This is a genomic window from Mixta sp. Marseille-Q2659, from assembly GCF_940807255.1.
In the GTDB taxonomy this organism is placed as follows: Bacteria; Pseudomonadota; Gammaproteobacteria; order Enterobacterales; family Enterobacteriaceae; genus Mixta.
The window spans coordinates 1-57175 of record NZ_CALNWY010000023.1 but is presented as its reverse complement, the minus strand read 5'-3'; the positions used below and the strand labels follow the sequence as shown (position 1 = coordinate 57175).

At 52.9% G+C, this 57175-nt stretch carries 52 protein-coding genes, 2 tRNA genes and 5 pseudogenes (1 of these 59 cut by a window edge); 31 read left to right on the top strand and 28 right to left on the bottom strand.

The window, feature by feature from the left end:
• Both msrB and P3C52_RS15420 read left to right on the top strand, forming a co-directional pair.
• On the top strand, positions 1–164 hold the final stretch of the coding sequence (msrB, locus tag P3C52_RS15425; protein WP_275555848.1) for a peptide-methionine (R)-S-oxide reductase MsrB. 244 nt of this gene lie to the left of the window's left edge; the window shows 164 of its 408 coding nt (coding positions 245–408); its start codon lies off the left edge, out of view; it ends in the stop codon at positions 162–164.
• A 4-nt stretch (positions 165–168) separates the two neighbouring features.
• Complete coding sequence (locus P3C52_RS15420) at positions 169–450, top strand: DUF1315 family protein (RefSeq protein ID WP_275555847.1); 282 nt, start codon at positions 169–171, stop codon at positions 448–450.
• 29 nt (positions 451–479) lie between these two features.
• On the opposite strand, the gene pncA is transcribed toward P3C52_RS15420, so the two are convergent.
• The 3 genes and pseudogenes from pncA to sppA all read right to left on the bottom strand — a co-directional run bounded on the left by pncA (position 480) and on the right by sppA (position 4074).
• Entirely contained in the window at positions 480–1091 is a 612-nt protein-coding gene (gene pncA / locus P3C52_RS15415) for a bifunctional nicotinamidase/pyrazinamidase (RefSeq protein WP_275555846.1), read from the bottom strand.
• 14 nt (positions 1092–1105) lie between these two features.
• Positions 1106–2119 (bottom strand): asparaginase, encoded by a 1014-nt coding sequence (gene ansA / locus P3C52_RS15410; protein ID WP_275555845.1) that lies wholly within the window; start codon positions 2117–2119, stop codon positions 1106–1108.
• Positions 2120–2213: 94 nt separating this feature from the next.
• Positions 2214–4074: pseudogene (gene sppA, locus P3C52_RS15405) on the bottom strand (signal peptide peptidase SppA).
• Between the two features lie 172 nt (positions 4075–4246).
• Between sppA and P3C52_RS15400 the strand changes: the two are divergent.
• The 4 genes from P3C52_RS15400 to P3C52_RS15385 all read left to right on the top strand — a co-directional run bounded on the left by P3C52_RS15400 (position 4247) and on the right by P3C52_RS15385 (position 8239).
• Complete coding sequence (locus P3C52_RS15400; protein ID WP_275555844.1) at positions 4247–4798, top strand: NAD(P)H nitroreductase; 552 nt, start codon at positions 4247–4249, stop codon at positions 4796–4798.
• A gap of 133 nt (positions 4799–4931) precedes the next feature.
• The gene (selD, locus tag P3C52_RS15395; RefSeq protein WP_275555843.1) at positions 4932–5975 is read left to right on the top strand and encodes a selenide, water dikinase SelD; all 1044 of its coding nucleotides are present in this window, start codon (positions 4932–4934) and stop codon (positions 5973–5975) included.
• Between the two features lie 18 nt (positions 5976–5993).
• The gene (locus tag P3C52_RS15390; protein WP_275555842.1) at positions 5994–7910 is read left to right on the top strand and encodes a DNA topoisomerase III; all 1917 of its coding nucleotides are present in this window, start codon (positions 5994–5996) and stop codon (positions 7908–7910) included.
• Positions 7907–8239, top strand: coding sequence for a YnjH family protein (locus P3C52_RS15385; RefSeq protein WP_275555841.1), 333 nt, complete (start codon positions 7907–7909; stop codon positions 8237–8239). Before P3C52_RS15390 ends, P3C52_RS15385 begins: the two co-directional genes overlap by 4 nt.
• Positions 8240–8274: 35 nt before the next feature.
• Here P3C52_RS15385 and xthA read toward each other — a convergent pair whose 3' ends face one another.
• From xthA to P3C52_RS15360, 5 genes are all read right to left on the bottom strand, one after another.
• Positions 8275–9081 carry an exodeoxyribonuclease III gene (gene xthA / locus P3C52_RS15380; RefSeq protein WP_275555840.1) on the bottom strand — a complete coding sequence of 269 codons (807 nt, stop codon included), beginning with the start codon at positions 9079–9081 and terminating at the stop codon, positions 8275–8277.
• A 205-nt stretch (positions 9082–9286) separates the two neighbouring features.
• Positions 9287–9371, bottom strand: a tRNA-Tyr gene (locus tag P3C52_RS15375).
• Positions 9372–9467: 96 nt separating this feature from the next.
• Positions 9468–9552 (bottom strand) — tRNA-Tyr (locus P3C52_RS15370).
• Between the two features lie 144 nt (positions 9553–9696).
• Entirely contained in the window at positions 9697–10545 is an 849-nt protein-coding gene (purU, locus tag P3C52_RS15365; protein ID WP_275555839.1) for a formyltetrahydrofolate deformylase, read from the bottom strand.
• Positions 10546–10598: 53 nt separating this feature from the next.
• Complete coding sequence (locus tag P3C52_RS15360; protein WP_275555838.1) at positions 10599–11057, bottom strand: YchJ family protein; 459 nt, start codon at positions 11055–11057, stop codon at positions 10599–10601.
• A gap of 109 nt (positions 11058–11166) precedes the next feature.
• Between P3C52_RS15360 and rssA the strand changes: the two genes are divergently transcribed.
• The 5 genes from rssA (at position 11167) to P3C52_RS15335 (ending at position 16669) form a co-directional block, all read left to right on the top strand.
• Complete coding sequence (gene rssA / locus P3C52_RS15355; protein WP_275555837.1) at positions 11167–12069, top strand: patatin-like phospholipase RssA; 903 nt, start codon at positions 11167–11169, stop codon at positions 12067–12069.
• Between the two features lie 100 nt (positions 12070–12169).
• Positions 12170–13183 carry a two-component system response regulator RssB gene (rssB, locus tag P3C52_RS15350; RefSeq protein WP_275555836.1) on the top strand — a complete coding sequence of 338 codons (1014 nt, stop codon included), beginning with the start codon at positions 12170–12172 and terminating at the stop codon, positions 13181–13183.
• Positions 13184–13376: 193 nt separating this feature from the next.
• Positions 13377–14285, top strand: coding sequence for a UTP--glucose-1-phosphate uridylyltransferase GalU (galU, locus tag P3C52_RS15345; protein ID WP_275555835.1), 909 nt, complete (start codon positions 13377–13379; stop codon positions 14283–14285).
• Positions 14286–14309: 24 nt separating this feature from the next.
• Positions 14310–15650, top strand: coding sequence for a UDP-glucose/GDP-mannose dehydrogenase family protein (locus P3C52_RS15340; RefSeq protein WP_275555834.1), 1341 nt, complete (start codon positions 14310–14312; stop codon positions 15648–15650).
• Between the two features lie 14 nt (positions 15651–15664).
• Positions 15665–16669 (top strand): NAD-dependent epimerase, encoded by a 1005-nt coding sequence (locus P3C52_RS15335; RefSeq protein WP_275555833.1) that lies wholly within the window; start codon positions 15665–15667, stop codon positions 16667–16669.
• 132 nt (positions 16670–16801) lie between these two features.
• On the opposite strand, the gene hns is transcribed toward P3C52_RS15335, so the two are convergent.
• Positions 16802–17209: a histone-like nucleoid-structuring protein H-NS gene (gene hns / locus P3C52_RS15330; RefSeq protein WP_085071573.1), complete on the bottom strand. Its 408-nt coding sequence runs from the start codon at positions 17207–17209 to the stop codon at positions 16802–16804.
• A 513-nt stretch (positions 17210–17722) separates the two neighbouring features.
• Between hns and tdk the strand changes: the two are divergent.
• Positions 17723–18348: pseudogene (gene tdk, locus P3C52_RS15325) on the top strand (thymidine kinase).
• A 127-nt stretch (positions 18349–18475) separates the two neighbouring features.
• Here tdk and adhE read toward each other — a convergent pair.
• Positions 18476–21163, bottom strand: a complete 2688-nt coding sequence (adhE, locus tag P3C52_RS15320) for a bifunctional acetaldehyde-CoA/alcohol dehydrogenase (RefSeq protein WP_275555832.1) — start codon at positions 21161–21163, stop codon at positions 18476–18478.
• Positions 21164–21638: 475 nt separating this feature from the next.
• Between adhE and P3C52_RS15315 the strand changes: the two genes are divergently transcribed.
• The 7 genes and pseudogenes from P3C52_RS15315 (at position 21639) to oppF (ending at position 30290) form a co-directional block, all read left to right on the top strand.
• Positions 21639–22286 carry a YchE family NAAT transporter gene (locus tag P3C52_RS15315; RefSeq protein WP_275555831.1) on the top strand — a complete coding sequence of 216 codons (648 nt, stop codon included), beginning with the start codon at positions 21639–21641 and terminating at the stop codon, positions 22284–22286.
• A 656-nt stretch (positions 22287–22942) separates the two neighbouring features.
• Positions 22943–24532, top strand: a complete 1590-nt coding sequence (locus P3C52_RS15310; RefSeq protein WP_275555830.1) for an ABC transporter substrate-binding protein — start codon at positions 22943–22945, stop codon at positions 24530–24532.
• Positions 24533–24697: 165 nt separating this feature from the next.
• A complete protein-coding gene (gene oppA, locus P3C52_RS15305) occupies positions 24698–26338 on the top strand; it encodes an oligopeptide ABC transporter substrate-binding protein OppA (protein WP_275555829.1) in 1641 nt (546 codons plus the stop codon).
• 87 nt (positions 26339–26425) lie between these two features.
• The gene (gene oppB / locus P3C52_RS15300; RefSeq protein ID WP_275555828.1) at positions 26426–27346 is read left to right on the top strand and encodes an oligopeptide ABC transporter permease OppB; all 921 of its coding nucleotides are present in this window, start codon (positions 26426–26428) and stop codon (positions 27344–27346) included.
• A 14-nt stretch (positions 27347–27360) separates the two neighbouring features.
• Entirely contained in the window at positions 27361–28269 is a 909-nt protein-coding gene (gene oppC, locus P3C52_RS15295) for an oligopeptide ABC transporter permease OppC (RefSeq protein ID WP_275555827.1), read from the top strand.
• Positions 28270–28280: 11 nt separating this feature from the next.
• A pseudogene (locus tag P3C52_RS15290) lies at positions 28281–29292 on the top strand (ABC transporter ATP-binding protein).
• Positions 29289–30290 (top strand): murein tripeptide/oligopeptide ABC transporter ATP binding protein OppF, encoded by a 1002-nt coding sequence (oppF, locus tag P3C52_RS15285; RefSeq protein ID WP_275555826.1) that lies wholly within the window; start codon positions 29289–29291, stop codon positions 30288–30290. The pseudogene P3C52_RS15290 and the gene oppF overlap by 4 nt, the downstream one beginning before the upstream one ends.
• A gap of 58 nt (positions 30291–30348) precedes the next feature.
• Here oppF and P3C52_RS15280 read toward each other — a convergent pair whose 3' ends face one another.
• Together P3C52_RS15280 and cls are read right to left on the bottom strand one after the other, a co-directional pair.
• Positions 30349–30672: an HI1450 family dsDNA-mimic protein gene (locus tag P3C52_RS15280; protein ID WP_275555825.1), complete on the bottom strand. Its 324-nt coding sequence runs from the start codon at positions 30670–30672 to the stop codon at positions 30349–30351.
• Between the two features lie 46 nt (positions 30673–30718).
• Entirely contained in the window at positions 30719–32179 is a 1461-nt protein-coding gene (gene cls / locus P3C52_RS15275; protein WP_275555824.1) for a cardiolipin synthase, read from the bottom strand.
• Positions 32180–32334: 155 nt separating this feature from the next.
• Here cls and P3C52_RS15270 point away from each other — a divergent pair, with 155 nt between their 5' ends.
• Entirely contained in the window at positions 32335–32508 is a 174-nt protein-coding gene (locus P3C52_RS15270; protein ID WP_275555823.1) for a YciY family protein, read from the top strand.
• 122 nt (positions 32509–32630) lie between these two features.
• Here the strand turns inward: P3C52_RS15270 and P3C52_RS15265 are convergent, their stop codons facing one another.
• Positions 32631–32927: a YciI family protein gene (locus P3C52_RS15265; protein ID WP_275555822.1), complete on the bottom strand. Its 297-nt coding sequence runs from the start codon at positions 32925–32927 to the stop codon at positions 32631–32633.
• Positions 32928–33134: 207 nt separating this feature from the next.
• On the opposite strand from P3C52_RS15265, the pseudogene tonB reads away from it, so the two are divergent.
• Positions 33135–33876, top strand: a pseudogene (gene tonB / locus P3C52_RS15260) (TonB system transport protein TonB).
• Between the two features lie 78 nt (positions 33877–33954).
• Here the strand turns inward: tonB and yciA are convergent.
• From yciA to P3C52_RS15240, 4 genes and pseudogenes are all read right to left on the bottom strand, one after another.
• Positions 33955–34378, bottom strand: a pseudogene (yciA, locus tag P3C52_RS15255) (acyl-CoA thioester hydrolase YciA).
• A gap of 57 nt (positions 34379–34435) precedes the next feature.
• Complete coding sequence (locus P3C52_RS15250; RefSeq protein WP_275555821.1) at positions 34436–34972, bottom strand: septation protein A; 537 nt, start codon at positions 34970–34972, stop codon at positions 34436–34438.
• A 59-nt stretch (positions 34973–35031) separates the two neighbouring features.
• Complete coding sequence (locus P3C52_RS15245) at positions 35032–35769, bottom strand: YciC family protein (protein WP_275555820.1); 738 nt, start codon at positions 35767–35769, stop codon at positions 35032–35034.
• A 25-nt stretch (positions 35770–35794) separates the two neighbouring features.
• Entirely contained in the window at positions 35795–36214 is a 420-nt protein-coding gene (locus P3C52_RS15240; RefSeq protein ID WP_275555819.1) for a YkgJ family cysteine cluster protein, read from the bottom strand.
• 265 nt (positions 36215–36479) lie between these two features.
• Between P3C52_RS15240 and ompW the strand changes: the two genes are divergently transcribed.
• Positions 36480–37112, top strand: coding sequence for an outer membrane protein OmpW (ompW, locus tag P3C52_RS15235; RefSeq protein WP_275555818.1), 633 nt, complete (start codon positions 36480–36482; stop codon positions 37110–37112).
• A 45-nt stretch (positions 37113–37157) separates the two neighbouring features.
• On the opposite strand, the gene P3C52_RS15230 is transcribed toward ompW, so the two are convergent.
• The 7 genes from P3C52_RS15230 to P3C52_RS15200 form a co-directional block, all read right to left on the bottom strand.
• On the bottom strand, positions 37158–37472 hold the full coding sequence (locus P3C52_RS15230; RefSeq protein ID WP_275555817.1) for a BON domain-containing protein: 315 nt from the start codon (positions 37470–37472) through the stop codon (positions 37158–37160).
• A 139-nt stretch (positions 37473–37611) separates the two neighbouring features.
• Entirely contained in the window at positions 37612–38415 is an 804-nt protein-coding gene (gene trpA / locus P3C52_RS15225; protein WP_275555816.1) for a tryptophan synthase subunit alpha, read from the bottom strand.
• Positions 38415–39605 (bottom strand): tryptophan synthase subunit beta, encoded by a 1191-nt coding sequence (gene trpB / locus P3C52_RS15220; RefSeq protein WP_275555815.1) that lies wholly within the window; start codon positions 39603–39605, stop codon positions 38415–38417. The genes trpA and trpB overlap by 1 nt, the downstream gene beginning before the upstream one ends.
• Before the next feature lie 43 nt (positions 39606–39648).
• Entirely contained in the window at positions 39649–41007 is a 1359-nt protein-coding gene (trpCF, locus tag P3C52_RS15215; protein WP_275555814.1) for a bifunctional indole-3-glycerol-phosphate synthase TrpC/phosphoribosylanthranilate isomerase TrpF, read from the bottom strand.
• Positions 41008–41009: 2 nt separating this feature from the next.
• A complete protein-coding gene (gene trpD / locus P3C52_RS15210; protein ID WP_275555813.1) occupies positions 41010–42008 on the bottom strand; it encodes an anthranilate phosphoribosyltransferase in 999 nt (332 codons plus the stop codon).
• A gap of 14 nt (positions 42009–42022) precedes the next feature.
• Entirely contained in the window at positions 42023–42601 is a 579-nt protein-coding gene (locus P3C52_RS15205; RefSeq protein ID WP_275555812.1) for a gamma-glutamyl-gamma-aminobutyrate hydrolase family protein, read from the bottom strand.
• Positions 42601–44163 carry an anthranilate synthase component 1 gene (locus P3C52_RS15200; RefSeq protein WP_275555811.1) on the bottom strand — a complete coding sequence of 521 codons (1563 nt, stop codon included), beginning with the start codon at positions 44161–44163 and terminating at the stop codon, positions 42601–42603. The genes P3C52_RS15205 and P3C52_RS15200 overlap by 1 nt, the downstream gene beginning before the upstream one ends.
• A 268-nt stretch (positions 44164–44431) precedes the next feature.
• Between P3C52_RS15200 and P3C52_RS15195 the strand changes: the two genes are divergently transcribed.
• Both P3C52_RS15195 and P3C52_RS15190 read left to right on the top strand, forming a co-directional pair.
• Positions 44432–45316 carry a PHP domain-containing protein gene (locus P3C52_RS15195; protein ID WP_275555810.1) on the top strand — a complete coding sequence of 295 codons (885 nt, stop codon included), beginning with the start codon at positions 44432–44434 and terminating at the stop codon, positions 45314–45316.
• A 13-nt stretch (positions 45317–45329) separates the two neighbouring features.
• Positions 45330–45950: an L-threonylcarbamoyladenylate synthase gene (locus P3C52_RS15190; RefSeq protein ID WP_275555809.1), complete on the top strand. Its 621-nt coding sequence runs from the start codon at positions 45330–45332 to the stop codon at positions 45948–45950.
• Between the two features lie 31 nt (positions 45951–45981).
• Here the strand turns inward: P3C52_RS15190 and P3C52_RS15185 are convergent, their stop codons facing one another.
• Entirely contained in the window at positions 45982–46608 is a 627-nt protein-coding gene (locus tag P3C52_RS15185; RefSeq protein ID WP_275555808.1) for a serine protease, read from the bottom strand.
• Positions 46609–47139: 531 nt separating this feature from the next.
• Here P3C52_RS15185 and rluB point away from each other — a divergent pair.
• Positions 47140–48024: a 23S rRNA pseudouridine(2605) synthase RluB gene (gene rluB, locus P3C52_RS15180; RefSeq protein ID WP_275555807.1), complete on the top strand. Its 885-nt coding sequence runs from the start codon at positions 47140–47142 to the stop codon at positions 48022–48024.
• A 78-nt stretch (positions 48025–48102) separates the two neighbouring features.
• Here rluB and cobO read toward each other — a convergent pair whose 3' ends face one another.
• Together cobO and P3C52_RS15170 are read right to left on the bottom strand one after the other, a co-directional pair.
• Positions 48103–48696 carry a cob(I)yrinic acid a,c-diamide adenosyltransferase gene (cobO, locus tag P3C52_RS15175; protein ID WP_275555806.1) on the bottom strand — a complete coding sequence of 198 codons (594 nt, stop codon included), beginning with the start codon at positions 48694–48696 and terminating at the stop codon, positions 48103–48105.
• Positions 48696–49457 carry a YciK family oxidoreductase gene (locus P3C52_RS15170; RefSeq protein ID WP_275555805.1) on the bottom strand — a complete coding sequence of 254 codons (762 nt, stop codon included), beginning with the start codon at positions 49455–49457 and terminating at the stop codon, positions 48696–48698. The genes cobO and P3C52_RS15170 overlap by 1 nt, the downstream gene beginning before the upstream one ends.
• A 195-nt stretch (positions 49458–49652) precedes the next feature.
• On the opposite strand from P3C52_RS15170, the gene sohB reads away from it, so the two are divergent.
• Positions 49653–50702: a protease SohB gene (gene sohB / locus P3C52_RS15165; protein WP_275555804.1), complete on the top strand. Its 1050-nt coding sequence runs from the start codon at positions 49653–49655 to the stop codon at positions 50700–50702.
• Between the two features lie 27 nt (positions 50703–50729).
• Here the strand turns inward: sohB and P3C52_RS15160 are convergent, their stop codons facing one another.
• Positions 50730–50981: a DUF2498 family protein gene (locus P3C52_RS15160; protein ID WP_275555803.1), complete on the bottom strand. Its 252-nt coding sequence runs from the start codon at positions 50979–50981 to the stop codon at positions 50730–50732.
• A 407-nt stretch (positions 50982–51388) separates the two neighbouring features.
• Between P3C52_RS15160 and topA the strand changes: the two genes are divergently transcribed.
• The 5 genes from topA to P3C52_RS15135 all read left to right on the top strand — a co-directional run.
• Entirely contained in the window at positions 51389–53977 is a 2589-nt protein-coding gene (gene topA / locus P3C52_RS15155) for a type I DNA topoisomerase (RefSeq protein ID WP_275555802.1), read from the top strand.
• 261 nt (positions 53978–54238) lie between these two features.
• Entirely contained in the window at positions 54239–55213 is a 975-nt protein-coding gene (cysB, locus tag P3C52_RS15150) for an HTH-type transcriptional regulator CysB (protein ID WP_275555801.1), read from the top strand.
• A 495-nt stretch (positions 55214–55708) separates the two neighbouring features.
• Positions 55709–55870, top strand: a complete 162-nt coding sequence (locus P3C52_RS15145; protein WP_275555800.1) for a YmiA family putative membrane protein — start codon at positions 55709–55711, stop codon at positions 55868–55870.
• A gap of 2 nt (positions 55871–55872) precedes the next feature.
• Positions 55873–56040 carry a hypothetical protein gene (locus tag P3C52_RS15140; RefSeq protein WP_275555799.1) on the top strand — a complete coding sequence of 56 codons (168 nt, stop codon included), beginning with the start codon at positions 55873–55875 and terminating at the stop codon, positions 56038–56040.
• A 473-nt stretch (positions 56041–56513) separates the two neighbouring features.
• Positions 56514–57175: aconitase family protein (locus P3C52_RS15135; protein ID WP_275555798.1), on the top strand; the 662-nt coding region annotated here is incomplete at its 3' end.

The window sequence follows — 57175 nt, the reverse complement described above, 5'->3', positions numbered from 1 at the left end:
ATAACTCGCACGGTATGCAACGCATTGAAATTCGCTGCGGCAATTGCGATGCGCATCTGGGTCATGTTTTCCCGGATGGCCCGCAACCGACCGGTGAGCGCTACTGCGTGAACTCCGCCGCGTTAAGCTTCAGCGATAATGACGGCAATCAGATAAAAGGTTAAGACGATGAAATCTGAACTCAATGCGATGGTCGAGGCGATGACGCCGGATATTTACCAACGTCTGGTCACGGCGGTGGAAATTGGCAAATGGCCGGACGGCGTGGCGCTGACGGAAGAGCAAAAAGAGAACTGTATGCAGCTGGTGATGCTGTGGCAGGCGCGCCATAACCATCAACCACAGCATATGAGTATTGGGCAGGGCGGTGAGCTGGTTACCCGCACCAAACGCGAGCTTAAGGAAGAGTTCGGCATCGGTGACAACGTCACGCGCATCACTTTGCAATAATTATCCCGCCTGCTGGCGGGATAATCAGATTACTGGCGGATCAGCGCGCCGCTGGTCGCCATATCCGCTAATGCCTGCGCACTGTCCTGCGGCTGCAGATTGACGCCGCGACAGCCTTCGGCAATGACTTCTACTTCATAACCCAGCTGTAGCGCATCCAGTACGCTAAATTTCACGCAGTAATCGGTAGCTAATCCCATCATCACCAGGCGCGTGATTCCCCGCTCGCGTAGCCAGACATCAAGTCCGGTTTGACGACGATGACCGTTATCGAAAAAGGCGCTATAGCTGTCAATATCCGGCTGCTCGCCTTTATGAAATACCGCATCAATCAGCGTGCGATCCAGCGCCGGATGAAAATCTGCGCCTGGCGTATGCTGGATGGCATGATCGGGCCACCAAATCTGCGGCAGGCCGTTCAACTCGCCCAGCGTATTCACCGCTTCGCCAGAAACGGAGGCAAAACTGCCGTGCCTGGCCGGATGCCAGTCCTGCGTCGCAATAACCGGCTCGCCGCGCTGATGAAACTCCGCTGCCAGCCGATTCGCCACGGCTATCGTTGCATCGCCGTCGTCTACCGCCAGCGCGCCGCCGGGACAAAAGTCATTTTGCAAATCGATAAGGATCAGAGCCTGAGTCATAACGATCTCCGCGATTAATGAGAAGTCAGCTCGCCGCGCAGATCTACCTGCATCAGCCGCCGAACTTCATCACAGGTTAACGGCTGGCTGAGCAAATAGTGCAGCTTGGTAAGGGTCGCTTCCACCGTCATATCAAAGCCGCCGATAACGCCAGCATGCGCCAGCGCATTTCCGGTTGCGTAACCGCCCATATTGACTTTACCTGACATACATTGCGTCAGATTGACGACCACGATGCCGCGATCCGCTGCCGCCCGCAGTTCAGCCAAAAATTCAGTGTTCTGCGGCGCATTGCCAACGCCGTATGAACGTAAAATCAGCGCTTTTACCGGCTGACGCAGGAAGTTACGCACCACGTCCGCTGAAATGCCCGGATAGATGGTGACGACGCCAATTGGCTGCGGCGTAATCGGATGTACGATAAGTTCGCCTTCGCCCTGCGGCGCAGGCGGCGTATTCAGGCGGCGAATATGGATACCGGCTTCCAGCAGCGGCGGCAGATTAGGAGAGGCAAATGCATTAAAGCCATCCGCATGGGCTTTGGTGGTACGGTTGCCGCGATAAAGCGTATTGTTAAAAAACAGCGTAACTTCTTTGACTGGATAATTGGCCGCCACGAACAGCGCGTTAAGCAGGTTTTGCTGACCGTCGGAACGCAGCTCCGCCAGCGGGATTTGTGACCCGGTCACAATTACCGGCTTCGCCAGGTTTTCCAGCATAAAAGAGAGGGCGGAAGCGGTGAACGCCATGGTGTCGGTGCCATGCAGGATGACAAAACCATCATAGCGATCGTAATTGCGTTGAATATCCTCAGCGATAGCCTGCCAGTCCTGCGGCGTCATATCAGAGGAATCGATCAGCGGCTGATATTCATGAATCGTAAAACCAGGCATTTCAGGGCGATGGAATTCCGGCATCGCTGCCAGCTGCTGTTGCAGATGACCAGAAACCGGAATATAGCCTTGCTCAGAGCGCTGCATACCAATGGTGCCGCCGGTATAAGCAACGTAAATGGACTTTTTCTGCATGAAAAGCGACTCAGCTCAGGAGTAAAACCGCAAGTATACGGTAAAGCATCGGGAAGAGCAGCCCGACCAGCAAGAGACTGGTCGGGCTGAAAGGTTAGCGTATCTCGCCGCAGGTCAGGCAGATAGCGTAACGGTTTTGCGGATCGTTCAACTCACCAAACAGGCCAGGCTGCTGTTTTACCGCGCTCACCACATCCGCCATCGGCGCAGGCAGTAACGCTTTCAGCGTGGCCGGCAGCATTGCGCTTACCGACGCATCCATCTGGCCCAGCACCATATCGATAAAGGCGGGTTCATCGGCAAACCAGTTCAGCTGAACATCTTTTACTTTCACTTTTGCCAGCTCGGCCGCTTTGGTCACCGCATCGTCGAAATCGCCCAGCGCATCAACCAGCCCGTTTGACTTCGCATCTTCACCTGTCCAGACGTGGCCCTGAGCGATCTGATCGATCTGCTCAGGCGTTTTCTGACGGGCTTTGGCGACCAGGCCGATAAAGTTGTGATAGCCGTTTTCGATGCTGAGCTGCATCATCTGCTGCACTTCGGGCGGTAGCGCCTTTGTGCTGGCGACATCTGCCAGCGGCGAAGTGGCCACGCCATCGGTATGGACGCCAATAGCATCCAGCGAATTCTCAACGGTATTAATCACGCCAAAAATGCCAATCGAGCCGGTCAGCGTTGATGGGCTGGCAATAATGTAATTAGCCGGCGTTGAAATCCAGTAGCCGCCAGAGGCCGCCATGCCGCCCATAGAAACCACAACCGGCTTGCCTGCCGCACGTGCCGCCGCCAGCTCCTGGCGCACGACTTCCGATGCGGTTACGCTGCCGCCAGGGCTGTTAACGCGAAAAACAATTGCTTTAATATTAGGATCGAGTCGCGCCTCGCGGATCTGCGCAGCGGTAGTATCGCCGCCAACAGAGCCCGGCGTTTCTTCGCCATCCATAATCGCGCCCGTTGCCAGGATCACCGCGATGTTACCGTTCTGGTGAGACTGATCCTGTACCGGATAGTCATAAATGCTGATGGCGTTGTAATCCTGATCCTGCTTGTCCCAGCCAAACTGTTTGGCAAACAGCTGCTCGGTTTCAGCGCGCGTCGCCAGCTGATCCACCAGCTTATTCTCTTTCGCATACAGCGCAGTATCGCCGCCGGTTTTTTGCAGTCCGCTCAACAAACCCTGAGCGCCAGGGAAAAGCTGCTGCGGCGTAATCTGGCGGTTTGCGGCGACGGTGTTCAGGTAATTTTGCCACAGCTCGCCAACCCAACGGCTGTCCGCTTCGCGCGCGGCGGGTGACATATCATCGCGCAGGAAAGGCTCAACGGCCGATTTGTAGGTGCCAACGCGAAACACATGGGAGGTGACCTTCAGCTTGTCGAGCAGGGTTTTATAGTAAAGCGTATTAGTGGCGAAGCCGTGCAGATCGACCGTACCCTGTGGCGCCAGGTAGATCTTATTGGCGAAGCTGGCCAGATAATATTGCGCCTGGCTGTAGCTGTCGCCGCTGGCATAAATCGGCTTGCCGCTGTCGCGGAATTCCCGCAGCGCTTTGCCGATATATTGCAGAAGGCTGATCGGCGCCAGCAAAATTACGCAGATCCAGCACGATACCGGTAATTTTCTGATCCGCTTTGGCCTGCCTGATGGCGGCGACCACGTCAAACAGTGAGTTTTCTTTCAGACGATCGCTGCTGGCACCTAACAGCTGGCGACCGATTTTGCTCAGCTTATTGCTGACTGAAGGCTTATCTACCACCACGCCGGAAAGATCAACTTTCAGCGCGCCGCGCGGCACTTCAACCGGCGCGCTGGCGTTTTTAACCTGTAGCCAGATCCCGACGCCAACCAGCAGCAAGAAAATCAGGAATAAGTTAAGGATGCACTCACGGATGAAGTTCAGCACCCGCCATGTCCATTTAAAAAAGCCTGTTATGATTCGCCACAACGTGCGCATGTTTTCTCCATAATCATCAGACAGATCGCAGAAAATTAGCTTTTCTGCCAGAATTTCATCCACATCCTAAAGAGCAGTAGGGCAAAAGTCAGCAGGAAATCGCGCGCGGCTGTAACAAAACGTCAGCCTGTGTTAGTTTGCAACGAATGCTAATCATTATCAGGAGGCATAAATGGATGCACTGGATTTACTGGTTAACCGCCGTTCCGCGTCGCGCTTAGCTGAGCCAGCCCCGCAGGGCGAGGCGCTGGACAATATTTTGCGTGCCGGTATGCGCGCGCCGGATCACGGTACGCTACAGCCATGGCGCTTTCATATTATTGAAAAGCAGGGGCTTGAACGTTTCAGTGCGCTGTTAGAGCAGGCCGCGCGCGACGGCAATATGGATGAGAAAGCGATTGAAAAGGCAAAACAGTCGCCGTTTCGCGCGCCGATGATTATCACGGTTGTAGCGCATTGCGAAGAACATCATAAAGTGCCGCGCTGGGAACAGCTGCTTTCAGCGGGCTGCGCCGTGATGGCGATGCAAATGGCCGCCGCCGCGCAGGGCTTTAACGGTATCTGGCGCAGCGGCGCATGGACTGATAATGATGCCGTCAGAGCGGCCTTTAACTGCCGCGAGCAGGATGCGATTGTTGGTTTCCTCTATCTCGGCACACCGCAGCTAAAATCTTCCACTACGGTATTACCTCCCGATACCGCTCCGTTTGTCAGTTATTTCTGACAGACCGGAGGCGTTTATTTTGGCAGGGTAGGCTTTCGCCCTGCTTTTTATTCTCTCCATTTCAGGGATGGCTTATCACGCCAGGGTGAACGCGTTACCATATGCAGCAGTGATGCGGATGAAGGAGTCACCCATGAAGCAGACAATTCGTTTAACCCAGTACAGCCACGGCGCTGGCTGCGGCTGTAAAATTTCTCCCCAGGTGCTGGAAACCATTCTGCATAGCGAGCTGACCGCTTTTCGCGATCCGCAACTGCTGGTAGGAAATGAAACGCGTGATGATGCCGCCGTCTATGATGTCGGTAACGGCTCGGCCATCATCAGCACCACCGACTTCTTTATGCCAATTGTCGATGATCCTTTCGATTTTGGCCGGATCGCCGCTACCAATGCCATCAGCGATATTTATGCGATGGGCGGGAAACCGATTATGGCGATTGCAATTCTCGGCTGGCCGCTGGACAAGCTGGCGCCGGATATTGCGCGGCAGGTTATCGAAGGCGGGCGCAGCGTTTGTCATGCTGCCGGCATGGCGCTGGCTGGCGGTCATTCCATCGATGCGCCGGAGCCGATTTTTGGCCTGGCGGTGACCGGCATCGTGCCAACCGAGCGGGTGAAGAAAAACAGCGCGGCGGAAGCTGGCTGTACGCTGTTTTTAACCAAGCCGTTGGGTGTCGGCGTGTTAACGACCGCAGAGAAAAAATCGCAGCTAAAGCCGGAACACCAGGGCGTGGCGCGTGACGTTATGTGCCAGCTAAACAGCGCCGGTGCGCATTTCGCCAGTTTGCCTGGCGTGACGGCGATGACCGATGTGACCGGTTTTGGCCTGCTGGGCCATCTGAGCGAAATATGCCAGGGTTCTGGCGTACGAGCGCAGATTCACTATTCCGCCGTACCGCGTCTGCCCGGCGTGGATGATTATATCGCTGCAGGCTGCGTGCCCGGCGGTACCGGACGGAATTTCGCCAGCTATGGACACCTGATCGGCGCGATGAGCGACGCCCAGCGTCAGCTTTTATGCGATCCGCAAACGTCCGGCGGTTTGCTGGTGGCCGTACGCGCTGATGCCGTGTTTGATTTCCAGGCGCTGGCCGCAAATCTGGCGCTTTCCGTTAGCGCGATCGGCGAATTGCTTCCCGCTCAGCCCAACCTTCCTTTGATTGAAATTTTGCCCTGAGAGAGCTTTGTCCCGTTAATGCGCCTGTTTATTGCTGAAAAGCCAAGTCTGGCTCGCGCCATTGCTGATGTCCTGCCGAAGCCGCACCGTCGCGGTGACGGCTATATCGCCTGTGGCAACGATCAAATTGTTACCTGGTGCGTTGGTCACCTGCTGGAGCAGGCGCAGCCTGACAGCTACGACAGCCGCTATGCACGCTGGTCGCTGGCCGATCTGCCGATTGTGCCGGAAAAGTGGCGCCTGCAACCGCGCCCTTCGGTGGCGAAGCAGCTAAATGTAATTAAAAAGCTGCTGGAGCAGGCTGATGAAGTGATTCATGCGGGCGACCCGGATCGCGAAGGACAGCTGTTGGTCGACGAGGTGCTGGACTATCTGGCGCTGCCCGCAGCTAAGCGGGAAAACGTCCAGCGCTGTTTGATTAACGATCTCAATCCGCAGGCCGTTGAGCGTGCGATTGGCCGCCTGCGGCAAAATAAAGAGTTTATCCCGCTGTGCGTATCGGCCCTGGCGCGTGCGCGCGCCGATTGGCTGTACGGCATTAATATGACACGCGCCTGGACGCTGTTAGGGCGCAATGCTGGTTACGACGGCGTGCTTTCCGTCGGGCGCGTACAGACGCCGGTTTTGGGGCTGGTGGTGCGGCGCGATGAAGAGATTGAAAACTTTATCCCGAAAGATTATTTCGAAGTCAAAGCGCATATCGTGACGCCGAAAGAAGAGCGGTTTATCGCGCTCTGGCAGCCCAGCGATGCTTGCGAACCCTGGCAGGATGAAGAGGGCAGGCTGCTGCATCGGCCGCTGGCGGAACATGTGCTGGCGCGTATCGGCGGCAAGCCTGCGCTGGTAACCGGCTATCAGGACAGGCGGGAAAACGATACGGCGCCGCTGCCGTTTTCGCTCTCCAGCCTGCAAATTGAAGCGGCCAGACGTTTTGGTTTAAGCGCCCAGACGGTGCTGGATACCTGCCAGCGTCTGTATGAAACCCATAAGCTGATTACCTATCCCCGATCCGACAGCCGTTATCTGCCGGACGAACATTTTGCGGGTCGCCATGCAGTATTAAACGCAATTAGCGTGCATCAGCCCGCGATGAAAACGCCAGCCGATTTCGATACCGATCGTAAAAACCGCTGCTGGGATGATAAAAAAGTGGATGCTCACCACGCTATTATTCCTACCGCTCGCAGCAGCACCGTACATTTGACCGAGAACGAAGCCAATATTTATGGTCTGATCGCGCGTCAGTATCTGATGCAGTTCTGCCCGGATGCGGTTTATCGCAAATGTGTTATTGAGCTTGATATTGCTGGCGGCAAATTTATTGCGAAAGCGCGTTTTCTGGCGGAGGCTGGCTGGCGTGCGTTATTGGGCAGCAAAGAGCGGGATGAAGAGAATGACGGTACGCCGCTGCCGGTGGTGGCCAAAGGCGATGAGCTGCTGTGCGAAAAAGGCGAAATAGCGGAAAAGCAAACGCAGCCGCCGCGTCCTTTTACCGATGCGACGCTGTTATCCGCCATGACCGGTATTGCCCGTTTTGTACAGGATAAAGATCTAAAGAAAATCCTGCGTGCGACCGATGGTTTAGGAACGGAGGCGACGCGGGCCGGCATTATAGAACTGCTGTTCCGACGCTCATTTCTGAGCAAAAAGGGGCGTTATATTCATGCAACCGAAGCGGGCAGGGCGCTCATTCACTCCCTGCCTGAAATGGCGGCGCGTCCTGATATGACGGCACACTGGGAGTCAACGCTGACGAAAATCAGCGAAAAGGGCTGTCGCTATCAAGACTTTATGCAACCTCTGGTGGCGACACTGCATGACTTAATTGCCCTGGCGCGCCAGCAAAGCTCGGCGCGCGCTTTTCGTGGCGTGGCGGCACCTGCCGGGAATCAAAAACGCCGCACTAAAAAAACAAAAAAGGAGACCGAAAAATGAAACGGGTCTGGGGAGTAACGCTGGCGCTGTTGTTAAGCGCGACAGCACAGGCGCAGCGGCACGGTTATAACAGCGGGCACGATTATAACAGCGGACATGGTGATGAAAGCAGCAGCATCAACAGCGATGTAGTGGTGGATCTGCCGCCCGAAGTCTGGACGCAGGGGCAAAACCGTTCGCAGAATCCGCCCTGTTTGCGTTGCTGTACCTATGAAAACCGTAGCTATTCGGAAGGCGCGGTGGTTAAAGCGGAAGGTGTGCTGTTGCAGTGCGTGCGCGACGAAAAATCGCTGGGCACCAATAACCTGATCTGGCGAATCGTGAAATAAGCGCAGGCGTTGCGGCATACCGCAACGCCTGCGGTTTACAGGTCAAACGTCGCCCAAATCGGCGCGTGATCGGACGGTTTTTCCATCGCGCGGATCTGATAATCAATGCCGGTATCAACACAGCGCTCAGCGAGTGCGTGCGACGCCAGCAGCAGATCGATGCGCAGTCCACGGTTATCATCAAACCCTTTCGAACGATAATCGAACCAGGAGAAGCGGTCGGCGCAGTCAGGGTTCGCGGCGCGCCAGGTATCCACCAGTCCCCAGTTAAGCAAACGATCCATCCATTCGCGCTCTTCCGGCAGGAAAGAACATTTGCCGCTACGCAGCCAACGCTTGCGGCTATCTTCACCGATACCAATATCCAGATCGCTGCTGCTGATATTCATATCGCCCATGATTAATACACGGTCATCCGCCTGCAAATGGGTTTCCAGATAGTTTTGCAGATCGCGATAAAACTTCTCTTTGGCCGGAAACTTGATGGGATGGTCGCGGCTTTCACCCTGCGGGAAATAGCCGTTGATAACGGTAACGTTGCCGGACGGCGTCGGGATCTGCGCCATAATCAGGCGGCGCTGTGCTTCTTCGCCATCGTCAGGAAAACCGCGCTGTACGCTAAGCGGCATGTCGCGCGACAGCAGCGCTACGCCGTAATGGCCTTTTTGCCCATGATAGAAAACGTGATAACCCAGCTTGCTGACTTCTTCCAGCGGAAACATATCGTCATGAACCTTGGTTTCCTGCAGGCCTATAACGTCGGGATTATGCTGCTGAATGATCGCTTCCAGTTGATGAGGGCGAGCGCGTAGCCCGTTGATGTTGAAGGAGATGAATTTCATATTGCCATAGCTGCACGGTAAAAAGATGGCGGGATGGTAACAGAGTTGTATTGATGATGTCACGGCAAGCAACAGAACGAAAAAGAGAATGCTGCGCACGTTGTCTCGCGCAGCTCGACGCGAACCTTGTCGAAGCTTCTCACCTTCTCCCAACGGGAAGATGTGTGTTCAGTGTTGGGTTTGAAACGGGTGTACTACTGGAAGATGGTGGTGGGAGAAGGATTCGAACCTTCGAAGTCTGTGACGGCAGATTTACAGTCTGCTCCCTTTGGCCGCTCGGGAATCCCACCAGATAAAACAGTTCAGAAATGTAGTAGTGCTTTCAGCTGAACCGGATGCACAAAACCAATGTGCCTGCCGGATAACTTCTGTGCTTAACAGAAGAGTGGTGGTGGGAGAAGGATTCGAACCTTCGAAGTCTGTGACGGCAGATTTACAGTCTGCTCCCTTTGGCCGCTCGGGAATCCCACCACGGGTCAGGACAATATTGCCTGAAAGCGGGGCGCATCATACCAAATGAATCGATGCTGTAAAGCGCCCCGGCAGAAAAAGCGATTCGTTCGCCGAATTTTTACGCATGGCGCCGGTTTGCTGAACAACCGACGCCGTAACCTCTTAAAGAATAATGGTGCGGTTGCCGTAAACGAAGACGCGCTGGCCCAGCACTTTATACAGCGCGCGGCTTAACACGTTCTTTTCCACATCGCGTCCTGCACGCATCATCTCTTCTGCGGTGTAACTGTGATCGACGTTAATCACGTCCTGCATGATGATCGGGCCTTCATCCAGGTTGTCGTTAACGTAGTGCGCCGTGGCGCCGATGATCTTCACGCCGCGCTCGTAGGCCTGATGATAAGGACGCGCGCCAATAAACGCTGGCAGGAACGAGTGATGAATATTAATGATTTGGTTAGGGTAGCGCTGAACGAAAGCGGGCGTTAACACGCGCATATATTTTGCCAGCACCACATAATCCGGCTGATAACGATCAATCTGCTCCGCCATTTTATTGTCATGCTCTTCACGCGTCAGGCCTTCGTGACTGACCAGCACAAAAGGAATATCAAAGCGTTCCACCAGCGAGCGCAGCGTATCGTGGTTGCCGATAACCGCAGCGATCTCCATATCCAGCCCGCCAAAGGCGCTTTTCATCAGCAGATCGCCCAGGCAGTGCGCTTCTTTAGTAACCAGAATAACGACGCGGCGACGGCCGGCGCATTGTAATTCGCGCACGGAGCCCTGTGGAAGCGCGCTGTCCAGATCGGCAAGCAGCGTGTTGTCGTTAAAAATGCCTTCCAGTTCGGTACGCATAAAAAAGCGTCCGGTGCGATGATCGACAAACTCATTGTTCTGCACGATGTTCAGCTCGTGCTTGTAGCAAATGTTAGTGATCTTGGCGATAAGGCCCTTGGCATCAGGGCAAATAGTTCGTAGTACTTTGCGTTGTAAATTTTGCGCTTGCATGAATTATCGATCCTGTCGAAGCGGGATTGCAGTGAATCTGAACGGCACCAGCATTACTGGCCGCAACATTTTTTGTATTTTTTTTCGGAGCCACAGGGACAGCGGTCGTTACGACCCACCTGTGGTGCGGTTCCGTCAATATAGTACCAGCGTTGATCCTCACGGACAAAGCGCGAGCGTTCATGAATCGCATCTGAGCGATCCTTTTCGACGTATCGTGCCCAAAATGTCACATAAGCTTCATTATCGTTGGCTCCTGCTTCGCAGGCGATTATCCTCAAGCCTTGCCATTGCGTATCGCTAAAACTTTCAGATAAAGCCTGACGCAGCTGCGACGATCGATGCGAACGGTGCCAGGTGGCTAATAAGTAGTCGGCGTTTTGTTGGTAGTAGGCCGTATAGCGCGAGCGCATCAGGGCTTCCGGGCTGGCAGGGAATTGTTCGCCACTTAGATAGCGACCGCAACATAGGCTATACTGCAATCCGCTACAGCATGGACAGTTTTCAGACACGTTAACTCCAGGTTTTGCATCTACAGGGCTAAAGACGTTATTTTACGCTATGTTATCTGACCCAGGCGTTTAACGCTATTCAGCTAAGCGGGGTAAAAACAGGAATGCAATGAGACAAGTAAAAATTGGACTGGCGTTAGGTTCAGGTGCTGCCAAAGGATGGGCTCACATTGGTGTTATTGATGCTTTGGTGCGCGCAGGAATTCGTATCGATGTGATTGCCGGTTGTTCTGTTGGTGCGTTGGTCGGCGCCGCTTGCGCTACCGGGCGGTTAAAGCTGCTGGAAAAGTGGGTAAGATCATTTAACTACTGGGATGTGATTCGGTTGATGGATTTTTCATGGCAACGAGGCGGTTTACTGCGCGGGAATCGCGTATTCAACCATATCCGCCGCTTAATGCCCGATGAGTCTATCGAACAGTGTCATATTCGCTTTGGCGCGGTTGCGACCAATCTGAGTACCGGTCGGGAGCTGTGGCTAACCGAGGGCGATTTGCATCAGGCGGTTCGCGCTTCATGCAGTATGCCAGGCCTGTTGCCGCCCGTCGGGCATAACGGTTACTGGCTGGTGGATGGTGCGGTAGTTAATCCTGTTCCTGTATCACTGACCAGAGCGCTGGGCGCAGATATAGTTATTGCCGTTGATTTACAGCACGATGCGCACCTTATGCAGCAGGACTTGTTATCGGCGACGCCGGTACAGACCGCTGCAGAGGAGGAGCAGATCGGCTGGCGCGCCATGTTGCGTCAGCGTTTGGCTCAGCGTATCACCCAGCGGCGCACCGCTCTTTCGCCAGGCGCGATGGAGATTATGACCACGTCTATTCAGGTACTGGAGAATCGCCTGAAGCGTAACCGCATGGCGGGGGACCCGCCGGATGTATTATTACAACCCTATTGTCCCCAAATCAGTACGCTTGATTTTCATCGTGCAGAGGAAGCGATTGCAGCCGGAAAAGCTGCAGTTGAGAAGAAAATGGATGAATTAATACCGTTAGTAAGAAGCCGGTAATGAAAATGGGTCAACCACACATGTTACTTCAGGCAATTCTGACAGGCACAAGTGCGTTTTTTGAATCACTATTGAATTATCTGGCTTACGGGGGAAACCAATGGAAAAACCATTAACAGGAAAACAGATCCTGATCGTCGAGGATGAGGTTGTTTTCCGCTCCCTGCTGGAAAATTTCTTATATTCGCTGGGCGCTACATTGCTGGTAGCCAGCGATGGTCTTGATGCTATCGAAACGTTGCGCTTTCATCAGCCCGATCTGTTGATTTGCGATTTAGAAATGCCACGCATGAATGGCATCAAGTTAGTGGAGCATTTACGTACACGCGGCAATCAGGTTCCAATTCTGGTGATTTCTGCCACTGAGCAGATGTCCGACATTGCACATGTCCTGCGCCTTGGCGTTCAGGATGTGCTGCTCAAACCGATAAAAGATATGGAGCGCCTGCGTGAGGCGGTCTATGAGTGTCTTTATCCCTCCATGTTTACCTCCCAGGTGGAAGAGGAAGAACAGCTTTTTCAGGACTGGGACGCCCTGGTCAGCGACCCGAATGCGGCAGCGAAACTGTTAAAACAGCTTCAGCCACCGGTTCAGCAAGTGATAGCCAACTGTCGCGTTAATTATCGCCAGCTCACCATGGCGGAACAGCCTGGACTGGTCCTGGATATCGCCGCTTTATCAGACAAAGATCTGGCGTTTTATTGCCTTGACGTTACCCGCGCCGGCGATAATGGCGTACTGGCGGCGCTGCTGTTACGTGCGTTATTCAATGGGCTTTTACAGGAACAGCTTTCAGGGCAAAAACAGCGTTTGCCTGAATTAAGCAGCGTGCTTAAGCAGGTTAATTTGTTATTGCGTCAGGCGAATCTGAAAGGGCAGTTTCCTTTATTAGTGGGTTATTATCATCAAACCTATAAAAACCTGATTTTGGTTTCAGCAGGTTTAAACGCAACGCTGAACATTAATGACCAGGAAATACAGCTTAGTAATGGTGTGCCTTTAGGCACGCTGGGAAGTACCCACCTCAATCAAATTAACCAGCAGGGCGATGCCTGGCAATGTCAGGTATGGGGAAATGGAGGGCGGCTGCGGCTGATGCTGTCGCCTGAATAATAAGCGAATGCTTTTTATTTATGCATGGACGCACGGGCATTAGCCTACCTTTTATACTTGGGTAATAATCTTAATTTCGCCGGAAAGAACTTATCCAGGATAAATCCGGCGCCCCTGAACTGATATACTCGTTTCGTTTTTTAAATCGACATATCAAGTATTAACTTGAACGGCCTATAAGAGAGGTATCTTAATGTCTGCCTATAAGTCAAAAGTAAAAAAAGCGGTAATCCCTGTTGCCGGATTAGGGACGCGTATGCTGCCCGCTACCAAGGCCATTCCGAAAGAAATGCTGCCGCTGGTTGATAAGCCGTTAATTCAGTATGTCGTTAACGAATGTATCGCCGCCGGGATCAATGAGATTGTGCTGGTTACGCACTCGTCAAAAAACTCGATTGAGAACCATTTTGATACCAGTTTTGAACTGGAAGCGATGCTGGAAAAACGCGTTAAGCGCCAGCTGCTCGACGAAATCCAGTCTATTTGCCCGCCGCACGTGACCATCATGCAGGTGCGTCAGGGTATTGCGAAAGGCCTGGGCCACGCGGTAATGTGCGCACATCCGCTGGTAGGCGATGAGCCGGTTGCCGTCATTCTGCCTGACGTTATCATCGACGAATATGAATCCGATCCAACCAAAGATAACCTGGCTGAAATGCTGAACCGTTTCGACGAAAGCGGCCGTAGCCAGATTATGGTTGAGCCGGTGGCAGATGTGACTGCGTACGGTGTGGTCGATTGCCAGGGCGCTGAACTGCAGCCGGGCGACAGCGCGCCAATGGTGGGCGTGGTAGAAAAACCGAAGGCGAACGAAGCACCATCGAACCTGGCCGTCGTTGGTCGTTACGTACTTTCTGCGGACATTTGGCCACTGCTGGCTAAAACGCCTCCGGGCGCAGGCGGCGAAGTTCAGCTGACTGACTCCATCGCCATGCTGATGGAAAAAGAAACCGTTGAAGCTTACCACCTGAAAGGCGTGAGCCATGACTGCGGCAACAAGCTGGGCTACATGCAGGCTTTTGTTGAGTATGGTCTGCGTCATCCGTCACTGGGCAATGATTTTAAACAGTGGCTGAACGATACAGTTGAAAATAAAAAGTAATTCACACAGCAACAGGATAACGCAATGAAAGTCACCGTATTTGGTATCGGCTATGTGGGTCTGGTTCAGGCTGCGGTACTGGCCGAAGTCGGACATGACGTTCTTTGTATTGATGTCGACGAAAACAAAGTCGAAAATCTGAAGAAAGGGATCATTCCCATTTATGAGCCAGGTTTGACGCCGCTGGTTAAGCAAAACTATGAAGCGGGTCGCCTGAACTTCACCACCAACGCCGAAGAGGGCGTAAAACATGGCGTCATGCAGTTTATCGCCGTGGGTACGCCGCCGGATGAAGATGGCTCTGCCGATCTGAAATATGTTACTGCGGTAGCGCGCACCATTGCTCAGCATATGGATGAGCATAAAGTGGTGCTGGACAAGTCTACCGTACCGGTCGGCACCGCCGATCGCGTGCGTAGCGTAATGCAGGAAACCCTGAATGCGCGCGGCGTTAACCTGACGTTTGATGTCGTTTCCAATCCGGAATTCCTGAAGGAAGGCGCGGCGGTTAACGACTGTATGCGTCCTGAGCGTATTGTTGTCGGTACCGATAACGATGAGGTTGTTGAGCTGCTGCGCGAGCTGTATGAGCCGTTCAACCGTAATCACGATCGCCTGATCCTGATGGATATTCGTAGCGCTGAGCTGACCAAATATGCGGCGAACTGCATGCTGGCCACCAAAATCAGCTTTATGAATGAAATCTCGAACCTTGCAGAGCGTCTGGGTGCGGATATTGAAAAAGTGCGTCAGGGCATCGGTTCCGATTCCCGTATCGGCTACCACTTTATCTATCCGGGCTGCGGCTATGGCGGTTCTTGCTTCCCGAAAGATGTTCAGGCGCTGATCCGCACCGCTGAAACCATTGGCTATAAACCGCGCCTGTTGCAGGCTGTGGAAGATGTCAATGACGATCAAAAGATGAAGCTGCCTGGCTTTATCAAACGTCATTTTGGCGAAGACCTGAAGGGTAAAACCTTCGCGCTGTGGGGCCTCTCCTTTAAGCCTAACACCGATGATATGCGTGAAGCTTCCAGCCGCGTCCTGATGGAAACGCTGTGGGCTGCGGGTGCGACGGTGCAGGCATTCGATCCTGAAGCAATGGATGAAGCGCAGCGTATTTATGGTCATCGCCCAGAGCTGAAACTGATGGGTACTAAAGAAGCGGCTCTGCAGGGTGCCGATGCGCTGGTCATTTGTACTGAATGGCAAAACTTCCGCGCGCCGGACTTTGACGTTATTAAAAATGCCTTAAAACAACCCGTGATTTTTGATGGTCGTAACCTGTATGATCCAGAAAGAATTAGCAAACGCGGTTTTGTTTATTATGCAATTGGCCGCGGAGCGTCTATTCAAATTGCATAATTAATGAGGTAAATATGAACTATCTGGTTACCGGCGCGGCAGGGTTTATTGGTTTTCACGTTACCCAACGCCTGTTGTCGGCCGGTCACCAGGTTGTCGGTCTCGACAACCTGAATGATTATTATGATGTAAATCTTAAACGTGCCCGCCTGAATCAAATTACGTCCCCAGATTTTACCTTTATCGAAGGCGATTTAGCCGATCGTGAAGCAATAGCATCATTGTTTGCGCAGCATCGTTTCCAGCGGGTGATCCATCTGGGTGCGCAGGCAGGCGTTCGATATTCGATTGATAATCCGCATGCTTATGCAGATGCTAACCTTATCGGGCACCTTAATATTCTTGAGGGATGTCGGCACCATAAAATTGAGCATTTGCTCTATGCTTCTTCCAGCTCGGTTTATGGGCTGAACCGTAAAATGCCTTTTTCTACCGATGACAGCGTAGACCATCCGGTTTCGCTCTATGCGGCGACAAAAAAGGCCAATGAGTTAATGTCTCATACCTATTCGCATCTGTACGGTATTCCTACCACCGGCCTGCGTTTCTTTACCGTATATGGGCCGTGGGGACGCCCCGATATGGCGTTGTTTAAATTCACCCGGGCTATAATCGCGGGCGAAAGTATCGACGTATATAACAATGGCGAAATGCGCAGAGATTTTACTTATATCGATGATATTACCGAATCAATCTTTCGGTTGCAGGATGTCATTCCGCAAAAAGATAGCAGCTGGACGGTAGAAGACGGTTCTCCTGCCACCAGTTCGGCGCCTTATCGCGTTTATAATATCGGCAACAGCCAGCCCGTTACCTTAATGGCTTATATTGAAGCGCTTGAAAACGCTTTAGGAATGAAGGCACAGAAAAATATGCTGCCTATGCAGCCAGGGGACGTGCTGGAAACCAGCGCGGATACGCAGGCTTTGTTTGATGTTATCGGCTTTAAACCGCAAACGGGCGTGGAAGAGGGCATCAGTCGCTTTGTAAGCTGGTATCGAGACTTTTATAAGGTCTGATAAAAGGAAATAAAAAAGGAAGCTGAGAGCTTCCTTTTTTATGGGTGTGGCCTGGTGTGACAATAACGCCAAAAATGACCAATAAAAAACCCCATAACAAAATGGGGTTAAGAGAAGCACCCTGAACAGGAATTACAGCAGAAAATCGTCCAGCTGTTTGCCTTCCTCTTCAATGGCTTTCTTGATTACCGCTGGAGTACGGCCCTGGCCGGTCCAGGTTTTACTTTCGCCATTTTCATCGACGTATTTATATTTAGCCGGACGGGCAGCGCGTTTAGCTTTGCCGCTGGTTTTAGTCGCAGCCATAGTTTGCAGCAGTTCGTTTGGATCAATACCGTCAGCGATCAGCATTTCACGGTACTGTTGAAGTTTACGCGTGCGTTCTTCAATTTCAGCCTGTGCCTGACTTTCTTCTTCACGGCGTTCATTAACGACAACTTCCAGCTTCTCCAGCATTTCTTCCAGAGTTTCCAGAGTACATTCTCTGGCCTGGGCGCGCAGTGTACGGATATTGTTCAGAATTTTAAGTGCTTCGCTCATTGTCCTAATCTCAAAATATACTGGGTGGGAGAAATGTTCTGCCTGATAATAATAGAGGTGGAAAAAAGGAACTGCAATAGTTAATTTTGTAAGAAATTCACAAAGTCTTATTAAAATGAGATTTGCATAACGCAATTGAGGGAAAGTTATAGTTATCTCAGGCGAAAATAAGCGGGCTGCATTAAAGCGGTTACATAAACAGCCTTAGCCTTCAAAGGGATTATCTGTTCAGCTTATGCTTAGAATCATCGCATAACCTATAGCGTAAGGGCATTACGCTTAAAGTCACTCAGGCTGGCGTTATGTAAAAACGAGTCATAATAAGAGTTCAATTTGATTTTTTATCATTTTATGCCGCCGCTATACTTTATGTTTAAGTCGCTATCGCGGTTAAACAAGCGCCGCGGTTAAAACGATTATTCATATTGAAAGGTTATCCCGTCCGGTCTGACAGCCTGTGATACAATCGCCAGCGTATTTTTCTTTAACCCTTTTTGGCGGAGTTCAGCCCCTATGGCTCAGCTTTATTTCTATTACTCGGCAATGAATGCCGGAAAATCCACCGCATTGTTGCAGTCTTCTTATAATTATCAGGAAAGAGGGATGCGTACCCTGGTCTGGACTGCTGAGATCGACGATCGCTTTGGCAGCGGTAAAGTAAGTTCACGCATCGGCCTTTCATCGCCAGCTAAATTGTTTAACAATCAGACTTTGCTGATAGATGAAATTACTGAAGAACATGAAAAAAAGCCGGTGCATTGTATCTGGTAGATGAATGCCAATTTCTTACGCGCGAACAAGTCAAAGAACTTTCCGATGTCGTCGATTATCTGGATATACCCGTCTTGTGTTATGGCCTGCGTACTGATTTCCGCGGTGAATTATTTAGCGGCAGCCAATATTTATTAGCATGGGCAGATAAGCTAATCGAATTAAAAACTATCTGTCATTGTGGCCGTAAGGCTGGAATGGTGCTGCGGCTGGACAGCGAAGGAAAGCCCTATGCCGAAGGCGAGCAGGTAGTGATCGGCGGGAACGAACGCTACGTTTCTATGTGTCGCAAACATTATAAAGAAGCGCTGGCTAAAGGCTTCTGGAGCCCGCCGAGCGGCGATAAAAGGGAAGGTACTGGTCTGTAGAAAAAACGCGTCAGCGAGGCTTACAGACGGTTTAAACAACGTGCAGTAAAAGGTGTATCGACAAGCCAGTGACGCTAACACAATAAAAAACCCGCCGAAGCGGGTTTTTTTATCTGCCTGGTCTTAATCAGGCTTTTTTAGCTTTTTTCTCTGCCTTAACATCTTTCACCGGCTGAGCGCTAATGGCTTCAGATACGGATTCAAACGGTTCGGCATATTCGCGGCCGTAGAAGGTATCCAGCATGATCTGTTTCAGTTCAGCAATCAGCGGATAGCGCGGGTTTGCACCGGTACACTGGTCGTCAAATGCGTCTTCAGCCAGTTTATCGACTTTAGCCAGGAAATCTGCTTCCTGAACGCCAGCTTCACGGATAGATTTCGGAATGCCCAGCTGCGCTTTCATATCTTCCAGCCACGCCAGCAGTTTTTCAATTTTCTGCGCGGTGCGGTCACCTGCAGCGCTCAGACCCAGATGGTCGGCGATTTCAGCATAACGGCGGCGAGCCTGCGGACGGTCATACTGGCTGAATGCGGTCTGCTTAGTCGGGTTGTCATTAGCGTTATAGCGAATAACATTCGAAATCAGCAGGGCATTGGCCAGACCGTGCGGGATATGGAACTCTGAACCCAGCTTGTGCGCCATAGAGTGACATACACCCAAGAACGCATTCGCAAAAGCGATACCGGCGATAGTGGCGGCGTTATGTACGCGTTCACGAGCAACCGGGTTTTTCGCGCCGTCGCGGTAGCTGTCTGCCAGATTTTCTTTCAGCAGTTTAAGTGCCTGCAGAGCCTGGCCGTCAGAGTATTCATTCGCCAGTACAGAAACGTAAGCTTCCAGCGCATGGGTTACCGCATCAAGACCACCAAACGCAGCCAGTGATTTCGGCATGTTCATCACCAGGTTGGCATCAACAATCGCCATGTCCGGGGTCAGCGCATAGTCAGCCAGCGGATATTTCTGACCGGTAGCGTCATCGGTTACTACCGCAAACGGCGTAACTTCAGAACCGGTACCGGAAGTGGTGGTGACGGCAATCATTTTCGCCTTCACGCCCATTTTCGGGAACTTGTAGATACGTTTACGAATATCCATGAAACGCAGCGCCAGCTCTTCGAAATGGGTTTCAGGATGCTCGTACATAACCCACATGATTTTGGCTGCATCCATCGGTGAACCGCCGCCCAGCGCGATGATGACATCCGGTTTAAAGGAGTTCATCTGCTCTGCGCCTTTACGTACGATGCTCAGTGTCGGGTCAGCTTCTACTTCAAAGAAAATCTCGGTTTCGATACCGTGAGATTTCAGTACGGAAGTGATCTGATCGGCATAGCCGTTATTAAACAGGAAGCGGTCGGTTACGATAAATGCGCGTTTCGCACCGTCGGTTGCCACTTCTTCCAGCGCAATCGGCAGAGAGCCGCGACGGAAGTAAATAGACTTAGGAAGTTTATGCCACAACATATTCTCAGCTCGCTTGGCCACGGTTTTCTTATTGATAAGATGTTTAGGACCGACGTTTTCAGAAATAGAGTTGCCGCCCCATGAACCGCAGCCCAGCGTCAGAGAAGGAGCCAGTTTAAAGTTATAAAGGTCGCCGATACCGCCCTGGGACGCCGGAGTATTGATCAGGATGCGCGCGGTTTTCATTTTGTCGCCAAAATAGTTAACGCGGTCATGCTGGTTGTCTTGATCGGTATAGAGGCAAGAGGTATGACCGATACCGCCCATGGCGACCAGTTTTTCCGCTTTCGCTACGGCGTCTTCAAAATTCTCAGCGCGATACATTGCCAGCGTCGGTGACAGTTTTTCATGAGCAAACGGCTCAGACTCGTCGACCAGTTTGACTTCGCCAATCAGAATTTTGGTGCTTGCCGGTACGTTAATGCCTGCCATTTCGGCAATTTTCACCGCCGGCTGACCGACGATGGCGGCATTGAGCGCGCCGTTTTTCAGGATAATGTCCTGTACCGCTTTCAGCTCAGCGCCCTGCAGCAGATAGCCGCCATGGCTGGCAAAACGCTCGCGTACGGCTTCGTAAACGGAATCCACGACAATAACAGACTGCTCAGATGCACAGATAACGCCGTTATCGAAGGTTTTCGACATTAAGATAGAAGCAACCGCACGTTTAATATCAGCCGTTTCGTCAATAACGACCGGCGTATTACCTGCGCCCACGCCGATAGCTGGTTTACCGGAGCTGTATGCGGCTTTCACCATGCCCGGACCGCCTGTCGCCAGGATCAGGTTGATATCCGGGTGATGCATCAACTGGTTAGACAGCTCAACGGAAGGCTGATCGATCCAACCGATGATATCTTTCGGCGCGCCGGCGGCGATAGCAGCCTGCAGAACGATGTCAGCCGCTTTGTTGGTGGCATCTTTCGCACGCGGATGCGGAGAGAAGATGATACCGTTGCGGGTTTTCAGGCTGATCAGCGCTTTAAAAATAGCGGTAGAGGTTGGGTTAGTCGTCGGAACGATACCGCAAATCAGACCAGTAGGTTCAGCGATAGTGATAGTACCGAACGTATCGTCGGTTTCGAGGATGCCGCAGGTTTTTTCATCTTTATAGGCGTTGTAAATATATTCAGAAGCAAAGTGGTTTTTAATCACTTTATCTTCCACAATGCCCATGCCAGATTCTGCAACGGCCATTTTAGCCAGCGGAATACGTGCGTCAGCGGCAGCCAGCGCGGCAGCGCGGAAAATTTTATCAACCTGCTCTTGAGTGAAATTGGCGTATTCGCGCTGTGCTTGTTTTACACGTTCAACAAGTGCGTTAAGTTCAGCGACATTGGTAACGGCCATAATGCTCTCCTGATGGAAGTTAAACTCTTTTAGTAAACCAGCCTGGCTGAAGAGCCGGCACGTTACTGTTAAGTGCGTGCAAATAACGCATTTTGCGCTTTACTTATTGCAGACTGTTTACTGAAAGAGTTTCTATGGCGATAGCGCTTAATAAAGCGGAGCGCAAGTCGTTATCAATTCCTTTTGATGGTTTGAGCTTACCTGGATCGGGGTAGGTGAATGTTGATATAGATCAATATTCCTTAAAGCTGACACCTTTCAGCTTGTTTGGTTTTTGAGCTTCATCACACTTTGAGCATCCTTCTGCGAAAATGATGTCATTTCGCATCATGAGCTAAACAATACTTTAACAATAGTATTTGCATCTGGTTTTTCATAAAATTTAAGCCTTTTGTTCTGGTGTTATCCACTGGCAAGTCGATGATATTTACATTAAATTAAGGCAGTTTTCATTGGCGCAGTTGCGGAGCAGTTTGTGAATACCCTTGCACTGGATTTATCTGGCTATATTAAATTTTTTGTTGGCCTGTTTGCGCTGGTGAATCCCATCGGCATTATTCCTGTTTTTATTAGCATGACCAGCTATCAGCCTGCGGCTGAAAGGAATAAAACTAACCTGACGGCGAACCTGGCCGTAGCGATCATTCTCTGGACCTCGCTGTTTCTCGGTGATGCGATTCTGCACCTGTTCGGCATCTCTATTGATTCCTTCCGTATTGCCGGCGGCATTCTGGTCGTTACCATTGCGATGTCGATGATTAGCGGCAAGCTGGGCGAAGATAAACAGAATAAGCAGGAAAAATCAGAAACGGCGGTGCGTGAAAGTATTGGTGTCGTACCTTTAGCACTGCCTTTGATGGCCGGGCCCGGCGCGATTAGCTCAACCATTGTCTGGAGTACGCGCTACCACAGCTGGGTAAATTTGTTGGCTTTCAGCGTGGCGATCGCGCTTTTTGCCTTTTGCTGTTGGCTGCTGTTTCGGGCTGCGCCAATGATGGTGCGCGTGTTAGGCCAAACCGGCATTAACGTGATAACGCGTATTATGGGCTTATTGCTAATGGCGCTGGGCATTGAATTTATCGTTACCGGTATTAAAGCTATTTTTCCCGGCCTGCTTAACTAAACCGCGACCGATGCTTTTGAGCATCGGTACTGCATTTATTGTCGACAACAGAAGGACTTATTTTTTAAGTTAACGCTTTTTTTGCTCCTTTACAGCGCAATCGGCGCTTTTTTTGCACCTCAGTGGTGCATTTATTCATATCTCTTAATAGCCTTGCTAAATTATTAGCGTTCTTGCTCGCCATTGTTTTTAACCTGCTTATTTCTGCAAAAATGTGATTATTTTCACATCAGTTGCTGCGCCATTTTTTTCATTTATAAGGCTTTTATCACGGATTCTTCACCTGGCCCAGGTGATTGCACTATGTGAAGCAAAAGTTATGATTTTTTGCTTGTTTTGTAGACAAATACTGACAGTTGCTGTCGGATAAAATGAGATTTTTTTGTTTTTATGTTTAATTTCAAACTTTTAATGAATATTTTGGCATTAAAAATAACGCTTCCGTGTTACAGATGATCATGATAAAAGAGAAATAGATAACATTTTTACTATTTGGTTTTGGCGCGCTAAAAATTCATCTGTTAACTTCCGGTAAACAAAATTTTCTGATGCTGACAAAGTGAGAACGGATTTTGCTTAACAGCCTGTAGATAACTCTTAATGAGCAAAAGGTTTTAATGAACTCAGCAATCCTTAAATGCCGTAGCAGCGCTGTGATGGCTATTCTCCTGACTTCGTTTTTTCATGCTCACGCCGCCAGCGTGCCGTCGGGAACCCGGCTGGCGCCGAATCAAAGTATTATTATCAATAACGGTACCGAAGTGGCTTCGCTGGATCCGCATAAAACGGAAGGCGTGCCGGAAAGCGATGTTATTACCAATCTGTTGGAAGGCCTGGTCGCTACCGATAATTTTGGGCATCTGGTGCCTGGCGTGGCGCAGGCGTGGCAGCAGCAGGATAATATCTGGATCTTTACGCTGCGCACTGACGCTCGCTGGAGCAATGGTGAACCGGTAACGGCGGAAGATTTTGTCTATAGCTGGCAGCGGCTGGTGGATCCGAAAACAGCATCGCCTTATGCCAGCTATCTACAGTATGCGCATATCCTTAATGTCGATAAGATTATCGCCGGTAAGCAACCGCCATCGGCGCTGGGCGTAAAAGCGTTAGATAAACAGCACCTTCAGGTTACGCTTACCCAGCCGGTGCCGTACTTTACCGCTATGCTGGCGCACACCGCGTTAAAGCCGGTGCATCGGCAGACCCTGGAACAGTGGGGCGACAAATGGACGAGGCCGGAACACTACGTTGGCAACGGCGCTTTTACGCTTAACAACTGGGTAGTGAATGAAAAAATCACCCTGAAGCGCAATCCGCAATACTGGGACAATGCCAATACGGTCATCGAAACGGCCACTTTTTTACCCATCAGCTCAGAAACCAGCGACGTCAACCGCTACCGTAGCGGCGATATTGATATGACCAACAGCGCGATTCCGCCAGAACTTTTTCCGATGCTCAAAAAAGAGTTGGGCAATCAGGTTCGCGTGAGCCCTTACCTTTGCACTTTCTATTACGAGTTGAATAATCAACGTGCGCCCTTTAACGATGCGCGCGTACGCGCCGCCGTTAAGCTGACGCTGGATCGTCAGATTATTGCCGAGAAAATCATGGGGCAGGGGCAAATTCCTGCTTTCGGTTTCACACCGCCTTTTATTGACGGTGGAAAATTCACCGCACCGGCCTGGTTTAACCAGACGCAGGCTGAACGCAATGCTGCCGCCAGAAAACTGTTGGCCGAAGCGGGCTACAGCGCACAAAAACCGTTGTCGTTTACGCTGCTCTATAACACTTCCGATCAGAATAAAAAGCAGGCCATTGCCGCTGCGTCGATGTGGAAGAAAAACCTTGGCGCTAACGTCACGCTGCAGAATCAGGAATGGAAAACCATGCTGAATACGCGGCATGAAGGCAATTATGATGTGGCGCGGGCAACCTCGTGTTCCGACTATAACGAACCGTCCACCTTCCTCACTATGCTGCTTAGCGACTCCTCAACCAATACCGGGTTTTACCGCAGCCCGACATTTGACGCGTTAATGGCAAAATCGTTAACCGCTGCCGATGATGCACAGCGCGCAGACCTCTATCAGCAGGCGGAAAACCAGCTGGATAAAGATTCAGCGCTGGTGCCGGTCTATTACCGCGTTAGCGTACGGCTGGTTAAGCCGTGGGTTGGCGGCTACACCGGCAAAGATCCGCAGGACCGGCAGAACGTTAAGTATTACTACATCACCCAACATTAACAGATTGTCCGGCACGGCAGTGGCGGGCAGTCGATGATGGCAACCCTAAAAACAGGGAGCGAACCCTGTCCGGCTTCAGGTTCCGAAGATCGTGACAGGTTACCCGTACAGCGGGGGAAAGCCGCAGGTCAACGCCGCGGTAATTATAAAAAAACTGGAGTAAACATGACCAACATCACAAAAAAAAGCCTGGCTGCGCTTGGCGTTATGGCGGCGCTGGGCGCTTTGGCAGGCAACTCTGCGCTGGCGGCAAATGTGCCAGCTGGCGTTCAGCTGGCAGATAAACAGGAGCTGATAAGAGGCAACGGCGCCGAGCTGCAATCGCTCGATCCGCATAAAGTGGAGGGTGTGCCGGAATCCTATGTCAGCCGCGACCTTTTTGAAGGACTGGCGATTACCGATGCCGACGGCAAAATCCAGCCGGGCGTGGCGGAAAGCTGGGAGAGCAAAGAGGGCGGCAAAGTCTGGATTTTCCATCTGCGTAAAGATGTTAAATGGTCAAACGGCGAACCGTTAACCGCGAATGACTTTGTGTACAGCTGGCGTCGTCTGGCGAGCCCTAAAACCGCATCGCCTTATGCCAGCTATCTGCAATATGGTCATCTGCTAAATGTGGATGACATCATTGCTGGTAAAAAAGCGCCGGATACGCTGGGTGTGAAAGCGATTGATGACCATACGCTGGAAGTGACGCTCAGTGAAGCGGTGCCTTATTTTTATAAGCTGATTATTCACCATTCCATGTCGCCGGTTTATCGTCCGGTGGTCGACAAATTTGGCGATAAATGGACGCAGCCGGAAAATTTTGTTGGCAACGGCGCGTATAAAGTCAAAGAGTGGGTGATCAACGAGCGCCTGGTCGTAGAGCGCAACCCGCAATACTGGGATAATGCCCATACGATCCTGAACAAGGTGACCTTCCTGCCGATCTCTTCTGAAGTGACGGATACCAACCGCTATCGCAGCGGCGGCAGCGATATGACCTATAACTATCTGCCGATCGAGCTGTATCAAAAGCTGAAAAAAGAGATCCCGAACGAGATCCACGCCGACCCGTATCTCTGCACTTACTATTACGAAATCAATAACCAGAAGCCGCCGTTTAACGATCCGCGCGTGCGTACCGCGCTGAAGCTGGGTATCGATCGCGACATTATCGTGAATAAAGTTAAGGCGCAGGGCGAAGATCCCGCCTGGAGCTATACGCCGCCCTTTACCGACGGCATCACGATGACGAAGCCGGAGTGGATGAGCTGGACGCAGCAGAAACGTAATGAAGAGGCGAAAAAATTGCTGGCGGAAGCGGGCTATACGGCGGATAAGCCGCTATCTTTTAGCCTGTTGTACAATACTTCCGATCTGCATAAAAAGCTTGCCATCGCCGCCGCCTCTATCTGGAAGAAAAATCTGGGCGTCGAGGTGAAGCTGCAGAATCAGGAGTGGAAAACCTTCCTCGATACGCGTCATCAGGGTAATTTTGATGTGGCGCGCGCCGGCTGGTGTGCCGATTATAATGAGCCAACCAGCTTCCTGAACACCATGCTTTCCGACAGCAGCAACAACACGTCGCACTATAAGAGCCCGGAGTTCGATAAGCTGCTGGCGCAGGCGCTGGCTGCCAAAGATGAAACCGCACGCGCGCAGGTTTACGGCGAAGCGGAAAAAGTGCTGGATAAAGATTCGGTAATCGTGCCGATCTACTACTACAAAAACCTGCGTCTGGTGAAACCTTACGTTGGCGGCTATACCGGCAAAGATCCGCTGGATAACTCGCACGATAAAGATCTTTATATCATCAAACACTAATGTAGGTTTGCGGGCGGCGCGAGCCGTCCATTTTGAGCAATAGGGCTTCAGCCGTCCGGCTGAAGCCAGATCCGTCAGGTACGAGCAATGTTAAAGTTCATCCTGCGTCGCTGCCTTGAAGCAATTCCGACGCTATTTATTCTGGTCACCATCTCTTTTTTTATGATGCGCCTGGCGCCCGGCAGCCCTTTTACCGGCGAGCGCACGCTGACGCCGGAAGTTATGGCGAATATTGAAGCGAAATATCATTTAAACGATCCGATGTGGAAACAATATACTGATTATCTCGTCCAGTTAGGTCACGGCGATTTTGGCCCTTCGTTTAAATATAAAGATTATACCGTTAATGATTTAGTCGCCGGATCCTTTCCGGTTTCCGCCAAACTTGGCGCGGCTGCGTTTATTTTTGCCGTGATACTTGGCGTAACCGCAGGCGTTATCGCTGCACTGAATCAGAACAGTAAATGGGATTACGTGGTCATGAGCGTGGCAATGACCGGCGTGGTAATCCCCAGCTTTGTGGTGGCGCCGCTGTTGGTATTAATTTTCTCTATTACCCTGAAATGGTTGCCTGGCGGCGGCTGGAACGGCGGCGCGCTGAAATTTATGATCCTGCCGATGGTCGCGCTTTCCCTGGCTTATATCGCCAGCATCGCACGTATTACGCGTGGCTCGATGATTGAAGTGATGCATTCCAACTTTATTCGTACCGCACGTGCTAAAGGATTGCCGATGCGTCGTATTGTATTGCGTCACGCCTTAAAGCCGGCGCTGCTGCCGGTACTCTCTTATTTAGGCCCGGCCTTTGTCGGCATTATTACCGGCTCAATGGTGATTGAGACCATTTACGGCCTGCCGGGAATCGGTCAGCTATTTGTGAACGGCGCGCTTAACCGGGATTATTCGCTGGTGCTGAGCCTGACTATTTTAGTCGGCACGTTAACCATTTTATTTAACGCCATCGTTGACGTGCTTTACGCCGTGATCGATCCGAAAATTCGTTATTAATACCGGGGCTCGCCATGATTTTGAGTAAAAAAAATAGCGACGCTCTTGATACATTCAGTGAAAAGCTGGAAGTAGAAGGGCGCAGCTTATGGCAGGACGCGCGTCGTCGTTTTATTCACAACCGGGCGGCGCTGGCCAGCCTGTTTGTACTGGTGCTGATCGCGCTGTTTGTGATTATTGCGCCCTGGGTTTCGCCGTTTACCTATGACGATACCGACTGGGCCATGATGTCCGCCGCGCCGGATATGGCTTCCGGCCACTATTTCGGCACCGATTCTTCCGGGCGCGATCTGTTAGTGCGCGTCGCCATCGGCGGACGTATTTCGCTGATGGTCGGCATCGCCGCCGCGCTGGTGGCGGTGATTGTCGGCACCTTATACGGCACGCTGGCGGGCTATCTGGGCGGCAAGACCGACTCGGTGATGATGCGCCTGTTAGAGATCCTTAACTCCTTTCCGTTTATGTTTTTCGTGATTCTGCTGGTGACCTTTTTCGGCCAAAACATTCTGCTGATCTTCGTCGCTATCGGCATGGTTTCCTGGCTGGATATGGCGCGTATCGTGCGCGGCCAAACTTTGAGCCTGAAGCGCAAGGAGTACATTGAGGCGGCGCAGGTCGGTGGCGTTTCGACTATCAATATTGTGCTGCGCCATATCGTGCCTAACGTGCTGGGCGTAGTAGTGGTGTACGCCTCGCTGCTGGTGCCGGGCATGATCCTGTTTGAATCTTTCCTCAGCTTTCTCGGCCTCGGTACGCAGGAGCCGTTGAGCAGCTGGGGCGCGCTGCTCAGCGACGGCGCGAATTCAATGGAAGTTTCACCCTGGCTGCTGCTTTATCCGGCCGGTTTTCTGGTGATAACGCTGTTCTGTTTTAACTTTATCGGCGATGGCCTGCGTGATGCCCTCGATCCGAAAGATCGTTAAGGAGTTTCCCGATGAGTACAATTGAGGTTCAGCCAGCAATGGCACAAAGCGCGGGAAGCGACTTACTGCTTGACGTAAAGGATTTACGCGTGACGTTCAGCACGCCGGACGGCGATGTGACGGCGGTTAATGACCTGAACTTTAGCCTGCGGGCGGGGGAAACGTTAGGGATCGTCGGCGAATCTGGTTCCGGTAAATCACAAACCGCTTTTGCGCTGATGGGGCTGCTGGCCAGCAACGGGCGCATCGCAGGATCGGCGCGTTTTAACGGTCGTGAAATCCTTAACCTGCCGGAAAAGCAGCTGAATGCGCTACGCGCGGGCAGGTGGCGATGATTTTCAGGACCCGATGACCTCGCTGAATCCTTATATGCGCGTCGGCGATCAGCTGATGGAAGTTTTACAGCTGCATAAAGGTATGAGCAAAGCACAGGCGTTTGAAGAGTCGGTCCGGATGCTTGACGCCGTGAAAATGCCTGAAGCGCGCAAGCGCATGAAAATGTATCCCCACGAGTTTTCCGGCGGTATGCGCCAGCGCGTGATGATCGCCATGGCGCTGCTCTGTCGTCCCAAATTGCTGATTGCCGATGAGCCGACCACCGCGCTCGATGTGACGGTGCAGGCGCAAATTATGACGCTGCTGAACGAGCTGAAGCGCGAGTTCAATACCGCCATCATTATGATTACTCACGATCTGGGCGTGGTGGCAGGCATCTGTAATAAAGTGCTGGTGATGTACGCCGGACGCACCATGGAATACGGCAGTGCGCGCGATGTCTTTTATCATCCGGCGCATCCTTATTCGCTGGGGCTGCTAAATGCGGTGCCAAGGCTGGATACCGAAGGCGAATCCTTAATGACTATTCCGGGTAATCCGCCCAACCTGTTGCGCCTGCCGAAAGGATGTCCGTTCCAGCCCCGTTGCCCTTATGCGATGGAAATCTGCCAGTCCGCGCCGCTGCTGGACGCCTTTGGCGAAGGACGTTTGCGCGCCTGCTTTAAGCCGGTGGAGGAGTTAGTATGAACGCCGTAGCTGAGAAAAAAGTTCTGCTCGAAATCGCCGATCTGAAGGTGCATTTTGATATTAAAGACGGTAAACAATGGTTCTGGCAGCCGCCGAAAACCCTGAAGGCGGTCGATGGCGTTAGCCTGCGCCTGTATGAAGGTGAAACGCTGGGCGTGGTGGGCGAGTCCGGCTGTGGCAAATCCACGCTGGCGCGCGCCATTATCGGTCTGGTCAAAGCGACCGAAGGGCGGGTTGCCTGGCTGGGGCGCGATCTGCTGGGCCAGAGCGAAGAGGAATGGCGCAAAGCGCGCAGCGATATTCAGATGATTTTTCAGGATCCGCTCGCATCGCTGAATCCGCGTATGAACATCGGCGATATTATTGCCGAGCCGCTGCGCACCTATCATCCGAATATGCCGCGTCAGGAGATAAAGGATCGCGTGAAAGCGATGATGATGAAGGTTGGCCTGCTGCCGAACCTGATTAACCGCTATCCGCATGAGTTTTCCGGCGGCCAGTGCCAGCGTATCGGTATCGCGCGCGCGCTGATTCTGGAACCAAAGCTGATCATCTGCGATGAGCCGGTCTCGGCGCTCGACGTCTCCATTCAGGCGCAGGTGGTTAACCTGCTGCAACAGCTTCAACGTGAAATGGGGCTGTCGCTAATCTTTATCGCGCACGATCTGGCGGTGGTAAAACATATTTCCGATCGGGTGCTGGTGATGTATCTGGGCCACGCGGTAGAGCTGGGAACCTACAGCGAGGTTTATAACAATCCGCAGCATCCCTATACGCGCGCGCTGATGTCCGCCGTACCGATCCCCGATCCCGATCGCGAAAAAAATAAGACCATCCAGCTGCTGGAGGGGGAATTGCCTTCGCCGATTAATCCGCCGTCGGGCTGCGTGTTCCGCACCCGCTGTCCTATTGCCGGGCCGGAATGCGCGCAAACCCGCCCGCTGCTGGAAGGCAGTTTCCGCCACGCGGTCTCCTGCCTGAAGGTGGACCCGTTGTAAGACAACGAATAAAAAAGGCTGCCTGAGGCAGCCTTTTTACTTTGTGCTGATACCGCACTTATTCACGCCACAGAATATGGCACAGCTTATGGTCTTTCTCACGGCACAGCAGCACGCGGGCAAACACGTCGGTAACTGGCTCGCCGTCCGCCTCGCCAAGGCCGATCACCACCTCGGAGAAAAAGTCGGGGTTAAGGTCGAAATCAACATGCTCGCGCCAGTCCTCTGACGGATCGAACAGCTCGGCGCCGCCGCGTTCTTCAAACTGCAAATTGAACAGGATAATGTCCGCCGGATCGAGGTTATCGCCCGCCAGCTCCAGAAAAATATCGTAAGCCTGTTCCAGCGTTTCATCTTCAGTAAGACGGTTATTTAAATCCATGATTGATCCCGTATGCCCGCAGGCTTAATAGCATTTTCCGCACGTTTTACAGCAACGGACTAAAGAAGTAAAACAGTCGTTCCACGATCCGCTGCCACCAGGGGCGATGGGCCCAGCGTTTGGCATCAACCAGACGGGAACGGGCGATATAATCATCCTGCACGTGCGCCAGATCGCTGCCGAAGCCGTCGTCGTCAATTACCAGGGTAATTTCAAAATTGAGCCACAAGCTACGCATATCCAGGTTAACCGTACCAATCAGGCTTAGCTGACCGTCAACCAGTACGCTTTTGGTATGCAACAGGCCGCCTTCAAATTGATAAATTTTTACGCCCGCTTCCAGCAGTTCGGTAAAGAAGGCGCGGCTGGCCCAGCCGACCAGCAACGAGTCGTTATGACGCGGCACAATAATGCTGACCTCGACGCCGCGCAGCGCTGCGGTACAGATCGCATGCAGCAAGTCGTCGCTGGGCACAAAGTAGGGCGTTGTCATAATCAATTGTTCACGTGCGGAATAAACCGCCGTCAGCAGCGCCTGATGAATCATATCTTCCGGGAAGCCGGGGCCGGAGGCGATAACCTGAATAATGTGGCCGCTCTCCTGCTCGAACGGCATTACATTGGTATCCGGCGGTGGCGGTAAAATACGTTTTCCGGTTTCGATCTCCCAGTCACAGGAGTAGATGATCCCCATGGTGGTGGCTACCGGGCCTTCCATGCGCGCCATTAAATCGATCCACTGGCCGACACCGGCATCCTGTTTGAAATAGCGCGGGTCCACCATATTCATGCTGCCGGTATAGGCAATATAGTTATCAATCAGCACCACTTTACGATGCTGGCGTAAATCCATACGCCGCAGGAAGACACGTAGCAGGCTGACCTGCAACGCCTCTACCACATCTATTCCGGCATTGCGCATCATTGCCGGCCACGGGCTGCGGAAAAAAGTGACGCTACCGGCGGAATCCAGCATCAGGCGACAGTGAACGCCGCGCCGCGCCGCCGCCATCAACGTTTCCGCCACCTCATCCGCCATGCCGCCCGGATGCCAGATATAAAACACCATCTCAATATTGTGGCGCGCCAGCTGGATATCGCGGATTAGCGCTTTCATCGTGTCATCAGTGCTGGTCAGCAGCTGAAGCTGGTTGCCCTTTACGCCGGCAATGCCCTGTCGATTCTCACACAGCTGAAACAGCGAACGGGCGACATCGCTGTGTTCGCTAGCAAAGATTGAATGGCAGATTTTTAAATCATTCAGCCACTTAGCGGTCGAAGGCCACATGGTACGTGCGCGTTCCGCCCGCCGTTTGCCCAGATGAAGCTCGCCAAAAGAGAGATAAGCAATAATACCGACCAGCGGCAGAATATAGATAATCAGCAGCCATGCCATCGCCGAGGTCACCGCGCGGCGCTTCATCAGGATGCGCAGGGTCACGCCAGCAATCAGTAACCAATAACCGAAAAACACCAGCCAGCTGATCAAGGTATAGAACGTGGTCATTAAGTGGAAATCCTGTTCGCGCTTTGATGCAGGAAGTGTACGTGGAGATAGCTACCTGCGAAACCCTTTGTCGTTAATCGGCTACAGAGAAGGATGTTGCCTCGCCAGGAAAAGGTCTATAATGCGCCGCGTTGTTAAGCAATCGGACAAATATCATGAAGCGCAGCAGAAATGAAGTTGCTCGCTGGCGTATGTTGCGTCAGGCTCAACGCAAAAGGGCGCGCTGGCTGGAAGGGCAGTCGCGGCGTTATCGACGTATTCACGGAATCCGTTATCAGCTGGCGCAGCAGCAGCGCCGTTCAGTGCTGTTTATCAATTATTTTTGGTAAGAAAAAGGGAGCTAAGCAGGCTCCCTTCATGTTTATTTGCTCGCTTAAATCGTATCGCTTTCCCGGCAGGCCGCCAGCGGCAAGCGCGAACTTTACGCTTATTTACCCGTCAGTAGTCACAGTCAGAACACGCGCTTAAACGGCTTCACGGCCACGTTTCTGTATACGCCCGCGGCAATGTACGGATCGTCTTCCGCCCAGGATTGCGCCGCTTCTAGCGAAGGAAATTCCGCAATCACCGTTGAGCCGGTGAAACCCGCCGCACCGGGATCGTTGCTGTCTACGGCTGGCATGGGCCCCGCCACGATTAAACGGCCCTCGTCCTGCAACAGCTGGAGACGGGCAAGATGGGCCGGGCGAACGGCGTTACGCTTTTCCAGCGAATCGGCATTGTCTTCAGCATAAATGACGTACAGCACGGTAGATACTCCTTTGAAGGGCGGTCAGTTTGGCAGTTACGTTAAGTTATCGTAAAGTTTTGTGCAAATGAAAAGATACCGGCTTGTTGACCTGTCGCAACGAACCCCGGTTTTATGCGTTTTTCTGCCGCTCTTGGTAGGGGAGTTGTTGAAACTGATTGCTATTTGCATCTAAAATTGGCGCTTCACTTAACCAATCGAATAGTTATGACAACGCTGACGACTCCTTTACCACGCCGCTTATCAATCTCGATGTTGCTTTCAGTGGCGCTGCACGGCAGCGTGATTGCCGCTTTGTTGTACGCTTCGTTTAACCGGACTGTCGAAGCGCCGAAAATGTCCCAGCCGATTAGTGTCTCGCTGGTGGCGCCGGAAATTCAGCCTGAAGCGCAGCCGACGCCAGCGCCGGCCCCGGAGCCTGAACCGCAGCCGGAACCAGAACCGCAGCCAGCGCCAGAACCGCCGAAACCGGAACCGGTGCCGATTCCCAAACCTGAGCCGAAGCCTAAACCGAAACCCAAACCGGTTAAAAAAGAGGTGGTGAAGCCGCGTAAAGAGATTAAGCCGCGCACCGAGCCGCGTCAGGCTTCGCCGTTCCATGAAAATACCGCCAAGACAACCTCAGCTGCGCCTTCTACGGCGCCGAAAACCTCGCCTGCGCCTTCCCGCACCGTTTCTGACGGGCCGCGTGCGCTGAGGGTCGGCAAGCCGGGCTATCCGGCCCGCGCGCAGGCGTTGCGTATTGAAGGGGCGCGTGCGCGTGCAGTATGACGTCGACAGCAGCGGTCGCGTGGATAACATCCGTATTTTGTCGGCGCAGCCGCGTAATATGTTTGAGCGCGACGTGAAGCAGGCGATGAGAAAGTGGCGCTACGAGAGCGGCAAGCCGGGCAGCAACCTGACGATGACCATTGTGTTCCGTCTTAACGGCGGCGCCAGCATGGAATAAGGCGACAGCATAGCCAACAAACGGCTACCCAAAGGTAGCCGTTTTTGTATCAAATCGTCTTAACAGACGGCGGTCATTTTATTCCACGTCCGGCGCCTGATAGTGGCTTTTGCCGTTTGGTAGCGGACGCGTTGCCCGCCTCATCAACCGCCACATAAACAAATATCGCTTCCGTCGTGCAATAGCGCTGTCCCAGCGGCTCAGAAGAGACCTTTTTAATCCACACTTCTACCTTGATCGTCATTGAGCTGCTGCCGGTACGAATACAGCGCGCATGACAGCTGACCACATCGCCTACCGCGACCGGCTTCAGAAAGGTCATGCCATCGACGCGCACCGTTACGACACGGCCTTCGGCAATTTCTTTCGCCAGAATAGCCCCGCCTATATCCATCTGCGACATCAGCCAGCCGCCGAAAATATCGCCGTTAGCGTTGGTATCGGCGGGCATTGCCAGCGTGCGTAATACCATTTCACCTTGCGGCTTGCGATTATTGTCCATAGCTTCCGTATTTTCTCTGCATAATAAAAACCCGGCGCATCGGCCGGGCGGAATAAATTATTTTTCCTGCTGCGGCATCAGACGATAAATATAAACGCCGCTCAGTAAGGTAAACAGCAGCGTCAGTCCCGTCAGCCCGAAAACTTTAAAATTAACCCAAACTGCCTGCGGCAGCCAAAAGGCGACGTAAATATTTGCCAGGCCGCATGCCAGAAAAAAGAGTGCCCAGGCGATATTAAGCTTACGCCAGGCGTGCTGCGGCAGCTGCAACTCTTTGCCCAGCATGGTCTGAATTAGCGGCTTGTCCATAAACAGCTGGCTGAACAGCAGCGCCAGGGCGAACAGCGTATAAATTACCGTCACCTTCCACTTAATAAATTCATCGTTATGGAAAACCAGCGTCAGGGTGCCGAAGATCGCAACCAGCACAAAGGTAAAAATGGTCATTTTTTCCAGCTTGCGCCAGAGGATCCAGCTGGCCACCAGCGCCAGGCCGGTAGCGGCAATCAGCGCGCCGGAAGCGACATAAATATCGTAAAGCTTGTAGAAAACAAAAAAGACCACCAGCGGGAGAAAGTCGAGTAGTTGCTTCATAGTGAATTCCAGATCGTGCCTGCAAAAGCATAACGGCATACCAGGTATGCCGTCAGACCTTAACGCAGCAGCATATAAAGGCGGAACAGATAAATAACCAGAATTGCCGAAACCAGATTGCTCAGCGCGTTGAGCAGTACGGAGGCGACATTAGCTGGCAGCACGGTAAAGGACGAAGCCAGCAGCAATAACGCCATTTTTGCCAGCAGCCAGACGATTACCGCCGGTGCGATCAGCCGAATATGCGCCCAGGCAAGCCGGCTGCTGGCGCGCATTGCTGCCATAATGCCGGTTTTCTCGATCGCCATAATGACCGGCGCCAGCGAAAGCAGAATGCCCAGAATAACGCCGGGGATCACCAGCACCATAAAGCCCAGCTGCACCAGTAGCGTAATCAGAAATGTCAGCAGCAGTAACCGTGGCAGCAGAGGAGCGGACGCGCCAATCGCGCGCAGCGCGCTCGTGCGTTGACCCGCCGAAACCAGTGGGATCAGGCAGAGCATCGCGCCCAACAGCAGCGTATTGCCAACCAGCGAAGCAAAGGTGCCCGCCGCTGAAGCGCGTAGCAGCACCTGTTGCTGTTCCGGCGTCAGGTTTTGGATCACTTCCAGCAGCGAACTGGCGCTGCCGTTATCGCCTTCGCTCAGTATAGAGAGCTGATCGGCGCCAGGCGTCAACGCATGGCCAATCATCACCGTAATCAGCGATGTCAGTAATGCTATCAGCACAATGGTCACCAGCTGATGGCGCAGAAAATTTCCCGTGTCACGGTATAGCGAGCCCGCCGTGATGGACATGTACACTCCTTTGGTAATTACCGGTTTACAGATCCGGCGATTGTACATGGTCTGACGCGGTACTGGCACCCAGACTTACATAACTTTCAGTAAGCGACGGAATTGGTGAATAAAACAGCGGCGGCAGGCCATATTTCGCGCGCGCCCGATCGCAGGCTTCGTTACCGATGCCGTTCTCGCCAGACATCGCAAACTCACGACAGGGCGTTGGCCGGTTTTCATAAATGCCGCAGGAAACGCACTGGCCGACTTCGCCTTGCAGGGCGACACAGCGCGGTGCCCGCGCGTTGGTACCGCGCATATTACGCATCAGCAGATTAAGCGGCTCGGTAAGCTCAGCAGGCACGCGACCGCCGGCATCGTCAGCCTCAGCCCAGTAAAAAGAAACGCGAAAATGGGCGCAGCAGGCGTCACAGGAAACACAGGGATTGAAGTTATCGCTCATTTGATCGCCCGCCCTCCCAGGCATCGAACCAAAATCACACAGGAAGATCAGCAAAGTAATCGTTCAACTAACTTCCTGCAACGGAAATTTCACAGCTGTTACGCCAATGTTTATTGATTTAAATCAATGTTAGTTTTTTTAAGGGGAATGAAAAAATTGATCTGCATGATTTTTATCTCGTTTCGTTGTACAAAGCCTCACTAACTCATTTGCAGTATTTATGGGTAATTTGGGGTTACCCCTTTTTAATAACAAAGGAGTCGTTATGAAACGGGCAGCACTTGCGTTGGCATTTCTTACCGCCGTTCCGGTAATGGCCAGTGCGCATCAGGCAGGTGATTTTTTTATGCGTGCGGGTAGCGCAACGGTTCGTCCCACCGAAGGGTCTGATAATGTGTTGGGGATGGGATCGTTTGATGTTGATAACAATACCCAGCTGGGCCTGACATTCACCTGGATGGCCACAGATAATATTGGTATCGAGCTGTTGGCGGCAACACCGTTCCGTCACAAGGTTGGCCTGGCCGCCACCGGAACGCTGGCCACGGTACGGCAGCTACCGCCCACGCTGATGGCGCAATATTACTTTTTCGACAGCAACAGTAAATTGCGACCTTACGTGGGCGCCGGCATTAACTACACCACCTTTTACGATACCGACTTCAATCAGACCGGACGCGATGCAGGCCTGAGCGATCTCAGCGTGAAAGATTCCTGGGGCGTAGCGGGCCAGGTGGGGCTGGATTATGAAATCGATCAAGACTGGATGCTGAATATGTCGGTCTGGTATATGGATATTGATACCGAAGTGAAATTTAAGGCGGGTGGTCAGCAGCAGAATATCGATACGCGCATTGATCCGTGGGTCTTCTTTTTTGGCGTCGGCTACCGTTTCTGATTATTCCGTAAAATAACAGGCCGCATCGGCGGCCTGAAAAACAGCTTATTTAATCTGCATGTTATTGACCACGGATTTCACTCCCGGCACACGGCGCGTAACTTCTACCGCATGGTTGGCCATCTGCGGAGAAGAAACAAAACCGCTTAGCTGTACACGTCCTTTAAAGGTTTCCACGTTAATTTCACGCGCTTTCAGCGACTCATCACCGAGAAACTGCGACTTCACCTTCGTGGTAATCACGGTGTCATCGATATAGCCGCCGGTTCCTTCCTGCGTTGCGGTCGGAGCGCAGGCGCTCAGCATCATCGCCACCGCAGCGGCAGCCACTGTACTGGTAAAGAACTTAACAGATTTCATTGTGCTACTCCCTGTCATGAAAAAGGCCGTTGCCGCTTCGATTAACAGCAAATCAAGTGTGGTCGAGAAGAGAGGAAAATACAAACTGCGAAAAAGGCTCAATAAAGCGTGCCTTACCCGCAGTAAGGCACCGAAGAGATTAGCGCGTTGCCGCTTTCAGACTGCTGACAAAACGTTTTAATTCGGCCAGCATGATCTCCGGCTCGGCATGGTGCTTCTCAATAATTTTCACAATGGCGGAACCGGAAATCGCCCCGTCCGCGCCAGCCGCAATCGCCTCTTTTACCTGCGACGGCTCTGAAATGCCGAAACCCTGCAGTGTCGGCGCAGCATGATATTCCCGCAGTTTATCAATCAAATGTTTCAGCGGCAGGCTGGCGCGGTTTTCCGCCCCGGTAACGCCAGCACGCGACAGCAGATAGATATAGCCACGACCGTAAGAGGCCACGGCGCGCAGCAGATCGTCATCGGCGTTAGGCGGACAGATAAAAATCGGTGCGATGTTATGACGCATCGCCGCCTGACGGAAGGGGCCTGATTCTTCTACCGGCACGTCGGCTACCAGCACGGAATCGACGCCAGCCTGCTCGCAGCGGGCATAAAACTCCTCAATACCGTTGGTAAACACCAGGTTGGCGTACATCAGCAGGCCGATGGGCAAGTCAGGATATTTCTGGCGGATGGTCGCTAACATCTCAAAGCACTGCGTGGGCGTTGTTCCGGCCGCAAAAGCGCGCAGCGTGGCGCCCTGAATCGTGGGGCCGTCCGCCAATGGATCGGAAAAGGGAATACCTAATTCCAGCGCGTCGGCACCAGCGGCAACCAGCGTATCGATAATCTGCAGTGAGAGTTCCGGCGAGGGATCGCCCAGCGTGACGAAAGGAACAAAGGCGCCTTCTTTGCTGGCGTTCAGACGCTTAAACAGCTGTTCGTAACGTTCCATTAGATCTCTCCCTGTGCTTTCAGAATATCGTGAACGGTGAAAATATCTTTATCGCCGCGCCCGGAAAGGTTCACCACCAGTAGCTGCTCTTTCTCCGGGTTCTGCTGGATCATTTTCAGCGCATGGGCCAGCGCATGGGCGGATTCCAGCGCCGGAAGAATGCCTTCCGAACGGCACAGTTGCTTAAAGGCATCCAGCGCTTCGTTATCGGTAATGGAAACGTAATCGGCGCGGCCGATGCTGTTCAGATGCGCATGCTGCGGGCCGACCGACGGGAAATCGAGTCCGGCGGAGATAGAGTAAGATTCCTCAATCTGGCCATCCTCTGTCTGCATCATTGGCGCTTTCATACCGAAGTAAATGCCGACGCGGCCATGCTTCAGCGGTGCGCCATGCTCGCCGGTTTCAATACCGTGTCCGGCAGGCTCTACGCCAATCAGCGCCACATCTTTTTCATCGATAAAATCAGCGAACATGCCGATAGCGTTGGAGCCGCCGCCAACGCAGGCGATCACCGCGTCCGGCAGTCGTCCTTCCGCTTCCAGGATCTGCGCTTTAGTCTCTTCGCCGATCATGCGCTGGAACTCACGCACGATAGTGGGATAGGGATGCGGACCGGCTGCGGTGCCGAGCATATAGTGCGCGGTTTCATAGCTGCCGGACCAGTCGCGCAGCGCCTCATTACAGGCATCTTTCAGCGTAGCGGAACCGCTATGTACCGGAATCACCTCGGCACCCATCAGGCGCATACGGAACACGTTGGGCGACTGGCGTTCCACATCTTTCGCGCCCATGTAGATACGACACTTCAGGCCAAGCAGGGCGCTGGCCAGCGCAGAGGCGACGCCATGCTGACCGGCGCCGGTTTCCGCAATGATTTCAGTTTTGCCCATGCGTTTCGCCAGCAGCGCCTGGCCCAATACCTGGTTGGTTTTATGGGCGCCGCCGTGCAGTAAATCTTCACGTTTCAGATAGAGACGCGCGTTAGTGCCGCTGGTCAGGTTGCGGCAGAGCGTTAATGCGGTAGGACGACCGGCATAATTTTTCAGCAGATCGGTAAACTGAGCCTGAAAATCGGCATCGCGCTGGGCGCTGACAAAGGCTTCTTCCAGTTGGCGCAGCGCGGGCATAAGAATTTGCGGAACATACATGCCGCCGAATTCGCCAAAATAGGGGTTCAATAATGTCATGTGCGTTATTCCTTATAGGCGCCCGCAAAGCGGACGATTGCTGTCAGTAAGCGCGCAGCGTTTGAAACACGGCGGCGATCTTTCCGGCATCCTTGATGCCCGGCGCGCTTTCTACGCCAGAGTTAAAATCGAGGCCAGCACAGCCGAGCTGCGCGGCCGTCACACAATTATCGGCACTCAGTCCGCCTGCCAACAGCACATTATCCAGCTGCTGGCCGGTCAGTAATGACCAGTCGAAACGCTCGCCGCTGCCGCCCGCGCCGTTATCGAAAACGTAGCGATCGACATGCTGCAAATTACGCGCCGGGAGTTCGCTCTTAACGCTCAGCGCCTTCCAGATAGCGACCTGGGCAGGCAGTTGCGAACGCAGCGTTTGGATATAATCCTGGCTTTCGTCGCCGTGCAGCTGAACGGCGCTGAGTTGCAGCGCGGCAGCCGTAGTGACAACGTCACTTATAGCGTCATTGCGGAACACGCCGACGTAGCGTAATGGAGCGGCAGCGATAACTTTCTGCGCCTGAGCGATATCAACCTGGCGCGGCGAGCCTTCAGCGAAAATCAAGCCGCCGTAAATTGCACCCGCTTCGCAGGCGGCGCGCGCATCTTCAGGCCGCGTCAGGCCGCAAATTTTATTATCGCCCAGCAGTACCCGACGTACCGCCTGATGCAGATCCGCCTCGCTCATTAAGGCTGAGCCGATCAGAAAACCGTTTGCAAACCGGCTTAGCTCGCGCACCTGCGCATAGCTGTTAATACCGGATTCGCTGATTACCGTCACGCCATGGCCAAGACGCGGCGCCAGCTGGCGGGTGCGATCCAGATCAACTGACAGATCGCGCAAATCGCGATTATTAATGCCAACCACTTTAGCGCCCAGCGCCAGCGCGCGTTCCAGCTCCGCTTCATTGCTGACTTCAGTGAGAATGCCCATCTCCAGGCTGTGCGCGACGGCCGCCAACTGGCGATACTGTTCATCATCCAGTACGGAAAGCATCAGCAATACCGCATCGGCCTGATAAAAGCGCGCCAGATAAATCTGCCAGGGATCGATAATAAAGTCTTTACACAGCACCGGCTGGGTAATCGCCGCGCTGACCAGCGGCAGAAAATCAAAGCTGCCCTGAAAATATTTCTCATCGGTCAACACCGAAACCGCCGATGCATAATCTTTATAAACGCCGGCGATGGCGACCGGATCGAAATCGTCCCGGATAACGCCTTTTGAAGGCGACGCCTTTTTACACTCCAGAATAAACGCGGTGCGCGTGCCCTGCAGCGCATGGTAAAAACTGCGCGAAGAGGGCACCAGCTGCTGCTGAAACGACGACAGCGGCTGGGTTTTTTTACGCTGTTCAATCCACAGCGCCTTATCTTTAACGATCTGAGTCAGTACGGTCTGCATCTCTAGCCTCTTGCTGCTAACGCGACAACGCGCTCATAAGCCTGGCCGCTGGCGATGGCGCTCAGCGCCCGCTGGGCATTATCACGTAAGTCTTCATTACCAAATATTTTCAAAAGCATAGCGACGTTAACCGCAACGGCATGCTGGTGCGCCTGCTGACCTTTACCCTGGAGCAACTGCGCCAGAATGTCACGGTTTTCTTCCGGCGTGCCGCCAGCCAGTGATGCTTTAGTATGGTATGGCAGACCGAAATCGTCCGGCGTCAGCTGATAACAGGTAATATCGCCGTCGCGCAGCTCGGCAACCTGGGTGGCGCTGTGAACCGCCACTTCATCCATGCCGCCACCGTGGACGACCGCCGCCCGCTGGTAGCCCAGCACGCGCAGCGTTTCGGCAATCGGCAGCACCAGTTCCGGGCTGTAGACGCCAATGACCGCCAGCGGCGGACGCGCCGGATTAATTAACGGCCCCAGCACATTGAACAGCGTGCGGGTTTTTAACTGCTGACGTACCGGCATCGCATGGCGGAAGCCGGTGTGATACTGCGGCGCAAACAAAAAGCATACATCCAGATCGTCCAGCGCCTGACGCGCTTTTTCCGCCGGTAAATCGAGGCTGATGCCAAAGGCTGCCAGCAGATCGGAAGAGCCGGATTTGCTGGACACGCTGCGGTTGCCATGTTTTGCCACTTTCAAACCGCAGGTCGCCGCAACAAAGGCGCTGGCGGTGGAAATATTGATGCTGTTGCTGCCGTCGCCACCGGTGCCGACAATATCGGCAAAGGCGTAGCCGGGACGGGGGAAAGGACGCGCATCGGCCAGCAGAGCCGAGGCCGCGCCAGCGATCTCCTCCGGCCGCTCGCCGCGTACTTTCATCGCGACCAGCGCTGCCGCCAGCTGCGTCGGCTCCAGTTGGCCGGTGACGATCGCCGTAAACAGCTGATGACTTTCCGTTCGGGTCAGGGTCTCTCCCTGATATAACTTCTCCAGAATAGGCTGCATGCTTTTTCCTCCGCTTATGCCAGCGCCCAGGCCAGGGTCTGTTCCAGCAGGCGCGCGCCCTGCGTCGTCAAAATGGATTCCGGGTGAAACTGGAAGCCGCATACCCGGTCGGCATCATGACGCACCGCCATCACCATCTCGTTAAAGGTGGCATTGACAACCAGTTCGTCAGGCGTATTGCTGCCCACCAGCGAGTGATAACGCGCAACCGGCAGCGGATTGCTGAGTCCGGCGAACATCGCCTGATTGTCATGCGTAATCGCGGACGCCTTGCCATGCAAGATTTCTCCCGCCTGGCCGACGTAACCGCCGTAGGCTTCAATAATTGCCTGATGTCCCAGGCAGATACCGATAATCGGCAACCGGCCGCGCAGGCGTTGCAACAGTTCCGGCATACAGCCAGCATCCGCTGGTGCGCCGGGGCCGGGCGAAAGCATCAGCACCGGCTTTTCCATCTGTTGCAGCTGTTCAGTCAGCATGTCGGCAGGCACGGTATTGCGATAAACCACCACGCGATGACCGAAAGTGCGCAACTGATCGACCAGGTTCCAGGTAAAGGAGTCGATATTATCGAGCAGCAGAATGTCAGCCATCAGAAGATCTCCTTACAGTGGTGTGCGGTAGCTATCGCGCGCAGAACGGCACGTGCTTTATTGCGGCTCTCATCGGCTTCAGCCTGCGGCTGTGAATCCAGCACCACGCCCGCGCCCGCCTGCACCGTGGCCACGCCATCTTCCACATAGGCAGAGCGGATAACAATGCAGGTGTCGAGATCGCCGCTGGCGGTAAAGTAGCCGACAGCGCCGCCATAAACGCCGCGACGCGTGCCTTCGGCGCGGGCAATTAGCTGCATGGCGCGCACTTTCGGCGCGCCGCTCAGGGTGCCCATGTTCATACAGGCGCGATAGGCGTGCAGCACATCGAGGTCAGCGCGCAGCGTGCCCACCACGCGGGAAACCAGATGCATAATAAAGGTATAACGATCGACCTTGGTCAGATCGGCAACGTAGCGGCTGCCGGGTTCGCAGATGCGCGCCAGATCGTTACGCGCCAGGTCGACCAGCATCAAATGTTCCGCCAGCTCTTTATGGTCGGTACGCATTTCCAGCTCGATGCGGCTGTCTAAATCGCGATCCAGCGAGCCGTCGGCGTGACGGCCACGCGGACGCGAACCGGCGATAGGATAGATTTCAATCTGACGCGACGCGGCGTCATATTTCAGCGAACTTTCAGGCGAGGCGCCGAACAGCGTAAAATCGCGGTCCTGCATAAAAAACATGTAAGGGCTGGGATTATTGTTCTTCAGCGTTTCGTAAGCCGCCAAAGGCGACGGGCAGGGCAGCGAGAAGCGGCGCGACGGCACCACCTGGAAAATTTCGCCGATGCGAATGGCCTGCTGCATATTGCGCACCACGTCGCAATACTCTTCATCGCTCTGGCTGCAGCTCAGGCTCATCTGTTCGACCTGCTGCACCGGCAGCGGCTGCGCAGGCTGCAGCATTTGCTCATGCAGCTGATGAATACGGCGCTGCAGACGCTGGAACTCGTCGGTCGAAGGCGCAAACAGGCTGGCCTGCAGGCGCGCCTGCTGGCGCTGATGATCGAGAACCAGCAGCGTTTCCGCCAGATAGAAACAGTAATCGGGGCAGCGCTGCTCATTACGCAGTGCAGGTAGCGGCTCAAAACCCGCCACTAAATCGTAGGCGAACAGGCCGCCCAGCAGCATCGATTCCCGCTCATCCTGCGGCGCATCGACCAGCTGTAAAATCAGCCGCAGCGCGTCAAAAACCGAAAGCGATTTCAGACGGGAATCTTCATCCTGCAGATCGGCTGTCGCAGGAAACGTCAGTTCACGGCTGTCAGGCCGTGCCTGATTTTCAACCCCGGCAGGCAGCGCCGCATCCAGCAGCGGCAGCAGCTGACGACCATTTTCTGACAGCGCCTGTACGGTAACGCAGTTATCCAGCGCGCTAATACGCAGGGCGCTGTCCACAATCAGCAAACTCTTCAGGTTACGTTTACTGTCAATATCCGCAGATTCCAGCAGCAGCGTGGCCGGACGCGCGCCGCACAGCTGATGGAACACCGCAGCGGGATCTTCACGGTAGGGCGCCGAGCCGGTAATCAGTTTCAATCCAGGTTTCGCATTCGACATAATCGGTTCTCTAAAATTCGCTCAAAAAAAAGCCCGCATCGGCGGGCTCAGGTATCAGCATGTGATGAATTCAGATGCGTGACGTCGTCGCCCTTCAATGGAAGTACGCCACCAGTCAGTCATCAGTTTATGGTTAAAAATCATCATGGATACCCTCGCGTGAACTTGTGTACTAGTTAACGGGTTCGCAGGAGGATTGTCAATACTTTTTTATATAGCGGTTAATCCGTTATGATGCAGCGTTATTTACTGTTTCTCAGGAGTTATTTTGACCGCCACCACGCCGATAAGCGCCTTTCCTATTTATGATTTACACAGCCATACCCGCGCGTCGGATGGGCTGTTAACCCCGCAGGAACTGGTGCAGCGCGCCGTTGCGATGCGCGTAGGCGTACTGGCAATTACCGATCACGATAGCGTGGCAGGTCTGGCTGCAGCCAGAGCAGCCATTGCGGAACAGCATTTGCCGCTGCATTTGATTGATGGCGTTGAAGCCTCAACCCTTTGGGAAAATCACGAAATTCATATTGTTGGTTTGGGCATCGATCCCAGTCATCCTGTTATGACTGATTTTTTAGCCGGTCAAAATGCATGTCGGTTGGCGCGGGCGCAGTTGATGGCTGAGCGGCTGGAAAAAGCGCAGATCCCCGGCGCGCTGGAAGGCGCGCTGGCGCTGGCTGAGGGCGGCGCGATTACGCGCGGTCATTTTGCCCGCTGGCTGATTGCGCAGGGTAAGGCCGATAATATGGCGCAGGTATTCAAACACTATCTGGCACGCGGCAAAACCGGTTACGCGCCGCCACAATGGTGTACAATTAAACAAGCCGTTGATGCTATTCATCATTCTGGCGGTTATGCGGTACTGGCGCACCCTGGCCGTTACGGCCTGTCGGCCAAATGGCTGAAGCGCCTGATCGCCCATTTTGCCGAAATCGGCGGTGATGCGATGGAAGTAGCGCAGTGCCAGCAGCCGCCGAACGAACGCAGCCAACTGGGACGCTACGCGCAGGATTATCAGCTGGCGGCGTCGCAGGGCTCCGATTTTCATCAACCCTGTCCGTGGATTGAGCTGGGTAAAAAGCTGTGGCTGCCGGGCGGTGTAGAAGCCGTCTGGACGCGCTTTCCCACCTTAATGCCGTCTGCGGAGAGGTGATAAGAGGTTAGCTATGAGTCAAATGTTTCATATTCATCCCGACAATCCCCAGCCGCGCCTGATTAGCCAGGCGGTGGATGTGTTGAATAAAGGCGGCGTGATTGTTTATCCAACCGATTCTGGCTATGCGTTGGGCTGTCGGCTGGAAGACAAGAGTGCGATGGAGCGTATTTGCCGTATCCGTCAGCTGGACGGCAACCATAATTTTACTCTGGTTTGCCGCGATCTTTCTGAACTGTCCACTTACGCTCACGTGGATAACAGCGCGTTTCGCCTGATTAAAAATAATACGCCCGGCAGCTATACCTTTATTTTGAAAGGGACCAAAGAGGTGCCGCGCCGTCTGATGAATGACAAGCGTAAAACCATTGGCTTGCGCGTGCCGTCGAATCCGGTCGCGCTGGCGCTGCTGGAGTCGCTGAATGAGCCGATGATGTCCACCTCGCTGATGCTGCCCGGCAACGATTTTACCGAGTCGGACCCGGAAGAAATTGAGCATCGCATCGGCAAGCTGGTGGATCTGATTATCGACGGCGGCACGCTGGGACAGCAGCCGACCACGGTGGTTGACTTAACCAGCGATACGCCGGAAGTGATCCGCGAAGGCGTCGGCGACAGCCGCCCGTTCCGTTAATCTCTGACCGGCGCCCGGCGCCGGTTTCCCGTCACGAAATCGAAGCGTCCAGCCAGGCTTTAAAATCGGCGTAGGGAATATAGAGAGAGACATCCTTCAGGATCACTTTCCCGTTACGCCGGTTTTTTATCGCTTTGCTGTAACCGATAATCACGCCGCCGATAGAATCGTCCTGATTATAAACCGCCCCGCCTGACATGCCCTGTACCACGCCTGCATTCGAAGCCATTGCCATACAGGGCGCTTTGTTCCAGCTGTTGCGAACGGCGATACGCGCCAGGTTTACGCCGCTGGACGCCACCGGCATCGCGGAAATAAAGCTGTAGCCATACATTTTCACGCTGTCGCCCACGCGGCTGGGGCTAAATGTCGGCAGCGTTTTCATGTCGTTTTTATGATAAACGATCGCCAAATCGCAGTATGGATGCCAGGCCTTGACCCGCTGGACGGAATATTTCGCCACATGTGCCGCCGTCAAACTGTATTCCGACGTCAGAGGAATACTGGTGCCGAGCGTACCGAGTCCCAAAATGGTGGGGATACCGGTAAAATTCATGTCGACGCGTTTCATGGCTTCGCGGCTGTATTCATATTTGCCGACGGAACAGCCTGACAGCAGCAATATAGCCGCCGCCGCTAACAGAAGATTAGTTTTCATTATGTCTACTGGTGTACGGGTATGCCGGTAAACCCTGGTGAAGTTCGATGGCATACAAATTATTCGCCTGATTTCGGCGTTTAATACCGGCTGATTACCGGCGCTATTCTTGGTTTAAAGCAACAAAGTTATTAAAAAAGAAAGCGGTTAAATAAATATCTTTTGGCGCTGATGCGCTCTGGGACGCTTAATAAGCGGCGCTTATTTTACCGTCGTCTGGTTTGTAAACAACTCGACTCTGGTTCAGGTGATAAAATGCGCATGTCGCCTGAATAATCGCCGATGGCAAAACGCGTAGCGGCAGGCGAAAAAACCACCACTCTGCCTTTACACTTATCGGCAGCGCGACACAAAACTCCAGTGCAGGAAACTCAAGCAACGAACTAAACTTCATGTATACTGTGCGGCCACATTGCAGCAGGCCGCCCGAACAAGGCGGATTGCGGGCAATCCCTCCTTTCAGGTCATGGCTCGCCACGCCGTGACATAAGCAATAAACGACGCCTGTGAAGGCGACAGTGAGGCAGCTCAATGAGCGAAAAGTTACAAAAAGTATTAGCGCGGGCCGGTCACGGTTCTCGTCGTGAAATCGAAGCAAAAATTTCTGCCGGACGCATCAGTGTGGATGGCAAACTGGCGACGCTGGGCGATCGCATCGAACCTAACGCCACGGTAAAAATCCGTATTGATGGCCATATCGTCTCCGTCAGTGAATCTACTCAGCAGGTTTGTCGCGTGCTGGCTTACTATAAGCCGGAAGGCGAACTTTGCACCCGTAACGACCCGGAAGGGCGTCCGACGGTATTCGATCGTCTGCCGCGTCTGCGTGGCGCGCGCTGGATTGCGGTAGGGCGTCTGGATGTGAACACCTGCGGTCTGCTGCTGTTTACCACCGATGGTGAGCTGGCGAACCGTTTAATGCATCCCAGCCGTGAAGTTGAACGTGAATATGCGGTGCGTGTTTTCGGCCAGGTTGACGATGCAAAAATCCGTCAGCTGAGCGTTGGTGTTCAGCTGGAAGATGGCCCGGCCTCTTTCCGCACCATTAAATTTACCGGTGGCGAAGGGATGAACCAGTGGTATAACGTGACGCTGACCGAAGGGCGGAACCGTGAAGTGCGTCGTCTGTGGGAAGCCGTCGGCGTGCAGGTAAGCCGCCTGATCCGCGTACGTTACGGCGACATCACCTTGCCGAAAGGCATTCCGCGCGGCGGCTGGACCGAGCTGGATCTGGCGCCGGTGAACTATCTGCGCGAGCTGGTAGGGCTGCCGCCGGAAAGCGTCAGCAAAGTGCCAGTTGAGAAAGATCGCCGTCGCACTAAAGCTAACCAGATCCGCCGTGCGGTGAAACGCCATACGCAGCTGGGTACGGCTCGCCGCCCGGCGAAACGTAATGAAGGCGCGAAACGCGGTTAATTCCCGGCAGAGCAATAACAAAAGGCATCCTGAATGGATGCCTTTTTACTTTTTGTCGCGGGTGATTGCGAAGAGCAGCTACCAGTCAATGCCCTGTTGTGCCTGAATACCGGCATCGAAAGCATGTTTCACCGGTCGCATTTCGCTAACCGTATCCGCCAGCGCCAGAATATCGCGATGACAGCCGCGTCCGGTCACGATCACGCTTTGATGCGCGGGACGCTGTTCCAGCGCTGTTATAACCTGCTCCAGCGGCAAATAGCTGAAGCTGATCATGTAGGTAATCTCATCTAGGATAACCAAATCAAGCGCCGGATCGCGCAGCATACGCTGCGCATGCTGCCAGACGGCAAGGCAGGCTTCGGTATCCGCCGCGCGATCCTGGGTTTCCCAGGTAAAACCGGTGGCCATTACCTGAAATTCCACGCCGTGCGGCTCCAGCAGATTGCGCTCACCGTTCGGCCATTCACCTTTAATAAACTGAACAACGCCGACCTTTTTTTGATGACCAACTGCGCGCGTCGCGGTGCCGAAGGCGGCGGTGGTCTTACCTTTACCGTTGCCGGTAAAGACCATCAGAATGCCGCGCGTTTCGCTGGCGGCAGCAATACGGGCGTCGACTTGCTCTTTCAGGCGCTGCTGCCGCTGTTGATGACGATCGTCCTGCGCCATTATTCCGCCGGCCCCGGTTTGCGCCCCGGCTGCGCATCAAAGCTGATGCCGGTTTTGCGGCGGCTGTCGTCGCCCATTAAATAAAGGTAGATCGGCATGATTTCCGCCGGCGTTTTTAGCTTGCCTGCATCTTCATCAGGGAACGCGCTGGCGCGCATTTTAGTGCGAGTGCCGCCAGGATTGATGCAGTTTACCCGCAGATTGCGATTTTTATACTCTTCAGCCAGCACCTGCATCATGCCTTCCGTAGCGAATTTCGAGACGGCATAGGCGCCCCAGCCGGAACGGCCCGTCCGGCCTACGCTGGAGCTGGTGAAGACCAGCGATGCGGAATCGGAATTCAGCAGCAGCGGCAGCAGTGCCTGGGTGAGGAAAAAGGTGGCGTCAACGTTAACGCGCATTACCTGCTGCCATATTTCGGGGGAAAGCTCAGCCAACGGCACGATTTCCCCCAGCAGACCGGCATTATGCAAGACGCCATCCAGGCGCGGCACCTGCTGTGCCAGCGCCTGTGCAAACTGTTGGCAGCTTTCTGGCGTCACTTCCGCCAGATCGAGCAGGCAAACCAGCGGCGTCGCTTTGCCCAGCGCACTGATTTCATCGCTGACGCGTTGCAGCTTTTCTGCGTTGCGGCCCAGTAAAATAACCTGCGCGCCGTAACGCGCATAGGTGAGCGCCGCTTCACGGCCAATGCCGTCGCTGGCGCCGGTAACAAGGATAATTCGATGATTAAGCAGGTCGCTTTTAGGTTGATAATGCAAAACGTCGTCCTCGGCGAGTAATGATTCAGCGCAGGGCTGAGAAGCGCTAAGGGGGAGTTATGCCTGAAAAATTTCTTCAGTTCAATGTCGTCGCGCCCATTTCCCGGCAGCGCACCGCATTACAGGCGACGAAGCAGGCCGACTCGGCTACACTACGCTCTGGTTTTAGGAAGGGTATTAACAAAGGCGGATCGAATGGATTTACTGTTCTGGTATGCACTATTTTTGGCAAAAGCGGTAACGGTGGTGGTAGCTATCGCGGCGGTTGCCATCATTCTGGTGAATGTTACCCAGCGCAAGCGCGGTCAGGCGGGGCAGCTACAGGTGACCCAGCTTAATGAGCGCTACCGCGATATGAAAAAAAGCATGCTGCTGGCGCTATTGCCGCCGCATGAGCAAAAGCTGCGTCAGAAAGCGGAAAAGAAAAAGCAGAAGCAGGAAGCGAAAGCTGCTAAGCAGCGGGCAAAACAGGGCCTTTCCGCAGTGGAAAGCAAGCCCACGCTCTATGTTCTCGATTTCAAAGGCAGCATGGATGCCGGAGAAGTGACTTCACTGCGTGAAGAGATTTCGGCGGTGATGGCAGTGGCACGCGAGCAGGATGAAGTGCTGTTGCGACTCGAAAGCCCGGGCGGCGTTGTACATGGTTATGGCCTGGCTGCGTCACAGCTCCAGCGTCTGCGCGAAAAAGGCATTCGCCTGACGGTGGCGGTAGATAAAGTTGCCGCCAGCGGCGGTTATATGATGGCCTGCGTAGCCGATAAAATTATTGCCGCGCCATTTGCCATTATTGGCTCTATTGGCGTAGTGGCGCAGGTGCCTAATTTTAATCGTCTGTTGAAACGTAACGATATTGATGTCGAACTACACACCGCGGGCGAATATAAGCGTACGTTGACCTTATTCGGCGAAAATACCGAACAGGGCCGTAAGAAATTTCGCGAAGATTTGAACGAAACGCATTTGCTGTTTAAACAGTTCGTTCAGGAAATGCGTCCGGTATTAGATATTGATCGCGTTGCGACCGGTGAACACTGGTACGGCAGCCAGGCGCTGGAAAAACGGCTAATTGATGAATTAGGCACCAGCGACGATATTATTATCAGCCGCATGGATCATTTCAGCGTGGTTAACGTACGTTATACGCGGCGCAAAAAGTTAATGGATCGCTTTACGCAAAGCGCCGCCGACAGCGCCGCGCGTCAATTGATGAAACTTTGGCAGCGTGGCGATAAGCCGCTGCTGTAAACCATTAATGCCCGGCCTGGCCGGGCATTAATCCGCCAGATGATATTTCTCAGATAATGCTACCGTAAGCGCTTTAAATACGTTAAATACCGCGGTGCTTTTTGCCGTAGGCAGGCCATTCTCATCAAGAAAATAGTTGCCACGAAATACCAGCAGTTCCCCGTTTTGCTCTACATCGCTGGCTTCAATGCCGGCAAAATAATCGTCATGTTCACGGATCAAAGCGTTGGCTTCTTTGAGAAGTTCCTCACGGGAAAGTGCAGACGTTTTTGCGTTCATTATTTAACCTCATTTTGACAGATGATAATTCTCTTCTATATTACTGGCCTGTTGTTGCTAACCGCAAATAAAGTGTGGCTATTATCTGCGGCGGAAAAAAGCGGTAAAAGTGGCGCAAAACCAGGCGAGATGCTAATTAAGTTGCGTATCCGATTTTATCAGGTACAGTGTGGGCGTTTCAGTGTCCGGGCGTAAAAATGGCTTTACGCTGGCAGCAAGAAGCACCGGATTCCGGCTAAAAGCGCCCGCTAATCAGTACCATAAACTGTCATGTATTAGCTCGCTTGCTTCAAATCAGGCCGGGTTGAATTCTTTCTGATCCGCTGCAATATAGGTTGACACGCTGACTGGCAACGCTGGAAAACGCCATCATTACATTCGGACGTATTCATCAGGTAAAGGTAAATATGGGTAAAGCTCTCGTAATAGTCGAGTCCCCGGCAAAGGCCAAAACGATTAATAAATATCTCGGTAAAGACTACGTTGTGAAGTCCAGCGTGGGTCATATACGCGATTTGCCGACCAGTGGCTCGACGGTGAAAAAGAGCGCTGACGCTAAGCCAGCCAAAAAAGCTAAAAAAGATGAAAAGGCCGCGCTGGTTAACCGCATGGGCGTCGATCCCTGGCACGGCTGGAAAGCGGATTATCAGATTTTGCCTGGTAAAGAGAAAGTAGTCTCTGAACTGAAGGCGCTGGCGCAGGAAGCCGATCATATTTATCTCGCAACCGACCTTGACCGCGAAGGGGAAGCCATCGCATGGCACCTGCGGGAAGTGATTGGCGGCGATGATAAGCGCTTCAGCCGCGTGGTATTTAACGAAATTACCAAAAATGCGATTCGCCAGGCCTTTGAAAAACCGGGCGAACTGAATATTGAGCGCGTTAACGCGCAGCAGGCCCGCCGCTTTATGGATCGGGTGGTGGGCTATATGGTTTCACCGCTGCTGTGGAAAAAGATCGCCCGTGGGCTTTCCGCAGGCCGCGTACAGTCGGTTGCGGTGCGGCTGGTGGTTGAACGCGAGCGCGAAATCAAAGCGTTCGTGCCGGAAGAATATTGGGAGCTAAGCGCCGATCTCACCACGCCGAAAGGCAGCGATCTGCCGATGCAGGTGACCCATCAGGGCGACAAGCCGTTCCGCCCGGTTAATAAAGAACAGACTCAGGCGGCGGTCAGCCTGCTGGAAAAAGCGCGTTACCGCGTGGAAGATCGTGAAGACCGACCAACCAGCAGCAAACCCGGCGCGCCGTTCATCACCTCTACGCTTCAGCAGGCGGCCAGCACACGTTTAGGCTTTGGCGTAAAAAGAACCATGGCGCTGGCGCAGCGTTTGTATGAAGCGGGCCATATCACCTATATGCGTACCGATTCAACCAACCTGAGCCAGGACGCGGTGGCGATGGCGCGCGGCTATATTGAATCCAGCTTCGGCGTTAAATATTTGCCCAAAGCAGCGAACACCTATGCCAGCAAAGAGAATTCACAGGAAGCGCACGAAGCGATTCGTCCTTCTGATGTGACCGTCCAGGCTGAGCAGTTAAAGGATATGGAAGCCGACGCGCAGAAACTTTATCAGCTTATCTGGCGCCAGTTTGTTGCCTGCCAGATGGTGCCGGCGCAGTATGACTCCACCACGCTGACGGTTGCAGCCGGTGATTTCAAACTGAAGGCAAAAGGGCGCATTCTGCGTTTCGACGGCTGGACAAAAGTGATGCCGGCGCTGCGTAAAGGCGATGAAGATCGTATTTTGCCCGCTATTGAAGTTGGCGATGAGCTGAGCCTGCAGCAGTTGAATCCAAGCCAGCACTTTACTAAACCACCGGCGCGCTTCAGCGAAGCCTCGCTGGTGCGCGAACTGGAAAAACGCGGTATCGGTCGTCCTTCCACCTATGCATCTATTATCTCGACCATCCAGGATCGTGGTTATGTTCGCGTGGAAAGCCGTCGTTTCTATGCGGAAAAAATGGGTGAAATCGTGACCGACCGTCTGGAAGAAAACTTCCGCGATTTAATGAGCTACGATTTTACTGCGCATATGGAAGATAACCTCGACCAGGTTGCTAATGACCAGGCGGAATGGAAAGCGGTACTGGACCACTTTTTTGCTGATTTCAGCAAACAGCTGGATCAGGCGGAGAAAGATCCGGAAGAGGGCGGCATGCAGCCGAACCCGATGGTGCTGACCTCAATCGACTGTCCGACCTGCGGACGTAAAATGGGCATTCGCACCGCCAGCACCGGCGTTTTCCTTGGCTGTTCCGGTTACGCATTACCGCCGAAAGAGCGCTGCAAACAGACTATTAACCTGATCCCGGAAAATGAAGTCCTCAATATTCTGGAAGGCGAGGATGCGGAAACCAATGCGCTGCGTGCGCGCCGCCGTTGCCAGAAATGCGGAACGGCAATGGACAGCTATCTGATTGATAATCAGCGTAAGCTGCACGTTTGCGGTAATAATCCCAGCTGCGATGGTTACGAAATTGAACAGGGCGAATTCCGTATCAAAGGTTATGATGGCCCGATTGTAGAGTGTGAAAAGTGCGGCTCTGAAATGCACCTGAAAATGGGGCGTTTCGGCAAGTATATGGCCTGTACTAACGACGATTGTAAAAATACGCGCAAGATTTTACGTAATGGCGAAGTCGCGCCGCCGAAGGAAGATCCGGTGCCTTTACCGGAGCTGCCCTGCGAGAAGTCAGACGCTTATTTCGTACTACGTGACGGCGCGGCAGGCGTGTTCCTCGCAGCCAATACTTTCCCGAAATCGCGCGAAACCCGTGCGCCGCTGGTGGAAGAACTACAGCGCTTCCGCGATCGGTTACCGGAAAAGCTACGCTATCTGGCCGATGCGCCAGCGACCGATGAGCAGGGGAATAAAACACTGGTGCGCTTTAGCCGCAAAACTAAACAGCAGTATGTCAGCTCGGAAAAAGAGGGCAAAGCCACAGGCTGGTCCGCTTTCTACGTCGATGGCGAATGGCGCGTAACGGAAAAATAAATTATTCGTCTGGTTAACTTCTTACGCAATGAGAAGCAGACCGGGAATATAGCCAACCCTAAGGCCAGTCAACGACTGGCCTTTTCTTTAACTGGCTTATAGCTAAACGCTATACTTCAGACTTAAAAATGTTATAGTTGTTATAGCATTACTTCTGAATTTTCCTATCGCTATAACCCGTCCGTTAAGCGCTTTTCCTGAGGATTTTTCCCCTGGCCGCGCGCGGGTTCAGTGCGTGGCTTTATCACGGGATGAATAACTATGAAATTGCAGCAGCTGCGTTACATCGTGGAAGTGGTTAATCACAACCTGAATGTGTCATCGACTGCGGAAGGGCTTTACACCTCGCAGCCCGGCATCAGTAAACAGGTTCGTATGCTGGAGGATGAGCTGGGCATTCAGATTTTCGCCCGTAGCGGTAAGCATCTTACTCAGGTAACGCCTGCTGGCGAGGAGATTATCCGCATTGCCCGTGAAGTGCTTTCTAAGGTGGATGCCATTAAATCTGTTGCCGGCGAGCATACCTGGCCAGATAAAGGTTCTTTGTATGTGGCGACTACCCATACGCAGGCGCGCTATGCGCTGCCAGGCGTAATCAAAGGGTTTATTGAGCGCTATCCGCGTGTCTCGCTGCATATGCATCAGGGATCGCCTACGCAGATTGCTGAGGCGGTATCAAAGGGAAACGCCGATTTTGCTATTGCTACCGAAGCGCTGCATCTGTATGACGACCTCATTATGCTGCCTTGCTATCACTGGAACCGCGCGATTGTCGTCACGCCCGATCATCCGCTGGCAGGAAAGAGCGATGTGACGATTGAGGAGCTGGCGGAATATCCGCTGGTCACTTATACCTTCGGCTTTACCGGACGCTCCGAGCTGGATACGGCGTTTAATCGGGCAGGCCTGACGCCACGTATCGTCTTTACCGCAACCGATGCGGATGTAATTAAAACCTACGTGCGATTGGGGCTGGGCGTCGGCGTTATCGCCAGTATGGCCGTTGACCCGGTTTCCGATCCTGATCTGGTGCGTATTGAAGCGGCGGATATCTTCACCAACAGCACCACAAAAATCGGTTTTCGTCGCAGCACGTTCTTACGCAGCTACATGTATGATTTTATTCAACGTTTCGCACCGCATCTGACCCGCGACGTGGTCGATACGGCGGTTGCGCTGCGTTCGAATGAAGATATAGAAGCCATGTTCAAAGATATCCGCCTGCCTTTTAAGTAATAACCTCACAACTATAAAGGTAACAAGGCCGCTGCTGCGGCCTTTTGTCTTTAATACCAGCCAATTGCACAATTTTTAGAATGTTTAGGATCATTTTTCTATAAATGAAACATTCATCACATGTTTTTTGATTGTTATTAATTAATTGCGAAACAGTACACATTTTCACATGGGCGGTTTTGCACACTGCCAGGACTATTCTCATACTCAAGTTAAACCGAAACGGAAACGCAGTCAGTCAGGGGAGTCAGAAATTTTTTGTCAGTTATTAAATGGATCGGTAAGTTCTTTTCTGAATGTTATTTGGCTTAAGTGAAGATTAAAAACGGGTTAGGTTGTTAAGCTTTACTGATGTGAAATTAATAGAACGATAAATTGTACTAATCGTTGAACACAACAAAAATAGCTGGATTTTTGGTCTTAAAATGTTTAGGATTTCTCCTAAAAGCTGATTGATGTTAACAATCGTTTTATTGAGAGTGATTATCAAAAACTATGGCTATGAGAATTTCAGTACAACCTGGCGTACAGAGCAATGCCGCGAAAGTAGCGCGCAGTGGTGGTAGCATCCGTCGCAAAGCCTGGTTGGCAGTTTTTGCCGCGTGTGGCCTGTTTTGGACGGTTGTTGCCCTGATGGTTTGGCAGATCTGGAGTTGATTATGTGGGAACAAACATTGCCGCTTAAAACTCAGTCGGTTCGTAAATTAAAGCCCGGCAGCTATAAACCTAAAGCACAGGATAAAGTGACGATTCCGGAAGCCTGGAATCTGAACGACGCGCAACGTAATTTTATTGAATTAATGCTCGATAATAAAACAAATAAATAATAATTATTCGTATCTGGGTAATAAATTAAAATAACTATTCATTTCCTTCCTTTGATCGAAACGCTATCGGGCGTTGTTAGCCGCCCAATAAATTTAACCAATTTCAGCATTCGGTAGAATCTATTGGCTGTAATTAATAGATTCGTTGTTCGGTGACTTATTGGTCGGAAATCGACCTGAGAGGGTGACTAATGAATATTTCTATGTTTTCGTTGTTTAGCGCTTCCGCCTATTCTCTGCTGGTCTGGATGGCTGCTGCCTGGCTATTAATGCAGTAATCAACTTCTCTCATTCTTTCTTCCGACCTGACGCCCCGTCTGTTTACAGCGGGGCGTTTGCTTTTCCGCTTATGTGCGTTTTCCGCGATGTGTCGATTTGTGTTGTTATCGAAACGTTAATTATAGTTTGTACTATGTTTAACACAGACCTTGTCATTCATCGGGTTATTAAGCGCATGATAAAAAGGAGGAGCTATGTCGTTATCCCTGCGAGATACAAGTCAGGACACGCTGGATGTTGATGGTCAACGCTACCATTTTTATAGTCTTCCGCGTGTCGCTCAGCAGCTGGGCGATCTCTCCCGCTTACCCAAATCCCTGAAAGTTTTACTGGAAAACCTGCTGCGCTGGCAGGATGGAAGCTCGGTTACCGCGGAAGATATTCAGGCGCTGGCCGACTGGCAGAAAACGGCCCATGCCGATCGTGAAATTGCCTATCGTCCTGCTCGCGTATTAATGCAGGACTTCACCGGCGTGCCTGCGGTGGTGGATCTGGCCGCTATGCGCGAGGCGGTGAAACGCCTTGGCGGCGATGTGAAGAAAGTTAATCCGTTATCGCCGGTCGATTTGGTGATTGACCATTCAGTGACCGTGGATCGTTTCGGCGATGATGATGCCTTTGAAGAAAACGTACGGCTGGAAATGGAACGTAACCATGAGCGCTACGTTTTCTTGCGTTGGGGGCAAAAGGCGTTTGATAAATTTCGCGTTGTGCCGCCTGGCACCGGCATTTGCCATCAGGTAAACCTTGAGTATTTAGGCAAGGCTGTCTGGCATGAAGAGCAGGAGGGGAAACGTATCGCTTATCCCGATACGCTGGTCGGTACCGATTCCCATACAACCATGATTAACGGCCT

Excerpts from the sequence above, each read along its gene's own strand:
- P3C52_RS15335 (WP_275555833.1), top strand. The coding sequence starts at position 15,665 with ATGAACTATCTGGTTACCGGCGCGGCAGGGTTTATTGGTTTTCACGTT.
- galU (WP_275555835.1), top strand. The coding sequence starts at position 13,377 with ATGTCTGCCTATAAGTCAAAAGTAAAAAAAGCGGTAATCCCTGTTGCC.
- oppC (WP_275555827.1), top strand. The coding sequence starts at position 27,361 with ATGATTTTGAGTAAAAAAAATAGCGACGCTCTTGATACATTCAGTGAA.
- cls (WP_275555824.1), bottom strand. The coding sequence starts at position 32,179 with ATGACCACGTTCTATACCTTGATCAGCTGGCTGGTGTTTTTCGGTTAT.
- P3C52_RS15145 (WP_275555800.1), top strand. The coding sequence starts at position 55,709 with ATGGCTATGAGAATTTCAGTACAACCTGGCGTACAGAGCAATGCCGCG.
- P3C52_RS15205 (WP_275555812.1), bottom strand. The coding sequence starts at position 42,601 with ATGGCTGACATTCTGCTGCTCGATAATATCGACTCCTTTACCTGGAAC.
- trpB (WP_275555815.1), bottom strand. The coding sequence starts at position 39,605 with ATGACATTATTGAACCCCTATTTTGGCGAATTCGGCGGCATGTATGTT.
- P3C52_RS15185 (WP_275555808.1), bottom strand. The coding sequence starts at position 46,608 with ATGAAAACTAATCTTCTGTTAGCGGCGGCGGCTATATTGCTGCTGTCA.
- P3C52_RS15280 (WP_275555825.1), bottom strand. The coding sequence starts at position 30,672 with ATGGATTTAAATAACCGTCTTACTGAAGATGAAACGCTGGAACAGGCT.
- purU (WP_275555839.1), bottom strand. The coding sequence starts at position 10,545 with ATGCAAGCGCAAAATTTACAACGCAAAGTACTACGAACTATTTGCCCT.
- ompW (WP_275555818.1), top strand. The coding sequence starts at position 36,480 with ATGAAACGGGCAGCACTTGCGTTGGCATTTCTTACCGCCGTTCCGGTA.
- rssB (WP_275555836.1), top strand. The coding sequence starts at position 12,170 with ATGGAAAAACCATTAACAGGAAAACAGATCCTGATCGTCGAGGATGAG.
- selD (WP_275555843.1), top strand. The coding sequence starts at position 4,932 with ATGAAGCAGACAATTCGTTTAACCCAGTACAGCCACGGCGCTGGCTGC.
- cysB (WP_275555801.1), top strand. The coding sequence starts at position 54,239 with ATGAAATTGCAGCAGCTGCGTTACATCGTGGAAGTGGTTAATCACAAC.
- adhE (WP_275555832.1), bottom strand. The coding sequence starts at position 21,163 with ATGGCCGTTACCAATGTCGCTGAACTTAACGCACTTGTTGAACGTGTA.
- P3C52_RS15160 (WP_275555803.1), bottom strand. The coding sequence starts at position 50,981 with ATGAACGCAAAAACGTCTGCACTTTCCCGTGAGGAACTTCTCAAAGAA.
- cobO (WP_275555806.1), bottom strand. The coding sequence starts at position 48,696 with ATGGCGCAGGACGATCGTCATCAACAGCGGCAGCAGCGCCTGAAAGAG.
- oppB (WP_275555828.1), top strand. The coding sequence starts at position 26,426 with ATGTTAAAGTTCATCCTGCGTCGCTGCCTTGAAGCAATTCCGACGCTA.
- P3C52_RS15400 (WP_275555844.1), top strand. The coding sequence starts at position 4,247 with ATGGATGCACTGGATTTACTGGTTAACCGCCGTTCCGCGTCGCGCTTA.
- P3C52_RS15390 (WP_275555842.1), top strand. The coding sequence starts at position 5,994 with ATGCGCCTGTTTATTGCTGAAAAGCCAAGTCTGGCTCGCGCCATTGCT.
- P3C52_RS15200 (WP_275555811.1), bottom strand. The coding sequence starts at position 44,163 with ATGTCGAATGCGAAACCTGGATTGAAACTGATTACCGGCTCGGCGCCC.
- P3C52_RS15140 (WP_275555799.1), top strand. The coding sequence starts at position 55,873 with ATGTGGGAACAAACATTGCCGCTTAAAACTCAGTCGGTTCGTAAATTA.
- trpA (WP_275555816.1), bottom strand. The coding sequence starts at position 38,415 with ATGGAACGTTACGAACAGCTGTTTAAGCGTCTGAACGCCAGCAAAGAA.
- pncA (WP_275555846.1), bottom strand. The coding sequence starts at position 1,091 with ATGACTCAGGCTCTGATCCTTATCGATTTGCAAAATGACTTTTGTCCC.
- topA (WP_275555802.1), top strand. The coding sequence starts at position 51,389 with ATGGGTAAAGCTCTCGTAATAGTCGAGTCCCCGGCAAAGGCCAAAACG.
- sohB (WP_275555804.1), top strand. The coding sequence starts at position 49,653 with ATGGATTTACTGTTCTGGTATGCACTATTTTTGGCAAAAGCGGTAACG.
- xthA (WP_275555840.1), bottom strand. The coding sequence starts at position 9,081 with ATGAAATTCATCTCCTTCAACATCAACGGGCTACGCGCTCGCCCTCAT.
- P3C52_RS15190 (WP_275555809.1), top strand. The coding sequence starts at position 45,330 with ATGAGTCAAATGTTTCATATTCATCCCGACAATCCCCAGCCGCGCCTG.
- rssA (WP_275555837.1), top strand. The coding sequence starts at position 11,167 with ATGAGACAAGTAAAAATTGGACTGGCGTTAGGTTCAGGTGCTGCCAAA.
- oppF (WP_275555826.1), top strand. The coding sequence starts at position 29,289 with ATGAACGCCGTAGCTGAGAAAAAAGTTCTGCTCGAAATCGCCGATCTG.
- oppA (WP_275555829.1), top strand. The coding sequence starts at position 24,698 with ATGACCAACATCACAAAAAAAAGCCTGGCTGCGCTTGGCGTTATGGCG.
- P3C52_RS15245 (WP_275555820.1), bottom strand. The coding sequence starts at position 35,769 with ATGTCCATCACGGCGGGCTCGCTATACCGTGACACGGGAAATTTTCTG.
- hns (WP_085071573.1), bottom strand. The coding sequence starts at position 17,209 with ATGAGCGAAGCACTTAAAATTCTGAACAATATCCGTACACTGCGCGCC.
- P3C52_RS15340 (WP_275555834.1), top strand. The coding sequence starts at position 14,310 with ATGAAAGTCACCGTATTTGGTATCGGCTATGTGGGTCTGGTTCAGGCT.
- P3C52_RS15250 (WP_275555821.1), bottom strand. The coding sequence starts at position 34,972 with ATGAAGCAACTACTCGACTTTCTCCCGCTGGTGGTCTTTTTTGTTTTC.
- trpD (WP_275555813.1), bottom strand. The coding sequence starts at position 42,008 with ATGCAGCCTATTCTGGAGAAGTTATATCAGGGAGAGACCCTGACCCGA.
- P3C52_RS15230 (WP_275555817.1), bottom strand. The coding sequence starts at position 37,472 with ATGAAATCTGTTAAGTTCTTTACCAGTACAGTGGCTGCCGCTGCGGTG.
- P3C52_RS15310 (WP_275555830.1), top strand. The coding sequence starts at position 22,943 with ATGGCTATTCTCCTGACTTCGTTTTTTCATGCTCACGCCGCCAGCGTG.
- ansA (WP_275555845.1), bottom strand. The coding sequence starts at position 2,119 with ATGCAGAAAAAGTCCATTTACGTTGCTTATACCGGCGGCACCATTGGT.
- P3C52_RS15240 (WP_275555819.1), bottom strand. The coding sequence starts at position 36,214 with ATGAGCGATAACTTCAATCCCTGTGTTTCCTGTGACGCCTGCTGCGCC.
- rluB (WP_275555807.1), top strand. The coding sequence starts at position 47,140 with ATGAGCGAAAAGTTACAAAAAGTATTAGCGCGGGCCGGTCACGGTTCT.
- P3C52_RS15270 (WP_275555823.1), top strand. The coding sequence starts at position 32,335 with ATGAAGCGCAGCAGAAATGAAGTTGCTCGCTGGCGTATGTTGCGTCAG.
- P3C52_RS15385 (WP_275555841.1), top strand. The coding sequence starts at position 7,907 with ATGAAACGGGTCTGGGGAGTAACGCTGGCGCTGTTGTTAAGCGCGACA.
- trpCF (WP_275555814.1), bottom strand. The coding sequence starts at position 41,007 with ATGCAGACCGTACTGACTCAGATCGTTAAAGATAAGGCGCTGTGGATT.
- P3C52_RS15420 (WP_275555847.1), top strand. The coding sequence starts at position 169 with ATGAAATCTGAACTCAATGCGATGGTCGAGGCGATGACGCCGGATATT.